This window comes from Streptomyces sp. NPDC055099 (assembly GCF_053607685.1).
On record NZ_JBSGUA010000008.1, the window covers coordinates 1 to 57671 of the forward strand.

At 70.2% G+C, this 57671-nt stretch carries 48 protein-coding genes and 1 tRNA gene (1 of these 49 running past the window's edge); 24 read left to right on the top strand and 25 right to left on the bottom strand.

All coding sequences use genetic code 11. From position 1 onward, the window contains the following. Nucleotides 1-373, top strand: a 373-nt coding sequence (locus ACWFRU_RS20505) for a DNA-binding response regulator (RefSeq protein WP_453688915.1), incomplete at its 5' end; no start/stop codon positions are given. Between the two features lie 168 nt (nt 374-541). Here ACWFRU_RS20505 and ACWFRU_RS20510 read toward each other — a convergent pair. Further along, entirely contained in the window at nt 542-3130 is a 2589-nt protein-coding gene (locus ACWFRU_RS20510; protein WP_453688916.1) for an ABC transporter permease, read from the bottom strand. After that, nucleotides 3127-3915 carry an ABC transporter ATP-binding protein gene (locus ACWFRU_RS20515; protein WP_453447688.1) on the bottom strand — a complete coding sequence of 263 codons (789 nt, stop codon included), beginning with the start codon at nt 3913-3915 and terminating at the stop codon, nt 3127-3129. The genes ACWFRU_RS20510 and ACWFRU_RS20515 overlap by 4 nt, the downstream gene beginning before the upstream one ends. A gap of 411 nt (nt 3916-4326) precedes the next feature. Here ACWFRU_RS20515 and ACWFRU_RS20520 point away from each other — a divergent pair, with 411 nt between their 5' ends. From ACWFRU_RS20520 to ACWFRU_RS20530, 3 genes are all read left to right on the top strand, one after another. After that, complete coding sequence (locus ACWFRU_RS20520) at nt 4327-5934, top strand: MFS transporter (RefSeq protein WP_453688918.1); 1608 nt, start codon at nt 4327-4329, stop codon at nt 5932-5934. A gap of 122 nt (nt 5935-6056) precedes the next feature. Then, on the top strand, nt 6057-6557 hold the full coding sequence (locus tag ACWFRU_RS20525) for a DUF485 domain-containing protein (protein ID WP_453688920.1): 501 nt from the start codon (nt 6057-6059) through the stop codon (nt 6555-6557). Nucleotides 6558-6649: 92 nt separating this feature from the next. Continuing rightward, the gene (locus tag ACWFRU_RS20530) at nt 6650-8230 is read left to right on the top strand and encodes a sodium/solute symporter (protein WP_453689457.1); all 1581 of its coding nucleotides are present in this window, start codon (nt 6650-6652) and stop codon (nt 8228-8230) included. 56 nt (nt 8231-8286) lie between these two features. Here the strand turns inward: ACWFRU_RS20530 and ACWFRU_RS20535 are convergent, their stop codons facing one another. From ACWFRU_RS20535 to ACWFRU_RS20545, 3 genes are all read right to left on the bottom strand, one after another. Continuing rightward, nucleotides 8287-9171, bottom strand: coding sequence for a cellulose-binding protein (locus tag ACWFRU_RS20535; protein WP_453688922.1), 885 nt, complete (start codon nt 9169-9171; stop codon nt 8287-8289). A gap of 303 nt (nt 9172-9474) precedes the next feature. Next, a complete protein-coding gene (locus ACWFRU_RS20540; RefSeq protein ID WP_453689459.1) occupies nt 9475-12360 on the bottom strand; it encodes an SUKH-4 family immunity protein in 2886 nt (961 codons plus the stop codon). Between the two features lie 7 nt (nt 12361-12367). Then, the gene (locus ACWFRU_RS20545) at nt 12368-13354 is read right to left on the bottom strand and encodes an SMI1/KNR4 family protein (protein WP_453688924.1); all 987 of its coding nucleotides are present in this window, start codon (nt 13352-13354) and stop codon (nt 12368-12370) included. 342 nt (nt 13355-13696) lie between these two features. Here ACWFRU_RS20545 and ACWFRU_RS20550 point away from each other — a divergent pair, with 342 nt between their 5' ends. Both ACWFRU_RS20550 and ACWFRU_RS20555 read left to right on the top strand, forming a co-directional pair. Beyond that, nucleotides 13697-14254 (top strand): YwqJ-related putative deaminase, encoded by a 558-nt coding sequence (locus tag ACWFRU_RS20550; protein ID WP_453688925.1) that lies wholly within the window; start codon nt 13697-13699, stop codon nt 14252-14254. A gap of 46 nt (nt 14255-14300) precedes the next feature. Continuing rightward, nucleotides 14301-14828 carry an SUKH-3 domain-containing protein gene (locus ACWFRU_RS20555; RefSeq protein WP_453688927.1) on the top strand — a complete coding sequence of 176 codons (528 nt, stop codon included), beginning with the start codon at nt 14301-14303 and terminating at the stop codon, nt 14826-14828. Nucleotides 14829-14862: 34 nt separating this feature from the next. Here the strand turns inward: ACWFRU_RS20555 and ACWFRU_RS20560 are convergent, their stop codons facing one another. Beyond that, nucleotides 14863-16185 carry a sensor histidine kinase gene (locus tag ACWFRU_RS20560; RefSeq protein WP_453688929.1) on the bottom strand — a complete coding sequence of 441 codons (1323 nt, stop codon included), beginning with the start codon at nt 16183-16185 and terminating at the stop codon, nt 14863-14865. Nucleotides 16186-16352: 167 nt separating this feature from the next. Between ACWFRU_RS20560 and ACWFRU_RS20565 the strand changes: the two genes are divergently transcribed. The 7 genes from ACWFRU_RS20565 (at nt 16353) to ACWFRU_RS20595 (ending at nt 22001) form a co-directional block, all read left to right on the top strand. Next, a complete protein-coding gene (locus ACWFRU_RS20565; protein ID WP_453688931.1) occupies nt 16353-17210 on the top strand; it encodes a hypothetical protein in 858 nt (285 codons plus the stop codon). A 26-nt stretch (nt 17211-17236) separates the two neighbouring features. Further along, a tRNA-Gln gene (locus ACWFRU_RS20570) sits at nt 17237-17308 on the top strand. 113 nt (nt 17309-17421) lie between these two features. Next, entirely contained in the window at nt 17422-18879 is a 1458-nt protein-coding gene (gene glmU / locus ACWFRU_RS20575) for a bifunctional UDP-N-acetylglucosamine diphosphorylase/glucosamine-1-phosphate N-acetyltransferase GlmU (RefSeq protein WP_453688933.1), read from the top strand. A 135-nt stretch (nt 18880-19014) separates the two neighbouring features. After that, nucleotides 19015-19992, top strand: a complete 978-nt coding sequence (locus ACWFRU_RS20580; protein ID WP_363211709.1) for a ribose-phosphate diphosphokinase — start codon at nt 19015-19017, stop codon at nt 19990-19992. A 190-nt stretch (nt 19993-20182) separates the two neighbouring features. Beyond that, on the top strand, nt 20183-20776 hold the full coding sequence (locus ACWFRU_RS20585) for a 50S ribosomal protein L25/general stress protein Ctc (protein ID WP_453688936.1): 594 nt from the start codon (nt 20183-20185) through the stop codon (nt 20774-20776). A gap of 96 nt (nt 20777-20872) precedes the next feature. Further along, a complete protein-coding gene (gene pth / locus ACWFRU_RS20590) occupies nt 20873-21475 on the top strand; it encodes an aminoacyl-tRNA hydrolase (RefSeq protein ID WP_453447712.1) in 603 nt (200 codons plus the stop codon). A gap of 64 nt (nt 21476-21539) precedes the next feature. Beyond that, a complete protein-coding gene (locus ACWFRU_RS20595; protein ID WP_453688938.1) occupies nt 21540-22001 on the top strand; it encodes a hypothetical protein in 462 nt (153 codons plus the stop codon). A 173-nt stretch (nt 22002-22174) separates the two neighbouring features. Here ACWFRU_RS20595 and ppc read toward each other — a convergent pair whose 3' ends face one another. Beyond that, entirely contained in the window at nt 22175-24907 is a 2733-nt protein-coding gene (gene ppc, locus ACWFRU_RS20600) for a phosphoenolpyruvate carboxylase (protein ID WP_453688939.1), read from the bottom strand. A 289-nt stretch (nt 24908-25196) separates the two neighbouring features. On the opposite strand from ppc, the gene ACWFRU_RS20605 reads away from it, so the two are divergent. Beyond that, nucleotides 25197-26204: an acyl-CoA desaturase gene (locus ACWFRU_RS20605; RefSeq protein ID WP_453688941.1), complete on the top strand. Its 1008-nt coding sequence runs from the start codon at nt 25197-25199 to the stop codon at nt 26202-26204. Further along, on the top strand, nt 26201-26887 hold the full coding sequence (locus ACWFRU_RS20610) for a TetR/AcrR family transcriptional regulator (RefSeq protein ID WP_453688943.1): 687 nt from the start codon (nt 26201-26203) through the stop codon (nt 26885-26887). Before ACWFRU_RS20605 ends, ACWFRU_RS20610 begins: the two co-directional genes overlap by 4 nt. 15 nt (nt 26888-26902) lie before the next feature. On the opposite strand, the gene ACWFRU_RS20615 is transcribed toward ACWFRU_RS20610, so the two are convergent. Beyond that, nucleotides 26903-27268, bottom strand: coding sequence for a VOC family protein (locus tag ACWFRU_RS20615; RefSeq protein WP_453688944.1), 366 nt, complete (start codon nt 27266-27268; stop codon nt 26903-26905). Next, the gene (locus ACWFRU_RS20620; RefSeq protein ID WP_453688946.1) at nt 27268-28101 is read right to left on the bottom strand and encodes a trans-aconitate 2-methyltransferase; all 834 of its coding nucleotides are present in this window, start codon (nt 28099-28101) and stop codon (nt 27268-27270) included. Before ACWFRU_RS20620 ends, ACWFRU_RS20615 begins: the two co-directional genes overlap by 1 nt. Before the next feature lie 183 nt (nt 28102-28284). Here ACWFRU_RS20620 and ACWFRU_RS20625 point away from each other — a divergent pair, with 183 nt between their 5' ends. Continuing rightward, on the top strand, nt 28285-28782 hold the full coding sequence (locus ACWFRU_RS20625) for a MarR family winged helix-turn-helix transcriptional regulator (RefSeq protein ID WP_453688948.1): 498 nt from the start codon (nt 28285-28287) through the stop codon (nt 28780-28782). Here the strand turns inward: ACWFRU_RS20625 and ACWFRU_RS20630 are convergent. Then, nucleotides 28741-29517, bottom strand: a complete 777-nt coding sequence (locus tag ACWFRU_RS20630) for a response regulator transcription factor (protein ID WP_360770453.1) — start codon at nt 29515-29517, stop codon at nt 28741-28743. The genes ACWFRU_RS20625 and ACWFRU_RS20630 overlap by 42 nt on opposite strands. 276 nt (nt 29518-29793) lie before the next feature. Between ACWFRU_RS20630 and ACWFRU_RS20635 the strand changes: the two genes are divergently transcribed. Next, nucleotides 29794-30249, top strand: coding sequence for a GNAT family N-acetyltransferase (locus tag ACWFRU_RS20635; protein WP_453688951.1), 456 nt, complete (start codon nt 29794-29796; stop codon nt 30247-30249). Here the strand turns inward: ACWFRU_RS20635 and ACWFRU_RS20640 are convergent. From ACWFRU_RS20640 to galT, 4 genes are all read right to left on the bottom strand, one after another. Then, nucleotides 30236-30856, bottom strand: coding sequence for a Uma2 family endonuclease (locus ACWFRU_RS20640; protein ID WP_453688953.1), 621 nt, complete (start codon nt 30854-30856; stop codon nt 30236-30238). The genes ACWFRU_RS20635 and ACWFRU_RS20640 overlap by 14 nt on opposite strands. A gap of 120 nt (nt 30857-30976) precedes the next feature. Next, nucleotides 30977-32131, bottom strand: coding sequence for a galactokinase (galK, locus tag ACWFRU_RS20645; protein ID WP_453688954.1), 1155 nt, complete (start codon nt 32129-32131; stop codon nt 30977-30979). A gap of 23 nt (nt 32132-32154) precedes the next feature. After that, on the bottom strand, nt 32155-33123 hold the full coding sequence (gene galE, locus ACWFRU_RS20650) for a UDP-glucose 4-epimerase GalE (protein WP_453688956.1): 969 nt from the start codon (nt 33121-33123) through the stop codon (nt 32155-32157). Next, the gene (gene galT / locus ACWFRU_RS20655) at nt 33120-34199 is read right to left on the bottom strand and encodes a galactose-1-phosphate uridylyltransferase (RefSeq protein WP_453688958.1); all 1080 of its coding nucleotides are present in this window, start codon (nt 34197-34199) and stop codon (nt 33120-33122) included. The genes galE and galT overlap by 4 nt, the downstream gene beginning before the upstream one ends. Before the next feature lie 238 nt (nt 34200-34437). Between galT and ACWFRU_RS20660 the strand changes: the two genes are divergently transcribed. Both ACWFRU_RS20660 and ACWFRU_RS20665 read left to right on the top strand, forming a co-directional pair. Further along, the gene (locus ACWFRU_RS20660) at nt 34438-36120 is read left to right on the top strand and encodes a sodium:solute symporter family protein (protein WP_453688960.1); all 1683 of its coding nucleotides are present in this window, start codon (nt 34438-34440) and stop codon (nt 36118-36120) included. Between the two features lie 24 nt (nt 36121-36144). Further along, complete coding sequence (locus ACWFRU_RS20665) at nt 36145-36429, top strand: hypothetical protein (RefSeq protein WP_451214647.1); 285 nt, start codon at nt 36145-36147, stop codon at nt 36427-36429. A 22-nt stretch (nt 36430-36451) separates the two neighbouring features. On the opposite strand, the gene ACWFRU_RS20670 is transcribed toward ACWFRU_RS20665, so the two are convergent. The 11 genes from ACWFRU_RS20670 to rsmI form a co-directional block, all read right to left on the bottom strand. Beyond that, nucleotides 36452-37177 carry a helix-turn-helix transcriptional regulator gene (locus ACWFRU_RS20670; protein ID WP_453688962.1) on the bottom strand — a complete coding sequence of 242 codons (726 nt, stop codon included), beginning with the start codon at nt 37175-37177 and terminating at the stop codon, nt 36452-36454. A gap of 830 nt (nt 37178-38007) precedes the next feature. Continuing rightward, nucleotides 38008-39879 (bottom strand): outer membrane protein assembly factor BamB family protein, encoded by a 1872-nt coding sequence (locus ACWFRU_RS20675; RefSeq protein ID WP_453688963.1) that lies wholly within the window; start codon nt 39877-39879, stop codon nt 38008-38010. Between the two features lie 73 nt (nt 39880-39952). Beyond that, nucleotides 39953-41833, bottom strand: a complete 1881-nt coding sequence (locus ACWFRU_RS20680; RefSeq protein ID WP_453688965.1) for an outer membrane protein assembly factor BamB family protein — start codon at nt 41831-41833, stop codon at nt 39953-39955. Nucleotides 41834-41979: 146 nt separating this feature from the next. Then, nucleotides 41980-43803: an ABC-F family ATP-binding cassette domain-containing protein gene (locus tag ACWFRU_RS20685; protein ID WP_453688967.1), complete on the bottom strand. Its 1824-nt coding sequence runs from the start codon at nt 43801-43803 to the stop codon at nt 41980-41982. Between the two features lie 85 nt (nt 43804-43888). After that, complete coding sequence (locus ACWFRU_RS20690) at nt 43889-45250, bottom strand: acyltransferase family protein (protein WP_453688969.1); 1362 nt, start codon at nt 45248-45250, stop codon at nt 43889-43891. Between the two features lie 99 nt (nt 45251-45349). After that, entirely contained in the window at nt 45350-46243 is an 894-nt protein-coding gene (locus ACWFRU_RS20695) for a 4-(cytidine 5'-diphospho)-2-C-methyl-D-erythritol kinase (protein WP_453688971.1), read from the bottom strand. Then, a complete protein-coding gene (gene rsmA, locus ACWFRU_RS20700; protein ID WP_453688972.1) occupies nt 46240-47109 on the bottom strand; it encodes a 16S rRNA (adenine(1518)-N(6)/adenine(1519)-N(6))-dimethyltransferase RsmA in 870 nt (289 codons plus the stop codon). The genes ACWFRU_RS20695 and rsmA overlap by 4 nt, the downstream gene beginning before the upstream one ends. Nucleotides 47110-47171: 62 nt before the next feature. Then, complete coding sequence (locus tag ACWFRU_RS20705; RefSeq protein ID WP_453688974.1) at nt 47172-48506, bottom strand: ubiquitin-like domain-containing protein; 1335 nt, start codon at nt 48504-48506, stop codon at nt 47172-47174. A gap of 142 nt (nt 48507-48648) precedes the next feature. Next, complete coding sequence (locus ACWFRU_RS20710; protein WP_453688976.1) at nt 48649-49545, bottom strand: TatD family hydrolase; 897 nt, start codon at nt 49543-49545, stop codon at nt 48649-48651. A gap of 23 nt (nt 49546-49568) precedes the next feature. Beyond that, nucleotides 49569-50027, bottom strand: coding sequence for a hypothetical protein (locus ACWFRU_RS20715; RefSeq protein ID WP_453688978.1), 459 nt, complete (start codon nt 50025-50027; stop codon nt 49569-49571). 195 nt (nt 50028-50222) lie between these two features. Then, complete coding sequence (gene rsmI / locus ACWFRU_RS20720; RefSeq protein ID WP_453688980.1) at nt 50223-51164, bottom strand: 16S rRNA (cytidine(1402)-2'-O)-methyltransferase; 942 nt, start codon at nt 51162-51164, stop codon at nt 50223-50225. A 73-nt stretch (nt 51165-51237) separates the two neighbouring features. Between rsmI and ACWFRU_RS20725 the strand changes: the two genes are divergently transcribed. The 5 genes from ACWFRU_RS20725 to ACWFRU_RS20745 form a co-directional block, all read left to right on the top strand. Then, on the top strand, nt 51238-52986 hold the full coding sequence (locus tag ACWFRU_RS20725) for a dolichyl-phosphate-mannose--protein mannosyltransferase (RefSeq protein WP_453688982.1): 1749 nt from the start codon (nt 51238-51240) through the stop codon (nt 52984-52986). Nucleotides 52987-53121: 135 nt separating this feature from the next. Continuing rightward, entirely contained in the window at nt 53122-54753 is a 1632-nt protein-coding gene (locus tag ACWFRU_RS20730) for a penicillin-binding transpeptidase domain-containing protein (RefSeq protein ID WP_453688984.1), read from the top strand. Between the two features lie 94 nt (nt 54754-54847). Next, complete coding sequence (locus ACWFRU_RS20735; RefSeq protein WP_453688986.1) at nt 54848-56581, top strand: penicillin-binding transpeptidase domain-containing protein; 1734 nt, start codon at nt 54848-54850, stop codon at nt 56579-56581. 91 nt (nt 56582-56672) lie between these two features. Further along, nucleotides 56673-57170, top strand: a complete 498-nt coding sequence (locus tag ACWFRU_RS20740) for a YbaK/EbsC family protein (RefSeq protein WP_453688988.1) — start codon at nt 56673-56675, stop codon at nt 57168-57170. Beyond that, nucleotides 57167-57671 carry the 5' portion of an EamA family transporter gene (locus ACWFRU_RS20745; protein WP_453688989.1) on the top strand. 347 nt of this gene lie beyond the right edge of the window, so 505 of the gene's 852 nt are visible here — the first part of the coding sequence; its start codon is at nt 57167-57169; its stop codon lies off the right edge, out of view. Before ACWFRU_RS20740 ends, ACWFRU_RS20745 begins: the two co-directional genes overlap by 4 nt.

The following is a 57671-nucleotide window of genomic DNA, read 5'->3' on the forward strand; positions in this document are numbered from 1 at the left end:
CACCGAGGACGCGGAGCGGCGGATCTTCCCGGCGGACCCCGAGGTGGCGCTCGCCCGGCTGGTGGACGTACGGCTGGCCGCGCTCCATCAGGAGCTGCAGCGCGTCACCCGGTCGCGGCACGTCATTGACGGTCTACGCGCGGAGCTCGGCGGTGCGAGGAGCGGTGCGGGCGCGGCCGTCCCACGCCCTTCCGGCATCGAGCGACGGGTGCTCGTTTCGATGTGCACCGTGGGCAAGGACGAGGCGGGCGCGCGGAAGCTGGGAGTGTCGGTGCGGACCTACCGGCGACATGTTGCCGATCTCATCCAGACGCTCGGCGCGACCAGCCGGGCCCAGGCCGCTCTGCTGGCCCGCGAACGCGGCTGGATCTGAGGAGGCCGGAGGAGGCCGGGGGACCCGAAGCCCGGGAAGAGCCGCGATCGGGGCGCGGGAAAGCGGGGAACGGGCTCGGCCCCGGGACGTTTGGAGGAACGTCCCGGGGCCTGCCGGTCATCCTACGGTGACGCTCTCGGGCTCACCCCCCGCCCTGCGGGTGCGGGCTCACCCGTCCGTGGCGATGGCGTTCAGGACGTTCATCCGGCCCGCCCGGAAGGCGGGGACCAGGGCCGCGAACAGGCCCACGAAGGCCGAGCCGATGAAGACGGTGATGATCGTCGGCCAGGGGATCTCCAGGACCTTCAGGCCCTCCAGGGCGAGCAGCTTCTGGGCCGTCGCACCCCAGCCCATGCCGAGGCCGAGACCGAGCAGCGCTCCGAAGAGGGCGATGACCACCGACTCCAGGCGGATCATGCGGCGCAGCTGGCGGCGCGAGAGGCCGATCGCCCGCATCAGGCCGATCTCCCGGGTCCGCTCGACCACCGAGAGGGCCAGGGTGTTCACCACACCCAGGATCGCGACGATGATCGCGAGGCCGAGCAGGCCGTAGACCATGTTCAGCATCTGGCCGACCTGGTCCTTCAGCGTCTGCTTGAAGTCGGTCTGGTCCATGACCTTGTACTGCGGGTAGTCGGACATGGCCGCCTTCAGCGACGTGTACGCCGCGTCCTGCTTGCCCTCCTGCGCCTTCGCGAACATGATCTCGTTCGGCGGCATCCGGTCGGCGGGCACGTACTTCGCGGCGGTCGCGATGTTCACGTACATCGCGCCCGAGTCGATCGACGTCTCGCTCGACGTGATGGCCCGCACGGTGATGTCGGCCGTCCTGCCGTGGTCGAAGGCGAGCTTCACCTTGTCGCCGAGCGTGATGCCGTGGTCCTTGGCGAAGTCCTCGCCGACCGACATGGAGTCCGGCTTGTAGGCGTCGGCGAGCTTGCCGGCGACGGTCTCGCTGCGCAGGTCCTCGGCGTACGTGGCGTCGGCGGCGCTCAGGCCCACCTTCTTCGCGGTCTTGCCGTTCGGCCCGGTCAGGTCGGCCTTGACGTCCTTGTACTGGGTGATGTGGGCGATGTGGTCGGCCTTCTCCAGGGACTTCGCCGCCTTCGGGGTGATCGCCTGGCCGTTGTCGGACTGGATGATGAAGTCCGCGCCGACCGACTTGTCGAGCTCGTCCGTGGCGGAGGCGACCATCGAGGAGCCGACCACCGAGAGGCAGGCGACCAGGGCGAGGCCGATCATCAGGGCCGCCCCGGTGGCGCCGGTGCGGCGCGGGTTGCGCAGCGCGTTGCGCTCGGCCATCCGCCCGACGGGCCCGAACATCCGCAGGAGTACGGCGCTGAGGACGCGGACCACGCCGCTTGCGAGGACCGGGCCGATGACGACGAAGCCGATGAGGGTCAGGACCACGCCGCCGCCGAGGAAGAGCGAGCCCTCGCTCGCCTTGTCCGCCTGCGAGGCGGTGTAGAGGCCGAAGGCGCCGGCCCCGGTGAGGACCAGGCCGATGATCGCGCGCAGGACGTTCGCCTTGCCGTCGGCCGGTGTCCCGGCGTCGCGCAGGGCCGCCATCGGGGAGACCTTGGCGGCGCGCCGGGCGGGGAGGTAGGCGGCGAGGACGGTGACGACGATGCCGAGGACCATGCCGACCACGGGCGTCGTCCACTTGACGGTGAGGTCCTGGGTGGACAGTTCCATGCCCATGCCGGACATGAGCTGCATCAGGCCGACGGCGAGCCCGACGCCCGCGCCGACCCCCAGGACCGAGCCGATGACGCCGAGAAGGAGCGCCTCGACGAGCACGGAACGGTTGACCTGCTTGCGGCTGGAGCCGATGGCGCGCATCAGGCCGATTTCGCGGGTGCGCTGGGCGACCAGCATCGAGAAGGTGTTGATGATGAGGAAGATGCCGACGAGGAAGGCGATCCCGGCGAAGCCGAGCATCGCGTACTTCATCACGTCGAGGAAACCGCTGACGCTCTTGCGGCTGTCGTCCGACGTCTCCTGCTGCGTCTTGACCTTGTACGCGGAGGCCTCGGCGCCCATGGTCTCGCCGACGTTCCGCTTGAGGTCGGTGTCGCTGACGCCCGCCTCGGCGGTGACGTTGACGTGCGTGAACCGCCCTGTGGTGCCCAGGAGTTCGCGCTGCGCGGTCGCGGTGTCGAAGTAGACGATCGCGGCGCCGGGGTTGGTCACCTTGAAGGTGGCTATGCCGGAGATCTTGGCGGTGTGGTCACCGGAGACGGCGATGGTGCGCAGCTCGTCACCGATCTTGAGGTGGTGCTTGTCCGCGGTGTCGGCGTCGACCATCACGTCGGTGGGTCCGCGCGGGGCGTGCCCCGAGGTGATGTCCATCGACCGCAGGTCGTTGTGCGTCCAGTTGCCCGCGATGGTGGGACCACCGCCGGTCGGACCCACGTTCTTCTTCTCGGAGTTGACGACGGTGACGGCGGTGCTGCTGACCGCGCCCTCCGCGGACTTCGCGCCTTCGGCCTTCTTCGCCTGCTCGACGACCGAGGCGGGGACCGACTCGGGCTTCCCGCTGTCGGGCGTCTCGCCGGTGTCCTCGGCGTTCTTGTTGGTGACGGTGACGTCGGCGGACGTCGCGGCGAAGAGCTTGTCGAACGTCGTGTTCATCGTGTCGGAGAAGACGAGCGTGCCGCAGACGAACGCCACCGACAGGACCACGGCCACCGCGGAGAGCGCCATGCGGCCCTTGTGCGCGAAGAAGTTGCGCATCGAGGTCTTGAGGACGGTCATGACGTGCGCCCCCGGGCGTCGAAGTCCTTCATGCGGTCCAGGACGCTCTCGGCGGTCGGCGAGTACATCTCGTCGACGATCCGGCCGTCCGCGAGATACAGCACCCGGTCCGCGTACGAGGCGGCCACCGGGTCGTGCGTGACCATCACGATGGTCTGGCCGAGCTCGGTCACCGACTTGCGCAGGAAGCCCAACACCTCGGCGCCCGCACGGGAGTCGAGGTTTCCGGTCGGCTCGTCACCGAAGATGATCTCGGGGCGCGCGGCCAGCGCGCGGGCCACGGCGACGCGCTGCTGCTGGCCGCCGGAGAGCTCGGTCGGGCGGTGCTTGAGGCGGCCCGCGAGGCCGACGGTCTCCACGACCTGGTCCAGCCAGCCGCGGTCGGGCTTGCGGCCCGCGATGTCCATCGGGAGCGTGATGTTCTCGATGGCGTTGAGCGTCGGCAGGAGGTTGAACGCCTGGAAGATGAAGCCGATCCGGTCCCGGCGCAGCTGCGTGAGCTTCTTGTCCTTCAGGCCGGTGATCTCGGTCTCGTCGAGGTAGATCTGCCCGGAGGACACGGTGTCCAGGCCCGCGAGGCAGTGCATCAGGGTCGACTTGCCGGAGCCGGAAGGGCCCATGATCGCGGTGAACTGCCCGCGGGCGATGTCCACGTCGATCTCGTCGAGCGCGACGACCCGGGTCTCCCCGGACCCGTACGCCTTCACGACCTGGCGCGCCCGTGCCGCCACGGCCGTACGCCCTCCAGTGCCCCCGTGCCTGGGAATGGTCACAGCCGTTGTCACGGTAAGTCTCCTAAGTCGGTTACGCGGTGGATCGGGTGTGCCCGGACGTGTTCGCCGCGCATAAAGAGTCTGGTCGTCCGGCGGTTCGGGCGCGCTGGTGCCCAGCGCAGTCTTTTGCTGGGGAAAACCCCACCCCCGAAGGTGTGGCTGGTCCGACCCCGGGCCTTCCCGGCCCGCCCCCGTCGGCATAAAGCCAATCTAAGAAGCGGCCGGGGCCTTCTCGTCCTCCGGCAGTACGAACGCTCCCCGGTCCGTAGTACGGAGGTTCCCCTAGGGGATCTCCACCTCCCGGGGGAGCGGTTCTCGGGGTTGCTCCACCCTCCTGCCGACCGGACACCGACCCACCTGCCGGGATGCTCTGCCCCCTGCCCCGCGGCCCACCCGGGTGAGAAGGTGGCCGGAAGCAATTAGATGCAGGGGGAAGGAATTTCGGTGGGCGGCACAGGCGGCATACCTTCGGCCACGCGGGACACCCGGCGGCGCGGACCCGTCGTGGCCGCCCTCATGCTCGCCATGGCGCTCGCCGCCCTCGACTCCACGATCGTCTCGACGGCCATCCCCCAGATCGTCGGCGACCTCGGTGGCTTCTCCGTCTTCTCCTGGCTCTTCTCCGGCTATCTGCTCGCCGTCACCGTCACCCTGCCCATCTACGGCAAGCTCTCCGACACCTTCGGCCGCAAGCCCGTCCTCATCGCGGGCAGCATCCTCTTCCTGCTCGGCTCCGCGCTGTGCGCCGTGGCCTGGAACATGGGGGCGCTCATCGCCTTCCGCATCGTCCAGGGTCTGGGCGGCGGCGCGCTCCAGGGGACGGTGCAGACGCTCGCCGCCGACCTCTACCCCCTCAAGGAACGCCCCAAGATCCAGGCGAAGCTGTCCACCGTGTGGGCCGCGTCGTCCATCGCGGGCCCGGCGCTCGGCGGCCTGATCGCCGCTTACGCCGACTGGCGCTGGATCTTCCTCATCAACCTGCCCATCGGGGCGGTGGCGCTCTGGCTGATCGTGCGTCACCTCCACGAGCCGCAGCGCGAGAAGGCGGATCGGGGGCGCACCGACTGGGCGGGCGCGCTCGCCGTCTTCGCCTGCGGGGGCGTCCTGCTCACCGCGCTCGTGCAGGGCGGCGTCGCCTGGGGCTGGCTCTCCGCGCCGTCGCTCGCGCTGTTCGCGGGCGGGCTGCTGCTCGCGGCGGCCGTCGTGGCCGTCGAGCGACGCGCGGCGGAGCCGATCATCCCCGGCTGGGTCTGGCGCCGGCGCACCATCGCCGCGGTCAACCTCGCCCTGGGCGCGCTCGGCCTCCTGATGGTCGCGCCCACGGTCTTCCTGCCGACGTACGCCCAGTCCGTGCTCGGCCTGGCGCCGGTCGCCGCCGGGTTCGTGCTCTCCGTGATGACGCTGAGCTGGCCGGTCTCCGCCGCCCTGAGCCAGCACGTCTACCGCAGGCTCGGCTTCCGCGACACGGCGCTCATCGGCATCGGCGGCGCCGCGCTCTTCCTCTTCGCGTTCCCCTTCCTGCCCTACCCGGGGCAGGCCTGGCAGCCGGCGCTGATCATGCTGCTCCTCGGCGCGGCACTCGGCCTCTTCCAACTGCCGCTGATCGTCGGGGTGCAGTCCACCGTCGGCTGGTCCGAGCGCGGCACGGCCACCGCGTCCATCCTCTTCTGCCGCCAGATAGGCCAGACCCTGGGCGCCGCGCTGTTCGGCGCGGTCGCCAACGGGGTCCTCACCTCGCGGCTCGGCGGCGCGGGCTCCCTGGACTCGGTGGCTCACGCCCTTGAGGACCCGGCCTCGGTCGCCGACCCCGAACGGCTGCGGCGCGCCGTCGACTCGGCGGTCGACACGGTGTACGTGGGGGCGGGGTGCGCGGCGGTGCTCGCACTCCTCGTACTGGTGTTCCTCGCACCCCGGCGGTTTCCGGTAATCGGGGCGGACGCCCCGGAAAACGGGGAGGTCAGCGCCCCGGAGGGCGGCGAGAACGCCGCACTTGCCCCGCGCGAAAGCCCCGTGAACAGACCGGCGGACTAGACCGACCAACCAGTATGGTCAAAACCCTTCGCGGCTCTACTACTTACAAGTAACGTGCTCGATCCTCACCTCTCGCTCCCTGCGGTCCCGCACCGGACCGACGCCGCGCAAGGAGAACCGGGATGCCCTACCCTCACCAGCCCCAGAACCCTCACCACCCACAGAACTCCCCGTACCCGCAGTCCCCGCAGCCCCCGCAGAACTCCCAGTACCCACAGCCCCCGCAGTACCCCCGGGGCCTGCACGCCCCCTCGTACCCCACCTACCCCTGGCAGCCCGTCGCGCCGCCACCTCCCCCTCCACCCCCACGGCTCCCCCGCCACCCCGCACTCGGCCGCCACAGCGACCTGCGCCACCTGCGCAGCGCCTACCGCTGGCAGCGCCGCGTCGCCACCCTCACCGCGCTCGGCTACTTCACGCTCTTCCTGATCCTCTCCGCCTCCGCCCCGTCCCTGATGACGGACACGGTCTCCGGCGGCCTCTCCACCGGCCTGCTGCTCGGCCTGTGCCAGGTGCCCGTCACGCTGCTCGCCATAGGGCTCTACGAGTACACGGCCCGCCGCGGGGTCGACCCGTTGGCCGAACGGCTGCGCAAGCTGGCGGAGTTGGAGGCCAACCGGTGAGCCCCTCCGCACTGCCGATGAGCTTCTCCGCACTGCCGGTGAGCCCCGACATCAGAGGCGGCGTCACGCTGGCCGCCGACTCGGCCCAGGCCATGTCCCTGGTGGCGTTCACCGCCGTCGTCACCCTCACGCTGCTCCTGTGCGTGATGACGGGCCCCGACCGCGACAACCTCGCCGAGTTCTACACCGGCTACGGCGCCCTCTCCCCCCTGCGCAACGGCCTGGCCATCGCGGGTGACTACATCTCGGCGGCGACCGTGCTCGGCACGGGCGGCATCATCGCGCTCCTCGGATACGACGGCGTGGTCCTGGCCCTGAGCACCGCGCTCTCACTGATGCTCCTGATGTTCCTGCTGGCCGAACCCCTGCGGAACGCGGGCCAGTTCACCATGGGCGACGTACTGGCACGCCGGATGCCCGGACGGGCCGTACGCATCGCGGCCTGCGCGGCGACACTGGCCGCTCTGATCCCCCTGATGCTGGTGCAGCTCGCGGGCGCGGGCGACCTGCTCTCCTTCATCCTCGGATTCTCCGGCGAGGGCGTGAAGACCGCGTGCGTCGTCGCCCTCGGCGCACTCATGATCAGCTACGCGGCGATCGGCGGCATGAAGGGCACCGCCCTCATCCAGATCCTGAAGATCGTGATGCTGCTCGGCTCCGGCGTGGTCATCGCCGCCCTGATCCTGCGCCGCTTCGACTGGGACCTCGGCGCGCTGCTCGCCGCCGCCGAGAAGGGCAGCGGGGCCGGCCCGGCCTTCCTCCAGTCAGGGCTGCAGTTCGCGGGCGGCCCCCATCCCGGCCTGGACATGGTCAGTTCGCAGCTGACGGTGGTCCTCGGCGGCGCATGCCTCCCCCACGTCACGATGCGCATGTACACGGCCCGCAGCGCGCCCGAGATACGCCGCTCGATGTCCTGGGCGGTGTCCCTGGTGGCGCTCTTCGTCCTCATCATCACGGTCGTCGGCTTCGGCGCGACGGCGATGATCGGCCGGGCCGCGATCGCCCAGGCGGACCCCCAGGGCAACACCGCCTACCTCCTGGGCTCCAAGGCGGTCTTCGGCGTCAACGCCTCGACGTTCGAGACCCTCATCTTCACGACGGTCACCACGGCGATCTTCCTCACGCTGCTCGCCTCGGTCGCCGGAATGATCCTCGCCTGCGCCAACTCCCTCGCCCACGACCTCTTCGCGCCCCTGCGCCTGCGCAAAGAGCTCACCCCGCGCCGCGAGATGACACTGGCCCGCGTCTCGGCCCTGGCCATAGGGGGCGTCGCGATCGTCCTCGCGGTCGTGGTCCAGCACCGCAACCTGCAACCGCTGGTCACGCTCTCCTTCTGCCTGGGCGCATCGGCCCTCGCCCCGGCCATGGTCTACAGCCTCTTCTGGCGCCGCTACACCCGCCGCGGCCTCCTGTGGACCCTGATCGGCGGCACCCTCGGCTCGATCATCCTCATGACGGGCACCAACCTGGTCTCGGGCTCCCCCACTTCAGCCTTCCCGGCCCACGACTTCAACTGGTTCCCCTTCACCACCACAGGCATCGCCTCCATCCCCCTCGGCTTCCTCCTGGGCTGGCTGGGCACGGTGACATCGGGCCGCGGCGAATCGGACGAGCAGCGCAGGCGGTACGAGGCGGTGGAGGGCCGGATCTTGGCGGGGGTGACGAAAAGGTAGATGCTGGGGGGCAATCGGGTGGGTGGGCGGGAAAAAATCCGCCGCGAAGCGGCGGTCTAGGACACCCGCCCGGTCAGCGCAGCGAGACTGCTCCGCACATGCTCCATGTGCGCCCGCACCTCGTCCCACTCCTCACCGTGCTCCCGCAGCATCCGCTCCGTGTCCCGGGCGATCCCCTCCTCCCGGGAGACCGCGGCGGCGACCAGCTCCGCGCCCCGCGCCTCCGCGTCCTCCTGCCCGTGCCGTGCGGACTCCTCCGCCTCCGCGAAGGCCCGCTTCGCCTCGGACAGGCGGGCCTCGGCGGCGGCCACGAGCGAAGCCTCCCGCGCCTCCGCCTCCGCCACCCGGGCGGCGATCTCCGCCTCCGCGGCCTCCCTGCGCTCGGCGTGCTCCTTCTCCTGCTCCTCCAGGAGCGCGGCACTGCGCTGCCGCGTCTCCCGCAGCGCCGCCAGGGCCTCGCCCCGCCACTCCTTCACGTCACGGCGGGCCGCGATCCGCGACTCGTCCGCCGCAGCGCGGCAGGCGAGCAGCCGCTGCCGGGCCCGTTCCTCGGCCTCGCCGAGGACTTCGTCGGCATACGCGCGAGCGGCGTCGCGCAGCTCACCGGCCTCCGCTTCGGCCGCCTCCGTCGCGCGCCGCGCATCGGCCTCGGCCTCCTCCCGTACGGCCGCGGCCTCCGCCTCGCTCAGGGCGAGGATGTTGCACGCGCGCTCGCCCAGCGTCTCGTACGTCTGCGGGGCGAGCCGCGAGACCACGTCCCGCAGCCGCTCCGCCTCCGCCTCCATCTCCTTGGCGAGAACGGTGAGCCGGGCGGCGCGTTCCCACGCGTCGTCGCGGTCCCGGGACAGATCGAGGGCGTACGCGTCCACCTGCTCGGGGCGATAACCCCGTCCGCGCACGGTGACGAAGCCGTGCTCCGACGCCGCTGAACCGCTGCTCATCCTTGAATCCCTCCTCCGACACACCACGCGCGTACTACGCGATTGGCGCACATCTTGATGGATCAAGCGGAAGCGCTCATAACGCGACACTCCGCGCATCTCATCTGCTCAAGGATGCGTTATTTCTTGCCAGAAGTCGGAATCGGGGGGGTGCCGTTTCTTCGCGGCGCGACAGGCATGGCTCCGGCACCCCTCTCAAGCCCGCCGCCAGGACGACGCACGAGGCTGCGGCCCGAGAACGCACGAGGCGCCCGACCCAGAGAACGGGTCGAGCGCCTCGGACACCTGCCGGGGGGCGGCGGGCTACAGCAAGCCGTCCCACATCTGCTCAAGAAGTACCGACCACCAGCTCTCCGGCGAAGCCAACGCCGCCGGGTCAAGCGCGGCCAGCTGCCCCTGGAAGTCCACGGTCCAGCGGCCCGCCTGCTCCTGGTTCAACCCGTACCGCAGCCGCCACATGCGGCCGAGCAGCGCCAGGCAGCGCGCGAACTCCGGCAGCCCCGTGTTCACGAACTGCGGCGGCACCGGAGCGCCACCGGGGCCGGACTCCACCGGCACGGCGACGATGTTCGCCGTGCCGTACTGGACGCAGATCGCGCGGCCGAAGTCACTGCCCATCACCAGGTACGAACCGGCGTCCGACGCCGGCTGCACCCCGCGCTCCTGCGCCGTCTCGGCGAGAGTCGGCACCGGACGGCCCGGCTGAGCCTGCGCCCAGAAGAACGGACCGAAGTCGACCGGCAGACCCGCCACCACGAGCGTGTGCGCCACGAGGTCCGGCACGCCCTGCCGCGAGACCGCCCGCTGGTCGAAGCGGAAGATGCCGGGCCCGAACGCACCCACCAGCTCCTGCGCCACGCCCTCCGGCGGAATCGGCGGCGCGGGCTGCACCTGCGGCAGCGGCGCGCGCACCGGCGCGGGGCGCGCCGGACCGTCCGCGACCTGGTGCAACTCCGCCTGGTGCGCGATGAGCTGCTGCATGCCGCCCTGCCGGGAACCGTGGTCCCTGCCGTACGGGGCGATGCTCGTGATCCGCGCCTGCGGCCAGGTCTCCCGGATCATGCGGGCGCAGTACGCGCCGGGCAGCTCGCAGGATTCCAGCTCCGTGTGGAGTTCGAGCACCTGCTGCGGCGGCACGTTCATGCCGCGCAGCTCGTGCAGGATCTGCCACTCCGGGTGCGGCGTGCCGGGCGCCGAGCGGCGGATGAGCTGCTGCTCGGAGCCGTCCTGCGCACGGTAGCGGAGCACGGCCTGGTAGCCGGGGCCCACGGTCGGCTGACCGGTGGGCGGCTGCGGGTAGCCGTAGGGCTGACCGGGCGGGCCGGGTACGGGCTGACCCGGCGCGGGCGGCGGCATGCCGGGAGCACCCGGGGCGCCCGGAGCCTGCGGCGGCATGGGCGCACCGGGACCGCCGACCGCGGGACCGGCCAGCATCGTCGCGGCGTGGTGAACACCGCCACCGGGAGCACCCGGAGCACCCGGAGCCGCGGGAGGCTGGGGCGCACCGGGAGCGCCGGGAGCGCCGGGAGCGCCGGGCGGACCGGGAGGCTGCGGGGCACCAGGAGCGCCGGGAGCACCCGGCGGCTTGATCCCGCCAGGGCCACCCAGACTCGGGTCCGCCAGCATCGTCGCCGCATGGTGCACACCACCGGGAGGCGTACCCGGAGCACCGGGCGGGCCGGGAGGCTGCGGGGCGCCGGGAGCCCCCGGAGCGCCGGGCGGGCCAGGAGGCTGCGGGGCACCAGGAGCACCCGGAGCACCCGGCGGCTTGATCCCACCGGGACCACCCAAGCTCGGGTCCGCCAGCATCGTCGCCGCATGGTGCACACCACCAGGAGGCGTACCCGGAGCACCGGGCGGCTTCGGCGCGTCCGGAGCCGCGGGCGGCTGAGGTCCGTCGGGGCCGAGCGCCGACACGAACTGCGTCGGGACGTAACCGCCCGCAGGGGTGCCCGGAGCACCGGGGCCCGACGGCGGCGGCGTAGCGCCCGGCGGCATGCCGGGAGTACCCGGGGCGCCGGGAGGCGGCGGCGTACTCGCACCGCCACTGCCACGGGCGCCGCGCGGCGGTGCCTGCGCCTTGCTGGTCGCGGCGTCGGCGATGTCTCCCGCGCCGGGCGGCACGGAACCCTGCGGGTAGCCGTACGCGGACGGGTCCGGAGCGCTCACGCCCGGAGGCGGCGGCATGTTCACCGCGGCACCGGCGGGCGGCGGCGGCAGGTTCGGCCCCGGAGCGGCCGAAGGCTGCGCACCAGGCGTACCGGGCGTACCGGGCCCCTGCGGGTAGCCGTACGCGGACGCGTCGGGAGCACCCGCACCCGGAGGCGGCGGCAGGTCCGTGCCGTCCAGCGCGGGTGCCACCGTCGTCGACGGGAGGCCGCTGCCGCCGTGCATCAGCGCGGTCTTGGCCTCCGGCGCCACACCCGGCGGCGGAGTGTCGTCGTCGTCACCGCCGACCAGCGGCGGCGCGAACACCGTCGCGGGCGCGGGCACCGAACGGTCGTCGCCGGAGTCCGCGTTGGTGTCCGTACCGGCCCACGGGGTGGCCCCGGCAGGCGCGCCGCTCGACCCCCCGGCCGCGGGCCACGGCGTACCGCCACCGGGCGCCTCGGGAGAAGCGGACGCGGCGGGAGCCACGGGCGCCGACGGGGCGGCGGGCGAAGAAGGAGCAGCCGGAGCAGGTGCCGCGGGCACCGCGTCCGAGGGACCCGCATCCGAGGGACCGGCATCCGACGGAGCCGCATCCGAGAGCCCCGCACCCGCGGACCCACCCGAAGACGCCCCCGCGGACGACTCCCCCCTGCGATCCGGGATGCCCAGCTTGTCCGCCGCCTCCTGGAGCCACTCCGGGGGGCTCAACAGGAACGACGTCTGATTCAGGTCGACCCGCTCGGGCGGGGGCGGCGCCGCGTCCTCGGGCGCCGTCTCCGGCGTGCCGTACTCCTCCTCGTACCGGCGGATCACCTCACCGACCGGCAGAGACGGCCAGAGCGTGGCGTCGCCGCTGTCCCGCGCGATGACGAGCCGCTGACGGCCGCCGTCGGACACCGGACCGTTCTCGCGGTCCTCCGCCCACACGACGAAACCCAGCTCGAACTCCCGTACCCGCACCGCACGATGCTGGTAGCCGGGCACATCGCCGTTGATCCATTCCTCGGCGCGCTCCTGCGCCTGCGCGAAGGTCACCATCGACAAGTCACTCCCCCACCGGGACGGCGCGCGCGAAGCCGCCGTCCACCATCAGGTTCGCCACGGTCTCCAACTCCGGCGGATTGCCCGCGAGCCGGGACAAGAACGCGTCGAAGTCGTCACCGCACGGCAGCAGCAGCCGCTGCACCCGCTCGGCGGGCTGCCAGCCCGCCGTCTCCGAGACGTCCCGCGCGTCGTCGTACGCGCAGAACCACACCGAACCGATCTGGTCACCCTTGACCTTCACGGCCAGGATGCCGCCCTGCACGAAACCGACTCCCAAGTAGTCCTTGGTGAGATGGTCACGCAGGCATTTGTTCACGTACACCAGGTCGTTGACCGCGGCCTCGTCCCGCACCGTGAAGAACGGCTGGTCGATCAGGAGGCCGAGCTCCGCGTCGAGCGCCGTACCCACCGGCGCACAGCCGCCCGCCGCCTTCAGGAACGAGCGGTAGGCGCCGGGAAGCCGGTAACCCAGCTCCTCCTCCGCGCCGAGGATCTCCTGCTCGCTCACCGCGACCGCCGACTTCGGCAGCGCGAGATGCGCGGGCCGCGTCTCCTGGAGCGGTCGCGTACCCCGCTTGTCCTGGTCGACCGGCGTCGTGGCGAGCCCGCCGTGATGCCGCAGGAGCGCCTTCACCTCCACCGGGACCAGCTCAAGACGCCGGCCGCCCGGCACGTGATGCCAGGTCCAGCCGTGCGGGGTCGCCACCGGCGGAATCGTGTCCCACAAGTCATGGTCCGCCGCGGCCATCGCCGCGTTCGCGGAGACATAGTCCGTCAGGCGCAGCTCGTCGACACCGAAGCCCTCCGGGGGCTCGGCGATCTCGGCGGCCGCACGCGCGTAGGCCGAGAAGTCCGGATAGCCGTGCTCGTCCACACGCACACCTCTGGGATGGCGCGTGGCCCGGACCGGGTCCGGGAAGTGCACGACCTGCCCGGCGTAGGCCGCGTTCGGCGGTGCGGCCTGCTGCCCCAGCCGACCTGTCGTCATGGCGGTTGCCCCCTGCGGCACTGTTAATGGTTTTGCGGATCGGTGTGCGTGGATCAATGTGCGTGGTTCGGTGTACGTGGAGCGATGTGCGTGGATTGTGCGACTTCGTCCCGCGCTCCGCGGTCTGCGGATGTCGACAGCCTATGCGCAAGGACGACACCGGTCACCGGGCCTCCGGTTCCATGACCAGCAGCCACCGGACCGTCACCGTGCGACGAAAGCCGGGCGTGTCGCGGTGCCCCAGCTTCCGCACCACCCGCCCCATTTGGCAGGCTGTCCCCGCAACGCGGGGGCGTGGCACACGCGGTCACAGCCGCGAGTTGCGGGGAGGGAAGCACCACCATGCACACGGCACAGACCGGTACGGCCCACAGCACGGCCGCCACGACGGCGCCCTCGGCGACCGCCGAACACCTCGCCGACGCGGGAGACCCACGCGTCGGCTGGAGCAGCGCGTCCGCGCACGCGCCCATCCTGCGCCAGCGCCGCGACGGCATACTTCCCACCGTCGCCGCCGCACTCTCCGTACGCGGCGCGACCCTCACGAGCACCGCGGGCCGCGGCGAGGAACCCCCCGCCCTGCACCCACTCGTACAGGACTTCCTCGACACCCTCACAAGCGGTCAGCGCGAACGCTTCACCGGACGGTGCGCCGAAGCCATCCTCATCTCGCGCCACCTCACCACGGCCGACGCGAGCCGCTCCAAACGCGCGGCCCGCAAGCCCATGACCAACGGCGAGGCCCGCAAAGCCCTCAAGCACGCCAAGCTCACCACCCGCCGCATCCGCGAGGACGGCGACCCCCTGCACGGCGGCTTCGCCCGCCCCTGCCGCTCCTGCACCGCCCTCGCAGCGCACTTCGGCGTACGGATCGTGGAACCCGCGACACCCGAATCCTGATCCCCACCACCGAGCCGCTGACCCCGAACCGCAACGAGGGCCACCCATGCACGCCGAACAGCACACCGAACACCCCGCACACACCACCCAGACCGCCGCGTCACCCCGCTTCCCCGTACCCGTCGACGCCGCCCTGCGCGCCGCCGGATGGACCCCCGGACGGTGGGACATAAAGCAGGCCGAGATCTGGGCCGACGTCCTGCGCGGCCACACCTCACCGGCGGGACACCGGCACGCCGTCTTCCCCGCCGCCGTCGAGGCCTGGGCCGAATTCGGCGGACTCCACATCACCCCGCAGGGCCCCGGCCGCCACATAGCGCCCGCCGCCGTACACCTGGACCCCCTCTACGGCCTCCACCTCGCCCGCACCCTCGGCGACCTGGGCCGCGCCCTCGACACCGAGGTGTGCCCCATAGGAGAGGAGACCGAGACCCAGGCACTCCTGGCCATCGACGCGGAAGGCCGCGTCTACAGCCTCGACCACAGCGGCGACTGGTACCTGGGCGCCCACATCGACGAAGCCCTCGCCACCCTGGCCTCCGGCACACAGCCCGAACGCCTCAAGGCGGGCTGAGAAAAGCCCGGCCGCGGGACCTAGCCGTCGGGACCTAGGCGGACGCGGGCAGCACCGCCGACACCCGGAAGCCGCCCGCGTCCGTCGGACCCGACACAAAGACACCGCCCAACGCGACGACCCGCTCCTTCATGCCCACCAGACCATTGCCCCCACTGGGCAGCCGGGCGTCCCCCGGACCCACCTCCGGCGGCGGCTCGTTCTCCACCTGCATCGCGATCTCCGCACCCCGATGCGCGAGACGAACGTACGTCTTGGCACCCGCGGCATGCTTGTGCACGTTGGTCAACGCCTCCTGGACCACCCGGTACGCGGTCTGCTCGACGTCCGCCGCATACACACGGGACTCACCCTCCACGGACAGATCCACCGCCATCCCCGCCGCACGGGACTGCCCCACCAACTCGTCCAGCTCCGCCAGAGACGGCCCGTCCTCGTCCACCGCACGCGACGCGGCGGCAGCAGCCGCGAACCCGACAGCGGCCAACGGCATCACATCCGACACCGACCCATGCCGGCCACCGGCCGCCGGCGTCGGCTCCCCCGTCCGCAGCACACCCAGCATCTCGCGCAACTCCGTCAGCGCCTGCCGCCCCATGTCACCCACCAGAGCCGCGTTCTTCACGGCCTTCTCGGGATCCTTCCGCGCGACAGCCTGCAAGGCGGCGGCATGCACGACCATCAGACTCACCCGATGCGCGACGACGTCATGCATCTCCCGCGCGATCCGCGTCCGCTCCTCGTTGCGCGCCCACTCCGCCCGCTCCTCCGCCCGCTCGGCAAGCAGCTGCAACTCACCCTTCAGGCTGTCGGCACGCTCCCGCAGACTCTCCATCAGCCGCCGCCGCGCCCCGATATACAGCCCCAGCAGGATCGGCGGCGCCGTCAGACCGATGGACGTGGTGATCGCGATGAACGGTATGAACCCCTCCGCGAACCCCAGGTCCCCGCTCTCCATGTCCTGCCGGGTCCGCACGAGCGTCACGATCAGCGTCCCGAGCAAGGACATCCCGGCAAGCGACCCGATGATCCGCCGAGGCAGCTCGGAGGCAGCCAACGTGTAAAGCCCGACAACGGTGAGGAAGATCCCCATCTGAGCAGGCGTGATCGCGATGGAAATCAGCACCACGGCGATCGGCCACCGCCGCCGCAACACCAGCGAAGCCCCCGCCAACACCCCGAACGCGACCCCCACCCCCGTGGGAATCCCCGTGTCCCCCGCGAACGTGATCCCCTCGGCCCCGCACTCCGCGGCCGAGGCCAACGCGAGCCCCACGTCCAGCACGGCACTACGCCGCCGCTCCCACCACCACGGCCCGCTCACGGCCGCGCTGTGGTTCTCCCCCGTCGTGGTCATGCCTTCCAGCCTACGGGCGACAAGCCCTCCTTTTCCGGCGAGTTTCCGGCCCGGTGATCGAACGCACGCACTGTTCGACGCAAAACGAAACGGCCAGAAATCCCTCGAACTGTTGAACCGCTCCCGGTTTCCGGCCGGACGTTCGCATTCCGGACGAGCGTTGCCGCATGACGGAAATCACGGGCAAGTACGCCGACTTCGAGGGACTGCGGGAGCGGGCGATCGCCTTGCGGCGAGAAGGACTGAGCCTGCGGCAGATCTCCGAGAAACTCGGGGTGCGCAACAAGGAGACCTTGAGCCGCCTCGTGCAGGGCGAACCTCCTGCCGAGTGGACCAAGCGACCACGCGCGAAGGACGACCTCCGGGACCGAGCGCGCGAGCTGCGCCGTCAAGGCCGTACGTACAACGAGATCCAGGCCGAGCTGGGCTGCTCGAAGAGTTCGGTCTCCCTGTGGGTACGAGATCTGCCGCGCCCGGAGCCCAAGTGCACGCCCGAGGAGCAGCGAGCACGCATGAACGCCGGGCTCGCACGGCTCCGAGCCGACCAGGACCGTGAACGACAGGCAACCAAGCGCGCGGCGGCCGCCGCGATCGGGGAGCTGTCGGACCGCGAGCTGTTCATCGCCGGAGTCGCCCTCTACTGGGCCGAAGGCTCCAAGGACAAGCCCTACCGCCGCACCGAGGTACTCCAGTTCATCAACAGCGATCCGAACGTGATCCGGTTCTACATGCGCTGGCTGGCACTGCTCGGTGTCAGCCGCGACCGCTTGACCCTGCGGGTCAGCATCCACGAGTCCGCGGATGTGGCAGCCGCGGAGCGGCACTGGGCGGACGTCGCCGGTGTCGACCAGGGCGCCTTCAGCAGAGCGACCCTGAAGAAACACAACCCCCGGACCGTGCGCAAGAACACGGGAGACGGGTACCACGGGTGCCTCATGATCTACGTGCGGCAAAGCGCAGATCTCTACCGTCGCGTGGAAGGGGCTTGGTACGGCATAGTGTTGGGTGCCGCAACGGCGACCTGACCGAATGTCCGGTTTGGGCGCTATATTCCCCCGTGGTGTAATTGGCAGCACTGTGGCTTTTGGTGCCATCTGTCCGGGTTCAAGTCCTGGCGGGGGAGCTTCTCTCGGGTCCTGACCTCAAGGTCAGGACCCGCCCTCATTTCCGGCCCGCATCGCCCCGGTATCCTGCGGATGTCCACTCCCCGCACATTCGAAGCCGAAGGGCACCCCCGTGAGCGCCAACAGCCCGGCAGCCGTCGTCGTCCTTGCAGCGGGTGAGGGCACCCGTATGAAGTCGGCCACCCCCAAGGTCCTGCATGAGATCTGTGGGCGTTCCCTCATCGGGCATGTGCTCGAAGCCGCGTACGCGCTGAGCCCGGAGCGGCTCGTCACCGTCGTCGGGTTCGCCCGCGAGCAGGTCATCGCGCATCTGGGGACGATCGCTCCGGACGTGCGCACGGCGTACCAGAGCGAGCAGAAGGGCACGGGCCACGCGGTCCGCATCGGTCTGGACGAGCTCGGCGGCGCCGTGGACGGGACCGTCATCGTCGTGTGTGGTGACACCCCGCTGCTGACCGGTGCGACCCTCCAGAAGCTGGCCGAGACGCACACCGGTGACGGCAACGCCGTGACCGTGCTGACCGCCGAGGTGCCGGACGCGACCGGTTACGGGCGGATCGTGCGGGACGGCGAGAGCGGCGCGGTGACCGGCATTGTCGAGCACAAGGACGCCACCGAGAAGCAGCGCCTGATCCGTGAGATCAACTCCGGTGTGTTCGCGTTCGACGGGCAGCTCCTGGCGAAGGCGCTGGGCAAGGTGCGTACGGACAACAGTCAGGGCGAGGAGTACCTGACGGACGTCCTGGGGATTCTGCGGGAGGCGGGGCATCGCGTGGGGGCGGCCGTCACCGGGGACCACGAGGAGATCGCGGGGATCAACAACCGCGTGCAACTGGCCGAGGCCCGCCGTACCTTGAACGACCGGTTGCTCACGGAGGCCATGCTGGCCGGTGTGACGGTGGTGGACCCGGCGTCGACGTGGATCGACGCGACGGTGACGTATGAGCAGGACGCGCTCGTGCTCCCGGGCACGCAGCTGCACGGCGCCACGCATCTCGGTGAGGGCGCCGAGGTCGGGCCCAACACCCGGCTGACGAACACCAAGGTCGGCGCGGGGGCGCGGGTGGACAACACGGTGGCGTATGACTCGGAGGTCGGGGAGCAGGCGAGCGTGGGTCCGTTCGCGTATCTGCGGCCGGGTACCCGGCTCGGCCTGAAGTCGAAGGCCGGCACGTTCGTGGAGATGAAGAACTCGAGGATCGGCGAGGGTACGAAGGTCCCGCATCTGTCGTATGTGGGTGACGCGACGATCGGTGATTTCACCAACATCGGTGCTGCCAGCGTGTTTGTGAACTACGACGGTGAGGCGAAGCACCACACGACGGTGGGGTCGCACTGCAAGACCGGTTCGGACAACATGTTTGTGGCTCCTGTCACTGTTGGGGACGGGGCTTACACGGCGGCGGGTTCGGTCATCACGAAGGACGTTCCGGCGGGTTCGTTGGCCGTTGCCCGTGGGCAGCAACGGAATATCGAGGGTTGGGTGGCGCGCAAGCGTCCGGGCAGCGCGGCCGCGAGGGCGGCGGAGGCGGCGTCCGGGGAGCCCGGGAATCCGGCAAGCGGAAGCTGACCGGAAACAGGTGCGTCGTACACGGCGTACCGTGATAGATGCACACCATTTCGGCCGGCTCAGCGCTTCGGGACTGTGTTTTCCGGGGCGCGTGAGGACGGCAGCGGGAAGAACTCGTCTGAGGAGACTAGTGCTGTGACCGGGATCAAGACGACCGGCGAGAAGAAGTTGATGCTCTTCTCCGGCCGCGCCCACCCCGAGTTGGCCGAGGAGGTCGCACACAAGCTGGGTGTCGGCATCGTGCCGACGAAGGCCTTCGATTTCGCCAACGGTGAGATCTATGTGCGGTATCAGGAGTCGGCTCGTGGCGCGGACTGCTTCTTGATCCAGAGCCACACGGCTCCGATCAACAAGTGGATCATGGAGCAGTTGATCATGATCGACGCGCTGAAGCGTGCGTCGGCCCGCTCCATCACCGTGATCGTGCCGTTCTACGGCTATGCGCGCCAGGACAAGAAGCACCGCGGTCGTGAGCCGATCTCGGCCCGCATGGTGGCGGACCTGATGAAGACGGCGGGCGCGGACCGCATCCTCACGGTCGACCTGCACACGGACCAGATCCAGGGCTTCTTCGACGGTCCGGTGGACCACCTCTTCGCGCTGCCGGTCCTCGCGGACTACGTGGGCGCGAAGGTCGACCGCTCGAAGCTGACGGTGGTCTCCCCCGACGCCGGCCGTGTCCGTGTCGCCGACCGCTGGTGCGACCGTCTGGGCGCGCCGCTGGCGATCGTGCACAAGCGCCGTGACAAGGACGTCGCCAATCAGGTCACCGTGCACGAGGTCGTCGGTGACGTGAAGGGCCGTGTCTGTGTCCTGGTCGACGACATGATCGACACGGGTGGCACGATCTGCGCCGCCGCCGACGCGCTGTTCGCGCACGGTGCGGAGGACGTCATCGTGACGGCGACGCACGGTGTGCTCTCCGGTCCGGCCGCGGACCGTCTGAAGAACTCCAAGGTGAGCGAGTTCGTGTTCACGGACACGCTGCCCGACCCGGGTGACCTGGAGCTCGACAAGATCACGGTGCTCTCGATCGCGCCGACCATCGCGAACGCGGTGCGTGAGGTCTTCGAGGACGGTTCGGTGACGAGCCTTTTCGACGAGCAGGCGTAGCCTCCGCGGGCTCACCGAAGATCGATTTCTGAGGCGGCCTCCCCGCCGGGTAGACTCACGGAGTTGCTCGGCGAGGGAGGCCGTACTCATTGAGGTACGGCTGTCCGTTATCGACGCGCTCTTCGTAGCAGGCCGCCAGTCGTGGCCGGGTGACCGTCTTTTCCGTCACCACTTTTTACGAGGAGTGCACATGTCCGAGGTGAAGATCTCCGCCGAGCTCCGCAACGAGTTCGGCAAGGGCGCCGCCCGCCGTCTGCGTCGCGAGGACAAGCTGCCCGCCGTTGTCTACGGCCACGGCGCGGACCCCATCCACATCACGCTGCCGCACCACGGCACCCTGATGGCGCTGAAGACCCCGAACGTCCTGATCAACCTGGACATCGACGGCAAGAGCCAGCTGGTCATCCCCAAGGCCGTCCAGCGTGACGCCGTGCGCATCGGCATCCTGGAGCACGTCGACCTGCTCCTCGTCCGCAAGGGCGAGAAGGTCAACGTAGACATCTACGTGCACACCGAGGGCGAGCTCGCCCCGGGCGGCAACCTGCTCGAGCACGTGCTGAACGCGCTGCCCGTCGAGGCCGAGGCCACGCACATCCCGGAGTCGGTCACCGTCTCCATCGCCGGTCTTGAGGCCGGTGCGACCATCCTCGCCAAGGACATCACGCTGCCCGAGGGCACGACCCTGGCCGTCGAGGAGGACACCGTCGTCCTGCAGGTCCTGGCCGCGCAGGCCGAGGAGGCCTCGGAGTCCGAGGCCGAGGGCGACGCCGCCGCCGAGGCCTGAGCCTCGACTTTGCTCGACTGAGCTCCTTTGGGCTCGACTCTGCCGACCGCCGCTCCGCGCTCCTGCGCGGGGCGGCGGTCGGGCTATGAAGGAGACATGCAGATGACGACGGACCCCAGTGCGCCGTGGCTGATCGTGGGTCTGGGCAATCCAGGCCCTGGGTACGCCATGAACCGGCACAACGTGGGTTTCATGGTGGCCGATCTCCTCGCGGAGCGGATCGGTGGCTCGTTCAAGCGGAGCGGGCGTGCGCAGGCGCAGGTGCTGGAGGGCCGGATCGGTCCCGCGGGTCCGGGGAGCCGCCGTGTCGTGCTGGCGAAGCCGATGTCGTACATGAACGTGTCGGGTGGTCCGGTGACGGCGTTGCGCGATTTCTACAAGGTGCCGACGGCGAACATCGTGGCGGTGCACGACGAGCTGGACATCGATTACGGCACGCTGCGGCTGAAGCTGGGCGGTGGCGACAACGGGCACAACGGTCTGAAGTCGATGACGAAGGCGATGGGCAGCGACTATCACCGGGTGCGGTTCGGGATCGGGCGTCCGCCGGGGCGGATGCAGGTCGCTGATTTCGTCCTGAAGGACTTCTCGTCGGCGGAGCGCAAGGAGCTCGGCTACTTCGTGGACCGGGCCGCCGATGCGGCGGAGGCTCTGGTGATCGAGGGTTTGGAGCGGGCGCAGAGTTCGTACAACTCCTGACAACTCCTGAGCGGTGGCCCAGGACGGTTGACTGAGCGCATGCCCATGGCCAAGGATCGCCGCCATGAACGCGCTCCTTCTCCTTCGCCGGGTGGCGATGGGCGCGCTCGCGGCGCTGTTGCTCGTCGCGGGTGTCTGGGCGTCCTGGGGCACGGCGCAGCACGTGATGCTCACCGATGAGCGTGAGCGGGGCACGATGCGGGTGGCGCGCTGCTCCTCCGACACCTGCGTCGGTTCGTACGTCCCTTCGACCGCCGGTTTTCGGCCGCGTGCGGAGGTCGTGATCGACCGTTCGATCGCGGAGGAGAAGGGGGTGCGGGTGCCGGTGGCAGTGAAGCCCGGCACCGACGAGGTCGTCCGTACGGGTGGCCCCGGTTTCCTCCACGCGTGGCTGCCGCTGGGCGGCGCGCTGCTGCTCGCGGCGGTGGTGGTGGCCGGCGGCCTGCGCCTGCCCCGCACGGCGTGGGGCCTGGCGTTGTCGGGCATGGCCCTTTTGACGGCGTCGTTCGCCACGCTGGCGCTCTGACGCCACCCGACGGCGGCCTGCTGCTTCGCGGCGGATCTTCCCCACCCGTCCGTTTGCCCCGCGGTATGACGCCGGGCAAACGGGTGGGTGGGCGGGGAGACATCCGCCGCGAAGCGGCGGCGCAGGCCCCGGCAAGGGCGCCTCACCAGAGCAAGGCGCCCCGCCGGCGAAAATCAACCGGTGTTGCGCAGGCCCGCGGCCACGCCGTTGACGGTGAGGAGGAGGGCGCGGCCCAGCAGGGGGTCCGGTTCCTCGCCCGCCGCCGCCGCGTCACGCTGGCGCTTCAGGAGCGCGACCTGGAGGTACGAGATCGGGTCCAGGTAGGCGTCACGGATGGCGAAGGTCTGCTGGAGCTCCGGGTGGGAGTCGAGCAGCTTCGTGCCGCCGGTGATCCGCAGGACTTCCTGCACCGTCAGCGCGTGCTCGGCCTCGATGACGTCGAAGACGTGCTTCAGCTCGTCGGGGACGAGCGTGTCCACGTAGTGGCGGGCGATGCGCAGGTCCGTCTTCGCGAGGGTCATCTCGACGTTCGAGAGGAAGTTCCGGAAGAAGTGCCAGTGCTCGTGCATCTCGCCGAGCACGGTGTCCAGACCGGCTTCCCGCAGCGCCTTGAGGCCGGAGCCGACGCCGAACCAGCCGGGCACGATCTGCCGCGACTGGGTCCAGCCGAAGACCCACGGGATGGCGCGCAGTCCGTCGAGCGAGACGCCCGAGCCGGGGCGGCGTGAGGGCCGCGAGCCCAGGTGCAGGTCGGCGAGCTGGTCCACCGGCGTCGAGGCGAGGAAGTACGTCGGCAGGTCCGGGTCCTCGACGAGCCGCCGGTAGGCGGAGTGCGCGGCGTCCGAGACGACGTCCATCGCGGCGTCCCAGCGGGCGAGAGCCTCGTCGGACTGGCGCGGGGCGGTGTGCAGGGCGGAGGCCTGCAGTGTCGCCGCGACGGTCAGTTCCAGGTTCTCGCGGGCCAGCGACGGCACGAGGTACTTGTCGGAGATGACCTCGCCCTGCTCGGTCACCTTGATCTCGCCCTCCAGCGTGCCCCACGGCTGCGCGAGGATCGCGTCGTGCGAGGGGCCGCCGCCGCGGCCGACGGTGCCGCCGCGGCCGTGGAAGAGGCGCAGGCGCACCCCGTACCGGTGCGCGACGTCACGGAGCCTGCGCTGGGCACGGTGGATCTCCCACTGCGAGGTGGTGATGCCGCCGAACTTGGAGGAGTCGGAGTAGCCGAGCATGACCTCCTGGACGTCGCCGCGCAGCGCGACGAGCCTGCGGTAGGAGGGGTCGGCGAGCATCTCGTCGAGGATGACGTCGGCGGCGCGCAGCTCGTCCGTCGTCTCCAGGAGCGGCACGATGCCGATCTTCGCCCAGCCTGCGTGCAGGTCGATCAGACCGGCCTCGCGGGCGAGGACGGCAGCGGCGAACACGTCGTCGGCGCCCTGGCACATGGAGATGATGTAGGACTCGATGACCTCGGGGCCGAAGACTTCGAGGGCCTTCTTGACGGTGAGGAAGACGCCGAGGGTCTTCTCGCCGGCGGCGTCCACGGGCGCCGGGGACGGGCCCAGCGGGCGCCGCGACCGCAGCTCCTTGGCGAGCAGCTTCTGCCGGTACTCGCGCGGCATGTCCACGTAGCGCCAGGACTCCTCGCCCAGGCGGTCGAAGAGCTGGCCGAGCGCGTGGTGGTGGGCGTCGGCGTGCTCGCGTACGTCCATGGTGGCGAGCTGGAGGCCGAACGCGGCGAGTGTACGGATCGTGCGGTTCATCCGGCCGTCGGCGAACAGGGCGCCCTTGTGCTCGCGCAGCGACGTCTGGACGAGGGTGAGGTCGTGCAAAAGCTCACCGGTGCCGAGGTAGTCGCGGCCCTCTTCGTGGGCGGTGCCGCGGGCCAGGCGCTCCTTGGTGTTCTCCAGCTTCTGCCGGATGCAGGTCGCCTTGAGGCGGTAGGGCTCCTCGGCGTTCAGCCGCTTGTAGCGGGGGCTGATCTCGGGCAGCCGCTCCAGGTCGAGCTGGAGGGAGGCCTTGAGTTCCTCGGTGGCTCCGGTGTAGCGGATGGAGTTGGAGAGGAAGCCGCGCAGCTCGTCGACGAGGGCGAGGGCGTCGTTGATGCCGTGTTCGTGCTGGAGGATCAGGACGTCCCAGGTGACGGCGGGCGTCACGTTCGGGTTGCCGTCCCGGTCGCCGCCGATCCAGGTGCCGAAGGTGAGCGGCCGGGTGCCTTCCGGCAGCTGGACGCCGACGCGCTCCAGCTCCGCGGTGAGGTCTTCGAGGACGTCACCGACGGCGCCGGCGTGCAGCTCGTCCAGGTAGTAGATGGCGTTGCGGGCCTCGTCCGCGGGTTCCGGACGGACGACGCGCAGCTCGTCGGTCTGCCACACCAGGTCGATGCTCTCGGCCAGGCGGGTGTCGTGGCGGCGCCGGTCGGACTCGATGACCGGGGTCTCGAGGAGCTCGGCGATGCGGCGGAGCTTGTTGAGGACGGAGCGGCGGGCGGCCTCCGTGGGGTGCGCGGTGAAGACGGGGCGCACGTTCAGGTGCTCCACGGTCTGGCGCAGGTGCTCGGGGTCGGCGTCCTTGAGCCGGTCGGCGGTACGGGCCAGGAGCCCGCCCTCGGCGGCCCGGCGGGCGCGCAGCTCGCGGCCGCGGTGGACCTGCTCGGTCACGTTGGCCAGGTGGAAGTACGTGGAGAAGGCGCGGACCAGCTTGGCCGCTGTCTCCAGTTCGGTGCCACCGAGCAGGCGTGCGGCGGCCTCGCCGTCCTCACGGGTCAGGCGGCGGACCTTCTCGACCAGTTCGAGGAGCTCGGAGCCCTCCTGACGTACGAGGGTCTCGCCCAGCAGGTCGCCGAGGCGGCGGATGTCGGCGCGCAGCTCGGTGCTGGCTGTGGTGGTCTGGTCGTCGGCACTGCTCACAGGTGCGGCTCCTTGCAGTGTTGAAGCACGTCAGGTCTGGGAGGGGTTCCCGGCCGGATATGAATCCGTGTTCCGGGGGAATGAGAGAGAGCGGACCGCGCTGTCCGACCGATTCCAAGGATAGGTGTCACATCGCGGCACGGACTCGCGGCCTCTTGCCGCCGGGTTCCGCGCTGCCATACTTACGTCGCCGTAGGTTACGGGACCGTAGACAACGCGGGACCCGTGATCGTGTGCCCGCCGCACCCGCGCCGTGACCCTCACCCTCGACCCCACAGGGGACGTGCCCATGACCATGTCTTCCGATGCGTATTCCGACACTGATGTGATCGAAGACGCTTCTCCCTCCCCCACCCCCGCTGCCTCTCCCGCCCCTTCCGCGACGCTGGGCGGGGAGCAGAAACGTTCGCTGGAGCAGCTCGCGCTGCTGCTCTTCATCACCGTGCCGTTCCTCGCCCTGATCGCGGCGGTGCCGCTGGCCTGGGGCTGGGGGGTGAGCTGGCTGGATCTCGGCCTGCTGGTGTTCATGTACTACCTGGGCTGCCACGGCATCACGATCGGTTTCCACCGTTACTTCACGCACGGTTCCTTCAAGGCGAAGCGTCCGCTGCGGATCGCGCTGGCCGTGGCGGGGTCGATGGCGGTCGAGGGCCCGCTGGTGCGCTGGGTGGCGGATCACCGCAAGCACCACAAGTTCTCCGACGCGGAGGGCGACCCGCATTCCCCGTGGCGTTTCGGCGAGACGGTCCCGGCCCTGATGAAGGGCCTGTGGTGGGCGCACATCGGATGGATGTTCGACGAGGAGCAGACGTCGCAGGAGAAGTACGCGCCGGACCTGATCAAGGACCCGGCGCTGCGTGCGATCTCCCGCCAGTTCCTGCTCTGGACGATCGTGTCGCTGGCGATCCCGCCGCTGGTCGGCGGCCTGGTGACGATGTCGTGGTGGGGTGCCTTCACGGCGTTCTTCTGGGGTTCGCTGATCCGGGTCGCGCTGCTGCACCACGTGACGTGGTCGATCAACTCGATCTGCCACGCGGTCGGCAAGCGCCCGTTCAAGTCGCGTGACCGCTCGGGCAACGTGTGGTGGCTCGCGGTCCTGTCCTGCGGCGAGTCCTGGCACAACCTCCACCACGCCGACCCGACATCCGCGCGGCACGGTGTGCTGAAGGGCCAGGTCGACTCGTCGGCGCGGATCATCCGCTGGTGCGAGCAGCTGGGGTGGGCGACCGATGTCCGCTGGCCGTCGGAGTCCCGTATCGACTCCCGCCGGAAGCAGACGACCGTCGGCCCGGCATGATTGACGACGTGGCGACCGACTCCAGCAATACCAGCCCCTCCAGCAAAGAGAAGCAGCCCCGGCGTGCGCGCCGGACCCGGATGACGGGTGCCGAGCGCCGGGAGCAGTTGCTGGACATCGGCCGCACCCTCTTCGCCGCCAAGGGCTTCGAGGGCACGTCGGTGGAGGAGATCGCGGCGAAGGCCGGGGTCTCCAAGCCTGTCGTGTACGAGCACTTCGGCGGCAAGGAAGGTCTGTACGCGGTGGTGGTGGACCGCGAGATGCGGGCGCTGCTCGACGGTGTGACGGGGGCGCTGACGGCGGGCCACCCGCGTGAGCTGCTCGAACAGGCGGCGTTCGCCCTCCTGGACTACATCGAGACGTACACGGACGGTTTCCGCATCCTGGTCCGTGACTCGCCCGTGGCGCAGTCGACGGGCACCTTCGCCTCGCTCATCTCGGACATCGCGACGCAGGTCGAGGACATCCTGGGCCAGGAGTTCAAGACCCGGGGCTTCGACCAGAAGCTGGCCCCGCTGTACGCCCAGGCGCTGGTCGGCATGGTCGCGCTGACGGGTCAGTGGTGGCTGGACGTCCGCAAGCCGAAGAAGGCGGAGGTGGCGGCGCATCTGGTGAACCTGGCATGGCACGGCCTGGACGGTCTGGAGCCGAAGCCACGCCTGATAGGCCACCGCAAGAGTTAGCACCCCGGGCCCGGGCTACGGCTGCTCCGGTTCGAGGAATTCCAGGCGGTTGCCCACCGGGTCGTCGGCGTAGAAGCGGCGGTGGCCCGGCAGGGCGTCGTCCCAGGTGACGGGGGTGCCCCGGGAGGCGAGGCGCTGCGCGTACGCGGTGATGTCCCGCACCCGCAGCCCTGGGTGCGCCTTGCGTGCGGGGCGGAAGTCCGCCTCGATGCCGAGGTGCAGCTGCACGGCCCCCGAGAGGAACCAGCAGCCGCCCCGCGCGGCGAGCGCGGGCGGCTTGGGGATCTCCGTCATGCCGAGCACGTCGCCGTAGAAGGCCCGCAGTTCGGGCTCGCTGCCGGGTGGGGCCGCCAGTTGTACGTGGTCGACGGCCACCAGCATCAGGCCGCGCCCTTCCGCGCCACCCCGAACACCCTGCGGAAGGGGAACACCGTGCCGCCCGCGCCCGCCGGGTACGCCTTGCGCAGCAGCTCGCGGTACTCGGAGAGGAACGCGTCCCTGGCCTCCGGGTCCTTCTCCAGTGCCGTGAGGACCGGCCGCAGGCCCGTTCCCTTCACCCAGTCCAGGACCGGGTCCTCGCCCTCCAGGAGATGCAGGTACGTCGTCTCCCAGACGTCCGCCTCGCAGCCGAGCCCCACCAGCCGTTCCAGGTAGGCGGCCGGCCGGAGCACCGCGTCCGCGTGCCGCAGCCGCCCGCCGAGCCGCTCCCGCCACCGCTCGGACTCGCTCAGCTCCCGCATCAGTACGTGACTGGGGGCGTCGAAGTTGCCGGGCACCTGGAAGGCGAAGGTGCCGCCGGGGGTGAGCGCCGCGATCCAGGCGGGGAAGGAGTCGGGGTGGCCGGGGACCCACTGCAGGGTCGCGTTGGACAGGATCAGGTCGTACGTCCCCTCGGGCGGGGCCCAGTCGCCCGCGTCCGCCGCGGCGAAGTCGAGGTGGCCGCCGCCGGACGTGGGGCCCGCGAGGCGCTCGGCCTGCTCCAGCATCTGCGGGGAGTTGTCGAAGCCCGTGATGTGCGCCGTGGGCCAGCGTTCGGCGAGGAGCCGGGTGACGTTGCCGGGGCCGCAGCCCAGGTCCGCGACGCGTGGCGTACGGCCGTCGGTGGCGGGGAGTTCGGGGATGCGGGCCAGCAGGTCCACGAAGGGGCGGGCGCGGTGCCCTTCGTGACGCAGGTACTGGCCGGGGTCCCAGGTGGGAGCGGGGGCTGCTGGCATGGAGCGGGACCTCCTCGGTTCGCGGACCTTCACCGGCCTCGACGTCGTACGGGTCGGGTCCGCCGAAGCTGCACTCCGCACGACTTCGTCAACCTCCGTACGGACGCCGTACCACCATCCTCAACCCCGAAGTATCTTGACGTCAAGAGACTTCATGTCGACAGACCCCCTACACTGATCGTCATGGAGGACGAGGTCGACCGTCTGGTCGCAGCATGGCGCCGGGAGCGCCCCGACCTCGACGTGGAACCACTCGAGGTGCTCAGCCGCGTCAGCAGGCTCGCACGGCATCTCGACAGGGCCCGCAGGCTCGCGTTCTCCGAGCACAATCTGGAGCCCTGGGAGTTCGACGTACTGACGTCGCTGCGGCGCGCGGGCGCGCCCTACCAGCTCTCCCCCGGACAGCTCCTCACCCAGACCCTGGTCACGTCCGGCACGATGACCAACCGCATCGACCGGCTCGCGAAGAAGGGCCTCGTCGAGCGGCTGCCCGATCCGAGCGACCGGCGGGGCGTGCTCGTGCGGCTGACCGGCGAAGGGCAGGACCGCGCGGACCAGGCCCTCGCCGGTCTCCTCAAGCAGGAGCGGGCGATCCTCGCCGAGCTCTCGCGCGGACAGCGCGGAGAACTCGCCGGGCTGCTACGCCAGTTGACCGCCCCGTTCGACAACATCCCCGGCTAGGTCGACCGGCCCGACCCCCGCCCTGCGGGCCAGCGCGACGGCGGCGAGCGTGGAGTGGACACCCAGCTTCCCCAGCACGTTCTGCATGTGCGTGCGCACGGTGTGCGGGGAGAGGAAAAGCCGCTCGGCGACCGCCTTCCTGCCCAGGCCCGCCACCATGCAGCGAAGGACCTCGCGCTCGCGCGGGGTCAGCGACTCCACCAGGCGCTCGGATTCCGTGCGGTGCTTGCGGGCGGCGGTCAGCTCGCGCAGGACGCCGGTGAGCAGCGCGGGCGGCAGATGCGTCTCCTCCCGCAGCACCCCCCGGATGACCGTCAGGAGCCGGGAGAGCGAGCAGTCCTTGGCGACCCAGCCCGAGGCGCCGGCCTGCAGCGCGAGGGCGGCCCTGCGCGGGTCGTCCTTCTCGGCGAGCACGACGGTGCGGACCATCGGCTGGCCCGAACGGACCCCGGCCACCAGGGAGATGCCGTCCACCAGGCCGTCCGCGTTGCCCTCCTGCACGGAGGGCGCGGGGCGCACGCCCTGCATGGCGCTCGCGGACGCGCCCAGATCGGCGTCGACGAGCAGCACGTCGTATCTGCGCCCCTCGGCTATCGCCCGCTCCAGGCAGCGCAGTGCGGCCGGGCCGCTGCCCGCCGCGGACACGTCGACGTCGGGCTCCGCCGCCAGTGCCGCCGCGAGCGACTCGGCGAAGATGCGATGGTCGTCGACGACCAGGACTCGGATACGAACCACTGAAACCCCCTCCCCCAAGCTCTCCTCGAAGAGCAGGGGATACCCCGACGTCGGAGGACGTACGGTGCGGGCACGACACCCGGAACGAGGGTCGCCGCAGTCGCACGGCCGCCGCCGAGCTGTGACTGCCACCCCCACGCCGGGTGTCGTACCCGACTGTCTCGCCCCCTGATCAGTGCCGGCCCCCACCGGCACTGCCACTCAGAGTAGGGCCGCAGGGCAGGAGCGGAAGGTAATTTACAGAACTGACTGGCCAGCGCGTTTAGGGTGAGCCGTATGTTTCGTATTGAGACAGGAGTCGACAAAGAGCGGTTCGCTCTGCTCCTCGCCGGTCTTGAGGACGCGAACTCCGCGGCCTCCCCCGTGATCCGCGCCCTGCGCGGCACCCCGCAGGACCGCGAAATACCACTGGCCGTCTGGCTCATGGAAGAAACGGAAGGCCTCGTCGGCGGCCTCGCCGGGCACACCTGGGGGCGCTGGCTCCACGTGAACTACCTCTGGGTCAGCGAAAAACACCAGGGCGCCGGCCTCGGCGCGAGCCTCCTCACCGAGGCGGAACGCATCGCACGCGAAGAACGCGAATGCCTCAACTCCCGAGTGGAAACCTGGGACTTCCAGGCCCCGGGCTTCTACCGCGGCCAGGGCTACGAGGTGGTCTCGGTCATCCCGGACTACCCGGAGGGCGCCAAGGAGTTCACGCTGACGAAGAAACTGTCCGTCACAGCTCCTTGAGCGCCTCGACACTGATGTCGACGTCGATGTCGTACGGGACGGAAACCTTGAGCCGGTCGTGGTGGATGCCGGTGAGTGCGTACGTCTTGGACAGCGGATCGAGTTCGTAGACGCGCACCACGGGGTGCTGGTTCGCGTCCGTCATCTCGACAAGCCAGAAGTTCGGGATTCCGGCAGCCGCGTACTTGTGGGGCTTCGTGTCCCGGTCACGGGCCTCGGAATCAGGCGAGACGACCTCGATCGCGAGCAGTACATCGGCGGCCACGAACCTCGTCTGCTCCATACCGGTGACGGCCTCGGCCCGGACGAGGCTGACGTCGGGCTCGGGGCCGTTGCGCGGGTCCAGGACGACGGTCATCTCCCGCCTGACCTTGAGTGCCCCGGGGGCCGTACGGCGCAGGCCGGCCACCAGAAGGTCGATCATGGTGCTGTGAAAATCCCGCTGCGGACTCACGAAGACGAGGCTCCCGTCGATCAGCTCGGTGTGCGGCGGGAGGCCGGGCAGAGTGAACAGGTTGTCCACGGTGTACCCGTCCTGCGGCGGCACCGGCCAGCGACAGCCCTGCTCCGGCTCGGGCTCGGGCGCTGCGATCGGCTCGGCGGTCATGGTTCCTCCCATGGGCGGGATTCTCGGCCTGCTCCACAACGGTAACGGCCGGTTCCGATGATCGTCAGCACAACGGGTGACGGGCCGGACCCGGGCCGTCGGTCCTGCCTGCCGACGTGCTCAGACCTCCCGTCGCGCCCCCGCCGAAGGCACCGCCGGGAACACGCGTGGTGTCGTGTGGCCCGCCGTGGTGAACGCGGTCCGGATCGACTTCGTCACCTGTTCCGTGTCGGTCTCCTCCACCAGGACGATGGCCGAGCCGCCGAAGCCGCCGCCCGTCATGCGGGAGCCCAGTGCGCCTGCCGCGTTCGCGGAGGTCACCGCCAGGTCCAGTTCCTCGCAGGAGATGCGGAGGTCGTCCCGCAGGGACATGTGGCCCTCGGTCAGGACGGGCCCGATCGCCCGTACCTCCCCCGCGTCGAGCAGGCCGATGACCTGCTCCACCCGGTGGTCGTCCGAGACGACGTGGCGGACGTAGCGGCGAACCCGCTCGTCCGGCAACTTGGCCAGGGCGGCGGGGAGTTCCGCGTACGGGACGTCCCGCAGGTGCGTGACGCCCAGGATGCGCGCGCCCTCCTCGCAGCCCGCCCGGCGCTCCGCGTACGCGCCGTCGCCCAGTTCGTGCTTGACCCGCGTGTCGACCACCAGGAGCCGCAGGCCGTGTGCCGCGAGGTCGAAGGGGACCTGGCGGGTCGTGAGGTCGCGGCAGTCCAGGTGCAGGGCGTGGCCCTCGGTCGCGCACGCGGACGCCATCTGGTCCATCACACCGCAGGGAACGCCCACGAAGGCGTTCTCCGCGCGCTGGGACAGGACCGCCAACTCGGGCCCCGACAGGCCTAGTTCGTACAGGTCGTTCAGGGCGAGGGCGGTGACGACCTCCAGGGCCGCCGACGAGGACAGGCCCGCTCCCGTCGGCACGGTCGACACCAGGTGGATGTCCGCGCCGCCGGACACGTCATGGCCCGCGTCCCGCAGCGCCCACACCACGCCCGCCGGGTAAGCGGCCCAGCCGCCCTGCCCGTACTTGGAGAGGGGCGTCAGGTCGTCGACCCGCAGTTCCGTGACCGGGGCGTCGATGTCCGCCGAGTGCAGGCGCAGGACGCCGTCCGTGCGGCGCGCCACCGCCGCCACCGCCGTGTGCGGCAGCGCGAGCGGCATCACGAAGCCCTCGTTGAAGTCCGTGTACTCGCCGATGAGGTTGACCCGGCCGGGAGCCGACCAGACCCCGTCCGCCGCGTACCCGTACAGATCGGCGAACTGCCCCGCTACGTCCATCAGTTACCCCTTGTCCCCATGTGTCAGCGCTGGGCGAAGGCCCACGCGTCCGCGACGATGCCCGCGAGGTCCGCGCGGGACGGGTTCCAGCCGAGCTTCTCGCGCGCGGTGGCGGCGGAGGCGACGAGGGTCGCCGGGTCGCCGCCGCGGCGCGGGGCCATGACCTCGGGGATCGGGTGGCCCGTGACCTCGCGGACGGTCTCGATGACCTCGCGCACGGAGAAGCCGTTGCCGTTGCCGAGGTTGCAGATCAGGTGCTCGCCGGAGGTGGCGGCCTCCACGGCGAGCATGTGCGCCTGGGCGAGGTCCGCGACGTGGATGTAGTCGCGGACGCAGGTGCCGTCCGGGGTCGGGTAGTCGTCGCCGTAGACGGAGATCGCCTCGCGCTTGCCCTGGGCGACCTGGAGGACCAGGGGGATGAGGTGCGACTCGGGGTCGTGGCGCTCGCCGAACATGACCTTCGAAGACGCCTCGTACGCGCCCGCCACGTTGAAGTAGCGAAGCGACACCGCGGCCAGGCCGTGGGCCACCGCCTCGCCCGTGATCATGTGGTCGACGGCGAGCTTGGAGGCGCCGTAGGGAGAGGTGGGGGCGGTCGGGTCGGCCTCCGTGATGGGGGTGCTGACGGGCTCGCCGTACGTCGCCGCCGTGGAGGAGAAGACCAGCCTGCGCACGCCCGCGTCGCGCATCGCGGTGAGCAGCGCCATCGTGCCGCCGACGTTGTTGTCCCAGTACTTCTCGGGCTTCGCGACGGACTCGCCGACCTGCGAGAAGGCGGCGAAGTGCAACACGGCGTCGAAGGAGGAGTCCAGCCACTTGGCGGCATCCCGGATGTCGCCCTCGACGAACGTCGCGTCGGCCGGGACGCCCTCGCGGAAGCCGGTCGAGAGGTTGTCCAGGACGGTCACCTCGTGCCCGGCCTCGATCAGATGCTGGGCCACCACGCTTCCCACATAGCCCGCCCCGCCGGTGACCAGGTACTTACCGCTCATGAACTCGCTACCTCTCGCAGTCGCTGGGCCGCGGCTTCCGGCGGCACGTCGTTGATGAACACGCTCATGCCGGATTCGGAACCCGCGAGGAACTTCAGCTTGCCCGAAGTGCGGCGAATGGTGAAAAGCTCGAGGTGCAGGGCGAAGTCGTCCCGGTTGACCCCGTCATGTCCGTCCAGCGTGCCGAACGGCGCCTGGTGCCAGGCGGCGATGTACGGCGTGAGCGGCTCGCCCCCCTTGGGCCCGCCATCACCTTCCCCGAAGATCCGGTCGAAGCGCCTCAACAGTTCCAGATAGACCTGGGGAAACTCTGTGCGCGCGGCTTCGTCGAGCCCGAGCAGGTCCGGCACCCGGCGCTTGGGGTAGAGGTGCACCTCGTAGGGCCAGTGCGCGGAGTAGGGGACGAAGGCCACCCAGTGCTCGGCGTCCAGGACGACGCGTTCGCCGGCCGACTCCTCGGCCACCACGTCGTCGAAGAGGTTGTGGCCGGTCGCCTCCTTGTGCGCGGCGAGCGACCTCAGCATCAGGGACGTGCGCGGGGTGACGAAGGGATAGGCGTAGATCTGGCCGTGCGGGTGGCCCAGGGTCACGCCGATCTCGGCCCCGCGGTTCTCGAAGCAGAACACCTGCTCGACGGAGGGGAGGTGCGAGAGCTCGGCGGTCCTGTCGGTCCAGGCGTCCAGGACGAGGCCCGCCTGTGCCTCGGTGAGGTCGGCGAAGGACGAGTCGTGGTCGGAGGTGAAGCAGACGACCTCGCAGCGGCCGGCGTCCCCGGCGAGCGAGGGGAAGCGGTTCTCGAAGACCACCACGTCGTACGAGGAGTCGGGGACCTCGCTCAGCCGGTCTCCCGCGGAGGGGCAGAGCGGGCACTCGTCGGCCGGCGGGTGGTAGGTGCGGCCCTGGCGGTGCGAGGCGATGGCGACCGCGTCGCCCAGGAGGGGGTCCCGGCGGATCTCCGATGTGGTGGAGATGGGGTCCAGGGGCCTCCGGTCGATGGCGTCGCGCACCGCGTCGTCGCGCGAGTCGTAGTAGATGAGCTCACGACCGTCGGCGAGACGGGTCGAGGTCTTCTTCACGTCCGGGGCTCCTCACCAACACCCACCCAACATAACCGCACACAACAAATCACAAGCCAACAGCGTCGTCAATGACGCGGCGCGAAGGAGGCTGGAACAGGCCCATCCAAGGGACAGCTGGGCGGCAGCTATGCGTCCGATCACAATCCAACAAAGAACACCAACAGAAGTCTTCAGTTCTTGATGCGGGAAGCGTAGGTTCCGGTCTGATCAGTTCGCGCAACGAAGCGAGTTCCCCATGCAGTCCCCCACACAGACCCTGGCCGAGGGGCTTCGGCTGCCCACCAACGGCCTCGACTACGCGATCCTCGCGATCTACTTCGCCGTGGTCCTCGGCATCGGCTTCGCCGCCCGCCGCTCCGTGAAGACCAGCCTCGACTTCTTCCTCTCGGGCCGCTCCCTGCCCGCCTGGGTCACCGGCCTCGCGTTCGTCGCCGCGAACCTCGGCGCCACCGAGATCCTGGGCATGGCGGCGACCGGCGCACAGTACGGCGTCGCGGTCGTCCACTGGTACTGGATCGGCGCCATCCCCGCGATGGTCTTCCTCGGCCTCGTGATGATGCCGTTCTACTACCGCAGCAAGGTCCGCTCGGTCCCCGAGTACCTGCTCCAGCGCTTCGACAAGTCGGCGCACCTGCTCAGCTCGGTGCTCTTCGCGTTCGCCGCGATCCTCATCGCGGGCGTGAACCTCTACGCCCTGTCGATCGTCGTCGAGGCGCTCCTCGGCTGGCCGCAGTGGGTGGCCATCGTGGTCGCCGGGTTCTTCGTCCTGATGTACATCACGATCGGCGGCCTCTCCTCGGCGATCTACAACGAGGTCCTCCAGTTCTTCGTGATCCTGGCCGCGCTGATCCCGATCTGCGTCATCGGCCTGAAGAAGGTCGGCGGCTGGGACGGTCTGAGCGGCTCGATCGAGAAGTCGCACGGCGAGAACTTCATGACCGCCTGGGGCGGCACCGGCATCGGTGACGCCAACCCGCTCGGCGCGAACTGGCTGACGATCATCCTCGGCCTCGGCTTCGTGCTCTCCTTCGGCTACTGGACGACCAACTTCGCCGAGGTGCAGCGCGCCCTGTCCGCGAAGAACCTCTCCGCCGCCCAGCGCACCCCGCTGATCGCCGCCTTCCCGAAGATCTTCATCGTCTTCCTGGTGATGATCCCGGGCCTGGTCGCGGCCGTGCTCGTCCCGAAGATCGGCACCGCCGGTTCGGATCTGACGTACAACGACGCGATCCCGTACCTGATGCAGGAGTTGCTGCCCAACGGCGTCCTCGGCATCGCGGTGACCGGTCTGCTCGCGGCGTTCATGGCGGGCATGGCGGCGAACGTGTCGTCCTTCAACACCGTCTTCACGTACGACATCTGGGCGAAGTACGTGGTCAAGGGCCGCGAGGACGGCTACTACCTGAAGTTCGGCCGTGTGATCACCGCGATCGGCGTCCTCGCGTCCATCGGAACGGCCTTCATCGCCTCGTCGTTCTCGAACATCATGGGCTACCTGCAGACGCTGTTCTCCTTCTTCAACGTCCCGATGTTCGTGGTCTTCATCATCGGCATGTTCTGGAAGCGCGCCTCCATGAAGTCCGGTGTGTGGGGCCTGCTCGCGGGCACGACCGCCGCGATGGTCAACTACTTCTGGATCTACAAGCAGGGCGTCATCGACATCCCGACCGACCAGGGCGCCAACTTCGTCTCGGCGATCGTCGGCTTCGTCGCGGGCGCCGTGGTGATGGTCGCCGTCACGCTGTTCACCGCCCCCAAGCCGGAGGCCGAACTGGCCGGTCTGGTCTACGGGACGACCGCGCCGGACCTCGACGACCCACCGGCCGAGGGCGACGACGCCTGGTACCGCAAGCCCGCGCTGCTCGGCTGGGGAGCGATCGTGCTCGCCGCGCTCTGCTACCTGCCCTACTCGTTCTGAGCCCGATCGGAGGTCCGGAAGAACATGTCTGAACTGCGAAACGAAGTCTCCGCACTGGAGCGCAAGTCCGCCACGGCGGCCCGTCTCTTCGACATCCGGCGGATCATCGGCGGTCTGTTCGTCGTCTACGGAATCATCGTGACGATCGCCGGAATCTCCCCGTCCGACGCCGACATGAAGAAGGCCGAGGACATCAACATCAACCTCTGGACGGGCCTGGCCATGCTGGCGCTCGGGCTCTTCTTCCTCGGCTGGCTCTGGCTGCGGCCGACGCCGCCGCCCACCGAGGCGCCGGAGGAGGACAAGTAACACCCGGAGGCGGGGCCCGAGTTCACTGTGCCGGTGGCTCGGGCCCCGTCGGCGTCTCGGTGTCCTGCGGGTAGGCCGCGGCGGGCCGTTCCGCGCGGTCGAGCAGACCTGTCCGCGCGGCGAGCGCCGCCGCCTCCAGACGGGAGCCGACGCCCAGTTTCATCAGGACCCGCTGCACATGCGTGCGCGCCGTGCTGGGCGCGATCCCCATTCCGGCGGCGATGAGGCGGGTGTCCTCGCCGTCCGCGACCCGCACCAGGACCTCGACCTCGCGCGGCGTGAGCATCTGGAGCAGCCGCTGCCCCTCGTCGTCGGGCTGCGCGGCCGGATTGAGCAGTTCGCTGAACGCGCCCTGGAGCAGTTGCGGCGCGACGGCCGCCTCGCCGGCTCTCGCCTTCATGATGGCGCGCTCGACACCCTCGATGCGCTCGTCATGGCGTACGTACCCGGAAGCACCCGCGGCGAAGGCCGCCGCGATGCCCCGTGGGCTCGGCACCGGGCCGAGCACCACCACGGCCACCTGCGGCCGGTCCCGCTTGATCTTGACGACCGGATCGAACATGCCGGCCTCCGCGGGTGTCGCCGTACCGAGCAGGCAGACCTCGGGTGCCCGGCTGATGACCAGCTCCGCCGCCCCGGCCGCGGGCGCGGCCGCGGCGAGCACCCGGTGCCCGCGCAGCTTCAAGGCCGAGGCGAGTGCCTCGGCGAGCAGTCGGTGGTCGTCGACCACCATGAGTCGCACACCCATCGAGCAGCCCCCCACTTTCCCCCACGGAACCCCCACGGATCGAGGGCCCCCCGGCCCCACGCCCACTCATCCCCCGGAAGCTACACGCTTGTTCGACGCCGCGCGCCCCCTCCCGGCGATAAGCGGCCCGGAATGCCGAAATCCCGGCCATGGGGGTGACGGGGGACGTGAGTACGGCACGGAGTGGATGGGGAGTAGTTCGGTTCGTTCTCCCACCCACCTCATTCACCAACGGTGACAAGCCGGACCCAGCACAGGCGTTCGGTGATGCTGATCGGCCGTGGATCGATACATGATCACACTCTCTGCGCATCCCAGCGAGCCTCGCCGCAAACGTAGAGCGAGCAGAGCGAGTTGACACTCTCGGTACTGTGTTCGGTACCCATCCACCCATGGACACCGAGGGATGAGAGACATGCGAGATCGTGCAGTTGGCGCACTCACGGCACTGGTTCTGACGGCCGGGCTCGTCACGCTTGGCACAGGATCGGCTTCTGCAGCAGAGGGGACTGTCGCTTCCGCAAGGGGAGCGGTTGTCTGCGAGACCGGGGGTGGAAGGGTCTACACCAAGCGATCCGCGCCTTTGAGGATTACATACTACGAGAGCTCAGGCCTCGTCGGGTATGTGAAGTCGAATATCTACCAGGCGTATGACAAGTGGTGCAAGAACAGCCACGGGAACAAGTGGTACCACCTCAAGCGCACGACCGATCACCCGTACGGCTGGGTCTACGGGGGCCACGTAGTGATTGCCTAGTTCTACACGTCTCACAACTAATGCCTCTGCCCGCCCCTGAGGGGGTGGGCAGAGGCATTAAGCAATTCCGATCCTAGGAAGCCGCGAAACCCATAGCCAAGTACTCTTTCTCGTCCTTCGAGTACGGCTTGCTCACCAGTTTCTTACTGAGGAACAACTTGCCGTCGGAGTACAACAGTTCATTCGATTTCGGGACCATGCCGCTGATGGCGCTGCCTACGGATTCAGCTGCGGGGGTCTCCAAAAGCTTGGTCTCCTTCATCGTCTTGCCGTTGAGGGAGACGACCTGGGCGCCCTTGTCGTAACCGGCATCCTTGTAAACCAGAATGTTGCCACCGTCCATGCGGATCGGGAACATCTCGCCGTTCTCACCCGCGTCGGCACGGTCACCCGTCGTCTTGCCGGTGGCCAGCGAGAACGAGATGATCTCGTTCGTCTGGCTGTAGCCGTCGCCGCCGCCGTCGTGCTGGCGGGTCGGGACGTAGAGCTTGTCATTGCCTACGGCAATGGAACTACAGGCATCGACCACATCGAACTCGCAATCGTGGTCGTACTTGTCTTTCCCAAGAGAGATCTTCGCTCGCAACTGACCCCTATTATCCAGTGAAAAGACATCCGTCACATTCGTTGCGTCCGCTCCGGTCTGCTGACCGAATACGACAGGGTTGGTCGAAATCACGTTGGCGTACTTGATGCCGACGGCGATGGGAAAGGTCCACTGAGCCTTACCCGACTTCCGGTCGAGCAGCTCAATCTTGAGCTTCGGGTCGTCGTAGTCACCGCACTTACGCACGGCAACCAACTGCTCGCCACCCGCGTAACCTTCGTCCTGGCACTCGTCCCCAGGGTTAGGCTCCCACAGGTGGTCGCCCGACGTGAGGTCGAAGGCCGCGCCGCCCGCACTCGAACCTGCCGCGACGGTGCTGCCACTGATGGTGACCTCCTCGACGCGGGCGGCCGAGCTGCCCTCGTCGATGGTCTCCGTCCAGAGCTTCTTTCCGTCCTTCAAGTCGATCGCGGAGATCTGCGAGCAAGTCTGATACTTGCCCTCCTTCGTCCTCTTACCTTCCTCGTAAGCAACCACGGCAATGCCAGTCTTGGTGACCTCGCGCGAGCCAGCACAGGTTTGTCCCGCGAGTGGCAGTGCCCACAGCTCATCGCCGGTAGCTGGGTCATAACCGACGATCTTATTGATTCCCGCTTTGGCATATACACCATCGGCGAGCCAGGAACCCTCTGTGGTCCAGACCTCTTTCTCCGGCACCTCGGGCTGCGGGAGTTGGAAGGAAACCGTGGCGCTGGTGTTGGCCGGGACCTTCTCCGTGCCGGGACCGCTCGGGCCCTGCTCGCCGCCGCCCTTCTTGCCCTCGCCGCCCTTGCCGCCGCCGGTCGGGTTCCCGGAGCTCGCCTCGGTGTCTTCCTTCTGCGTCGAGGCGTAGAAGACACCGCCGCCGACGATCAGGGCGATCGCGACCACCGCACCGATGATGATCTTCATCTGGCCGCTGAGCTTCGACCCGCCGGAGCCGCCGGGCACGCCCGCCTGCGGAGCCATCGGCATGGTGCCGGGCTGCTGGTAGGCACCGTACGGAGCCTGCTGGCCGTACGGCTGCGTCGGCTGGTTGTACGGCGCCGTCGGCTGGCCCGGGTAGCCGTAGCCCTGGGGCTGGCCGGGGGGCGGGGTGCCGGGGGCCTGCGGTGCCTGCGGGTAGCCGTAGTTGGGCTGGCCCTGCGGCGGCGTCGGCGGCTGGGCCGGCGGCGTCGGCGGCTGCGCGGGCGGCGGGGTCTGCGGGTAGCCGTACGACGGGTTGTTCGGCTCGGGGGCCTTGCCGAAGCCGGCGGGCGGCGGGTCCTGCGGGGCGCCGAAACCGCCGGGCGGGGGGTCCTGCGGTGCGCCGAACCCGCCCTGCGGGGGCTCGTTGGGTGGCTGGGGCGGCTGGGTCATGACGTCGATTCCTTGGGGACGAGAGTTGAACTGAGCGACGAAGAGGGCGCGGGCGCCTGCCCTGCGAGGAAGGTCACTTGCCGTAGGCCAGCATCAGCTTCTCCTGGCCCTTCGCGCTGCCCGAGAGCCGCGTGGTGGAGATGTAGAAGCGACCGTCCACGAAGTCGACGTCCTTCGAGAAGAAGCCGCTCTCGATCTCCGAGGTCCCTTCCGGGTTCTTCAGGAGCGTCTTCGGCTTGTGCGAGCCCGACAGCGGGATCGAGACGACCTGGCCGCCGGAGTCGTACGACGGGTTGACGTAGGCGATCAGCTCACCGCCCTCGACCTTCATCGGCAGCATCGATTCCTCAAGGGGCGACTTCACGCGCCAGGCCTCCTTGCCGTTGGCCAGGCTGATCGCCACGACCTCGTTGGCCCCGGAGGTCGCCTCGGTCGGCAGGTAGAGGTTCTTGTCGTCGGTCGTCGCGCCGAGGCAGCCCTGGAGGCTGCCGCCGAGGAACGTCGAACCGCCGCACTCCGGCGCGAACTTCTCGTCCACGCCGACCTCAGAGCGCGTGGCGCTGCTGTTGGGCTTCAGCGTGGTGATGTTCCACTGCTTCTTGTCCTCGTTGGTGAGGTAGACGATCGTCGGGCTCTCGGAGTAGATCCGCCCGATCTGCCAGCCCTTGGGGAACTTCTTCGTCCACACGGCCTTGCCGGTCTTCGGGTCGATCTGCTGGAGCTCGTCGTGCTCGGTGGGCGAGCTCGCGCCGCACGAGAGGGCGCGCAGCATCTTCTTGCCGCCGGCGAAGCCGCTGGGGAAGCAGGTGCCCTCGTCCTTCTTGCCGGACACGAAGAGCTCCTTGCCGTCGCTCATCCGCAGCGCCGTGCCGGACTGGGAGCGGCCGACCATCAGCGTGTCACCGGTGATGGAGAGGTCGGCGTTGCTGGAGAAGTCGAACAGCCCCTCCTCCTTGACCGGCTTGGTCCAGCCCTTGCTGCCGTCGCTCAGGTCGACGACCTGGACCTGGCTGCACTTGGCGGAGTCCTTCTGGCCGTCCTTGTAGGCGACGACGATCTTGTTGTCCTTGGTGACCTGCGGGGTCGTGCCGCAGATCTTCTGCGGGAACTTGATCGTCGGCCAGGCCTGGTCGCCCGTCTTGACGTTGTAGGCGGTGATCTCCTTGTACGCCGCCTTGATGGCGACGTCACCCTGGATCCACATGCCGTTGGCGTCGGCGCCGGAGCCGGGCACCTTGGGCGCTTCCTTGTACCAGAGCACCTTCGCCTCGCCGGGCTGGCGGCCCGCGTTGAGGTCTTCCTGCGGCCCGCCGTCACCGTCGCCGTCGCCGGGGTTGACCGGTGCGGACCCGCTGGCCTTGGGGTCGTTGCTCCCGCCCGCGACCGGCTTCTTCTTCTTGCCGCCGTCGTCACCGCCGACGACCGCCCAGGCGACACCACCGATGACGAGCGCCGCGGCGGCCACGGCCGCCACGATCAGGCCGGGCTTGCCCTTGAAGGGGTTCTTGCCGCCACCGCCGCCGGGCGGCTGGGTGCCGGGCACGCCGGGGGGCGGGAACTGCTGCTGGGGGTAGCCGTACTGAGGCTGCTGGGCGTAGGGGCCCGGCTGTGTGGGCTGGCTGTAGGGGCCCGGCTGACCGGGCTGCGTGGGCTGGCCGTACGGTCCGGGCTGACCCGGCTGCGTGGGCTGGCCGTACGGTCCGGGCTGGTTGTACGGTCCGGGCTGCTGCGGGTAGCCGTAACCCGGCTGGGGCGCGGGCGGCGTCTGCGGGTAGCCGTAGCCGGGCTGGGGCGCGGACGCGGGCGGCGGAGTCTGCGGGGCTCCCGACGGCGGGGCCGGCGGCTGACCGGGCATCTGCGGTGGCTGACCCGGTGGCTGCGGCGCGGATCCCTTCTCCGGATCCTGCGGAGCTCCGAAACCGCCGGACGGCGGCTGGTTGGGCGGCTGAGTCATCAGCGCTTCCCCCTTCACTGATTTTTCGGCACGCCAAGTGGTGCTCAGGCCGCCCTTTCTATCACCCTGCGGCACTAGCACAACTGACCGGTCCGTCCCCTGTTCCCAAGGGAGGACCGGCCCGTGATGCGTCTGTTACGAGACCTCTACGCGCTCTCCGCGAGCTCCAGCCAGCGCATCTCCAACTCGTCGCGCTCGCTCACGAGTTCACGCAGTTCGGCGTCCAGTTTGGCCACCTTTTCGAAGTCGGTGGCGTTATCGGCGATTTGGGCGTGCAGCCATGTTTCCTTCGTCGACATCTTGTCCAGCTGCCGCTCGATCTTCTGCAGTTCCTTCTTCGCGGCGCGTGCGTCGGCGGAGGAGACCGCCGCCTTCTGCGGGGCCGCGGACGGCGCGGCGGACGCGGCGGCGGGCGCCGACGGGACGCCGGCTTCCGCCATCCGCTTGCGCCGCTCCAGGTACTCGTCGATGCCGCGCGGCAGCATCCGCATCGTGGCGTCGCCGAGCAGCGCGAAGACCTTGTCGGTGGTGCGCTCCAGGAAGAACCGGTCGTGGGAGATCACGACCATCGACCCCGGCCACCCGTCGAGGACGTCCTCGAGCTGCGTCAGCGTCTCGATGTCGAGGTCGTTCGTCGGCTCGTCGAGGAAGAGGACGTTCGGCTCGTCCATCAGGAGGCGAAGGAGCTGGAGGCGCCGCCGCTCACCGCCGGAAAGGTCACCGACGGGAGTCCACTGCTTCTCCTTGTTGAACCCGAACGTCTCGCAGAGCTGTCCGGCGGTCATCTCCCGGCCCTTGCCGAGGTCGACGCGCTCGCGGACCTGCTGCACGGCCTGCAACACCCGCAGCGTCGGGGAGAGTTCGGCGACCTCCTGCGACAGATAGGCCAGCTTCACGGTCTTGCCGACGACCACGCGCCCCGCCTCGGGCTGTACGTCGCCGTCCGAGCGCTGCGCCTCGGCCATCGCCCGCAGGAGCGAGGTCTTGCCCGCGCCGTTGACGCCGACCAGGCCGATGCGGTCACCGGGACCGAGCTGCCAGGTCAGGTGCTTGAGAAGCACCTTCGGACCGGCTTGCACGGTCACGTCCTCAAGATCGAAGACGGTCTTGCCGAGCCGGGTCGTGGCGAACTTCATCAGCTCGCTGGTGTCGCGCGGCGGCGGCACGTCGGCGATGAGTTCGTTGGCGGCCTCGATGCGGTACCGCGGCTTGCTGGTGCGCGCGGGGGCTCCGCGCCGCAGCCAGGCCAGCTCCTTGCGCATCAGGTTCTTGCGCTTGGTCTCCTCGGTGGCCGCGATGCGCTCACGCTCGGCACGCGCGAAGACGTAGTCGGAGTACCCGCCCTCGTACTCGAAGACGGACCCGCTCTGCACGTCCCACATGCGCGTGCACACCTGGTCGAGGAACCAGCGGTCGTGCGTGACGCAGACGAGCGCCGAGCGCCGCGCCCGCAGGTGTCCGGCGAGCCAGGCGATGCCCTCGACGTCCAGGTGGTTGGTGGGCTCGTCGAGCACGATCAGGTCGGGCTCGCCGATGAGCAGCTTCGCCAGCGCGATACGGCGGCGCTCGCCGCCGGACAGCGGCCCGATCACGGTGTCGAGGCCCTGCGGGAAGCCCGGCATGTCCAGGCCGCCGAAGAGACCGGTCAGCACATCGCGGATCTTGGCGTTGCCCGCCCACTCGTGGTCGGCGAGGTCACCGATGACCTCGTGCCGCACGGTGGCCTCGGGGTCCAGCGAGTCGTGCTGGGTCAGCACGCCGAGCTGCAGCCCGCCGTTGTGCGTGACCCGTCCGGTGTCGGCCTCCTCCAGCTTGGCGAGCATCCGGATGAGGGTCGTCTTGCCGTCTCCGTTGCGCCCCACGACGCCGATCCGGTCCCCCTCGGACACGCCGAGGGAGACACCGTCGAGCAGGGCACGGGTGCCGTACACCTTGCTGACTGCCTCGACATTGACCAGGTTGACGGCCATTAACGCTCCAGGGAAGGGGATCGATCGACCTCCAGCGTAGTCGGAGACGCCGACCATCGGCCCGGGGGCCGGTCGGGGCCGCGGATCAGCCGGCACGCACCCCCGGGGCCCCGCCCCGCACGCCCCGGCCCGCCCGCTCGACAAGCAGCCACCCGGCCAGTGCCATGCCCACGGCCACCGGCGCCGTCACCCGCACCGCGACCAGCATCGCCGTACGCCCTTCGAGCAGTCCCCCGAAGCCGACCATGGAGAGGCCGAGCACCCCGAAGAGGCAGAGCGTGACGCCCACCGCGGCTGCCGGGCCCGCACCCGGCGTACCCGTCGACTCCTTCGCCGCGACCGGCTTCTCGAAGCGGCGGAACGCGGCGACCAGCAGGGCGGTGAGCACCGCGGCGGCCGCCATCCGCGGCGGAGCCTGCGTCCACCACTGCGCCGTGGCGGGCTCCGGCAGCCGCACGTCCGCCGCGATCAGTACCCCGTACACCCCGAGCATCGCCGTCAGGTGCCACAGGAACGCAGTCATCGAGACCCCGTTCGCCGCCACCACGCCCCGCCACACCCGCGGCCGCGCCAGCCACCGGGTCGCGGGTCCCCTCAGCAGCTCCACCGCGCCCACCAGCCACACGCCGTGGCAGAGCAGGGCGAAGGTCGGCGGAGCCATGTTCGAGACGCGCTCGCCGGGCATGCCCACCATCGACAGGGGGTACGGCCCGAGGGCCACCAGCGCCGCGGCTCCCGCGAGACCCGCCCCGGCCAGGGCCGCCGGCATCCGCAGCCTGCCGTCCGCCCGCAGGAAGCCGAGCTGATGCACGGCCAGCCACACGAAGGCGAAGTTGAGGAACTCCACGTAAGGGACGCCGAACGCGAAGCGCGCCAGGTCCACCGCCCCCGCGGCGAGCACCAGAGCCCCGAACGCGCCCCAGCCGTACCGCTCGTGCAGCCTCAGGAGCGGCGGCGTGAACGCGACCATCGCCAGGTAGATGCCGATGAACCACAGCGGCTGGGCGACCAGGCGCAACGTCACGTCCAGCAACGCGCCGCCCTCGCCCGCGAGTTGCACCGCCAGCGCGGCGACGCCCCACACCCCGATGAAGACCATGGTCGGTCGCAGCAGCCGCTGGAGCCGCGCCCGCAGGAACGCCGAGTAGACCGAGCCGCCGCCCTCGGGGGCCTTGCGGCTCAGCGAGCGGTACGACAGCGCGTGCGAGAAGCCGCCGACGAAGAAGAACACCGGCATGATCTGCAGCGCCCAGGTGAGCAGCTGCAGATCGGGCACGACGGCGAGGAGGTTGCCGACCTCGGTGCGGCCGTCGTCCCCGACGGTCACCGCCGCCATCAGCCAGTGGCCCACGACGACCGTGCCGAGCGAGGCGACCCGCAGCAGGTCGATGTACCGGTCGCGCCCGGCGGGCGTCTTCTCGGCCAGTTCACGAACGCTTGATCCCATGTACGTACGGTCGCGCGCACCGCACGTCCGGCATCAGCGCGCACGTACTCAGATCGGCGTCTGAGTACGTGCCCCTGTGCGTGCCCCCTGATACCTGCCCTAGAGGACCGTGGCGCCCGGTGCCGGGGAGTCGGCCACCCGGGCGGTACGGCAGGTGCCGGAAGCCGTGAGCGCTTCGGCGACCCGTCGCGCGGACTCCGCGTCCGCGGCCAGGAACGCCGTGGTGGGCCCGGAGCCGGAGACGAGCGCGGCCAGTGCGCCCGCCCGGGTCCCCGCGGCGAGGGTGTCGACGAGCGAGGGGAACAGCGAGAGTGCGGCGGGCTGGAGATCATTGCTCACGGCCCCGGCGAGTGCCGCGGCATCCCCGTCGCGCAGGGCGTCGAGCAGTGCGGGGGACGCCTGGGGGGCGGGGGCGTCCGGGGTCAGCCGGTCGAACTCGCGGTAGACCGCGGGCGTGGAGAGCCCTCCGTCGGCCACCGCGAACACCCAGTGGAAGGTGCCGCCGACCTCCAGGGTCTCCAGCTTCTCCCCCCGCCCGGTGCCGAGCGCCGCCCCGCCGACCAGGCTGAACGGCACGTCGCTGCCCAACTCGGCGCAGATGTCGAGCAGTTCGTCCCGCGAGGCCTCGGTGCCCCACAGCGCGTCGCACGCCACGAGCGCGCCCGCGCCGTCCGCGCTGCCGCCGGCCATACCGCCCGCGACGGGGATGTCCTTGGCGATGTGGATGTGCACGTCGGCGCTGCGCCCGTGCCGTGCGGCGAGCAGTTCCGCGGCCCTCGCCGCCAAGTTCGTGCGGTCGAGGGGCACTTGATCGGCCCCGGGCCCCGAGCAGGTGATCCGCAGCTCTTCCGCGGGCGTCACCGTGACTTCGTCGTAGAGCCCGACGGCGAGAAAGACGTTGGCGAGGTCGTGGAAACCGTCCGGGCGGGCGGCGCCGACCGCGAGCTGCACATTGACCTTCGCGGGAACGCGGACGGTCACTCCCGCGTTCACAGGCCCGCGTCCTTGTGCTCGGCGATCCGCGCGAACTCCTCCACCGTCAGCGCCTCGCCGCGCGCCTGCGGCGACACCCCGGCGGCGACGAGCGCGGCCTCGGCGGCGGCCGCGGAGCCCGCCCACCCGGCGAGGGCGGCCCGCAGGGTCTTGCGGCGCTGCGCGAAGGCCGCGTCGACGACGGCGAAGACTTCCCTCTTCGAGGCGGTGGTCTTCACCGGCTCAGTGCGCCGCACGAGCGAGACGAGGCCCGAGTCGACGTTCGGGGCGGGCCAGAAGACGTTGCGCCCGATGGAACCGGCGCGCTTCACGTCGGCGTACCAGTTCGCCTTCACGGAGGGCACGCCGTACACCTTCGAGCCGGGGGCGGCGGCGAGGCGGTCGGCGACCTCGGCCTGCACCATCACGAGCGTGCGCTCGATGCTGGGGAAGGTGTCGAGCATGTGCAGCAGCACGGGGACGGCCACGTTGTACGGAAGGTTGGCGACCAGCGCGGTCGGGGCGGGGCCCGGCAGCTCGCGCACGAGCATGGCGTCGCTGTGCACCAGCGCGAAGGAGTCCGCCTTCGCGGGGAGGCGGGCCTCGATGGTCGCCGGGAGCGCCGCCGCGAGCGTGTCGTCGATCTCGACCGCGGTCACGTGGTCCGCGGTGTCGAGCAGTGCCAGGGTCAGCGAGCCCAGTCCCGGCCCGACCTCGACGACCACGTCCTGCGGGCCGACTTCCGCGGTGCGGACGATGCGGCGGACGGTGTTGGCGTCGATGACGAAGTTCTGGCCGCGCTGCTTGGTCGGGCGTACGCCCAAAGCAGCGGCCAGCTCGCGGATGTCGGCGGCGCCGAGAAGGCTGCCGGGCTCACTGTTGCTCACGGGACCAGATTACGGGTCCTGACCTCGGGCCCCCACCAGCCGCCGGTACGGGGCCGGCCTCGCTACAACCGCCCCCCGCAGTGCGGCCACGGGCTCGCGCCCCTTTGTACGTACAGCTTCTTCGCGCGGTACGTCTGTTCCTCCGACGACGCGTCCTGGGGGCGGCCCGAGCCGCCCAGGCCCTGCCAGGTCCGGGTGTCGAACTGGTACAGGCCGCCGTACGTCCCCGACGCGTCCACCGCGTTCGGGCGGCCGCCCGACTCGCATTGGGCCAGCGAGCCCCAGTTCAGGCCCTCCGCCCCCGCCACCGAGTTCGGCCGCTGCTTGGTGCCCACCTTCACGATCTGCGTCTGCGGCTGCCGCACGATCTCCGACCGCAGCCGCCGCGGCTTCTGCTTGACGCCGTTGACCGTCCGCAGCGCGTACGTCACCCGCCGGGTCCCCTGGTGCCCCTGCCGCTCCACGACCTCCGTACCGGCGAACAGGGAGGAGTCCTCGGTCCGCCGGACGTCGAACGGGATCGGCTCGTCCCGCACCTCCTTGCGCCCGGAGATCCGCATGACGGTGACCGTCTGCCCGTCACGCGGGAAGCTGGCGGGCGGGACGGAGGTCGTGTCCTGGCCGTTCAGGCTGATCCCGGCCTCCTCGACCGCCTCCCGCACCGTCGCCGCGTTCGTACGGATGGTCCGCTCACGGCCGTCCGCCATGACCGTCACCGTGCGCTCGGTCCGTACGTCGAGATCGAGGCCGCCCCGGTCGATCCGCTTGCTCCGCGAGGCCGACAGATAGGCGCCCTCGGCCCGCACCCCGAGCTGCCGCAGCGCCCCGTCCACCGTGCGGGCCGTCGTCCACACCTCGCGCCGCTGCCCGTCGAGGGTGAGCTCGACCGGCCTGCCGTAACGGACGGCGATCTCGTCGCCGCTGGCCAGGGCCGTGTCCGCGGTCGGCGCCACGATGTCGTGGGCGCCGAAGTCCACGCCCTCGTCCTCAAGCAGCTCACCGACGTCGTCCGCGAAGGTGTGCAGGGTGCGCCTCTCGCCGTCGACACTCAGCTCGATGGCCTTGTCGTCGGCGACGAAGGCCGAGGTGCCGCCCGCGAGGAAGGCGACGACCAGCGCCTGCGGCAGCAGCCGCCGCAGCGTCTCGGGCCGCTCCGGCGCACCCGGGTCCGGGGTCCTCGACCTGGACGGCGACTTCGCCTTCGGCTTCTTGCGCCGGGCCGCACGCCGCGCCTCGGCCCGCCCGCCGTCGGGGATGACCACGCCGTCGGGGATGACCACGGTGGCCTGCCGGGGAAAGAACTCCGGGTCCGGCTCCGCCCCCTGCTCCGGCTCCGGGTCCGGCTCATAGGTCGTGCCGCCCCCATAAGACGTCTCGTACTGCGGCGCATGACTCACGACGACGCTCCAGCGTTCTCGTTCCGGTCCGGATCGGGCGAGGCGGACCAGAACCTAGCGGAGCAACCGTCACTCTCCAAAGCAGCGAGACTACGCAGTGTCGTGGCGCTGCCCTGAACCGCGGGGGTATGGGCGTTATCGGTCAGTAATCAAAGGCGCGTGCCGTGTTGGCCGAGATCGCCTCGGCCATGGCGTCCTCGCCGATCCCCCGCACCTCGGCCATGGCCCGCAATGTGACCGGAATGAGATACGGAGCGTTAGGCCGTCCGCGGTAGGGGGCGGGCGTGAGGAAGGGCGCGTCGGTCTCCACGAGGACCAGTTCGAGGGGGGCCACGGCCAGCGCGTCCCGCAGGCCCTGCGCGTTCTTGAAGGTCATGTTGCCGGCGAAGGACATGAAGTAGCCGTTCTGAGCGCACACTTGGGCCATCGCCGCGTCTCCCGAGTAGCAGTGGAAGACGGTGCGCTCCGGGGCCCCCTCCTCCTTCAGGACCCGCAGCACGTCCTCGTGCGCCTCGCGATCGTGGATGACCAGGGCCTTGCCGTGCCGCTTGGCGATCTCGATGTGGGCGCGGAAGGACCGCTCCTGGGCGGCCTTGCCCTCGGGCCCGGTGCGGAAGTAGTCGAGGCCGGTCTCGCCGACGCCCTTGACGTGCGGCAGCGCGGCCAGGCGGTCGATCTCGGCGAGCGCGGCGTCCAGCGCCTCGTCGCCGCCCGCCTCGCGCGCGCCCTGCCGGGACCAGCCGTCGGGGTCGCCGTGCACGATGCGCGGCGCCTCGTTGGGATGCAGGGCGACGGTGGCGTGCACGCTCGCGTGCGCGGCGGCCGTCTCGGCGGCCCAGCGCGAACCCGCCACGTCACAGCCCACCTGCACGACCGTCGTCACCCCGACCGACGCGGCCTTGGCGAGCCCCTCGTCCACCGACCCCGACTGCATGTCGAGGTGTGTGTGGGAGTCGGCGACCGCCACCCGAAGGGGTTCGGGCAGCGGCGGCGCGGCGTTCTTCTCGGCGTTCTTGGGGTCGGCGTTCTTGGAAGGCATGCCCCGATCCTACGAAGGGGACGTCATCCCGCCTTGCGGTGGTGGAAGGGATGCAGCAGCGCCGACAGATGCCAGTGGTGCTGCTTGGGTTCGCGGGGCTCGGGCACCCCGGTGACGGAGCCGGACTCGCCCCCCGTCGCCTTCCCCGCCCCGGCCGCCGCCCGCGGCGCGTGGTGGCGCTGCATCAGGTCCAGGACCGACGACACCTGCCCGGCCCGCATGATCCGTACGACATGTCCGTCGCAGTTCAGGCACGTCGGCCGGGTCAGCGGCGACGGCACATGGCGGCCGTCCGCCACGTACACCACGAATTCCTTGCCCTTGCCGTCGACGTGATGCTCGATCTCATAGGACTGTTCCCAGCCGTGCCCGCACCGCATACAGGCGAATGCATAAGACTCATGAACGGTATTGGTCGCTTGTGTCGCACGCATCGCATCGGACGCCGTGGTGGGGTGACCGGTGTCGGCGATCTCACTCATGCCAGCTCCTCTTGTCCGCTGGACAAGCACTGCCGGACCGGGGATTTCCTCCCGGCCGGAAGCGTGGGGACGGGTGCGTCCCCTTTGACCAGTGGACGCCTTTCCCGAGGCGAAAGCATCAGACCTGTCGACAGTTGAAGGCGATTTGGCCTTTCCTTAGCCTTCAGGCCCGGTGCGCGGCCCGCACTTTGCTTTTCACGATAGTCCTTTGCCTTCCGATGGGGCGCTCCGAGCCGCATTCTTTGCTGCCACGACCGCATCGAACACGTCACGCTTGGGCAGCCCCGCCTCGGCCGCGACGGCGGCGATCGCCTCCTTGCGCCGCTCCCCCGCCTCCTCGCGCACCCGCACCCTGCGCACCAGCTCGTCCGGGCCCAGGTCACCGGGGCTCTTCTCCGGCGCTCCCTCGACGACGACGGTGATCTCGCCGCGTACGCCGTCGGCCGCCCACTGGGCGAGTTCCCTCAGCGAACCGCGCTTGACCTCTTCGTACGTCTTGGTCAACTCGCGGCAGACCGCGGCCCTGCGTTCGTCGCCGAACACCTCGGCCATCGCGACGAGGGTGTCGTCGATCCGGTGCGGTGCCTCGAAGTAGACGAGAGTGCGACGGTCGTCGGCCACCTCGCGCAGTCGCGAGAGCCGCTCGCCCGCCTTGCGCGGCAGGAAGCCCTCGAAGCAGAAGCGGTCCACCGGGAGGCCCGAGAGGGCGAGCGCGGTGAGCACCGCGGAGGGCCCCGGCACGGCGGTGACCCGGATGTCCTTCTCCACGGCGGCGGCGACGAGGCGGTACCCGGGGTCGGACACCGACGGCATCCCGGCGTCCGTCACGAGCAGCACCCGCGCGCCGCCGACCAGGGCCTCGACCAGCTCGGGCGTCCGCGCGCTCTCGTTGCCCTCGAAGTACGAGACGACCCGGCCGCCCACCTGCACGCCGAGCGCCTGGGTGAGCCTGCGGAGCCGCCGGGTGTCCTCGGCGGCCACCACGTCGGCCGCCTCCAGCTCGGTGGCGAGCCGCGGCGGAGCGTCCGCGACGTCCCCGATGGGCGTGCCCGCGAGGACGAGGGTTCCGCCGGAGGAATGCCCGGGGGACGGGCTTGAGGGGGTCGGGCCGTCGGGAGAATCTGCGCTTCCAGTCACTGTTCCATCCTCGCAGGGGCCGGGGAGGGCCCAGGAGCGGGACTCACACAGTCGGGTTCCCTACGATGGCGCGGTGACCAGTACCGCGTCTTCCCCGGACACCCGCCAGGGCCAGGCAGCCGAGGAGCAGCAGCCGTCGTGGCAGCACAGGCTGCGCCGCTTCGGTTATGTGGCGCGGCCCGGCGGGCCCACCGCCGATGTCCGGGCCCGGCTCGTGCCCGCCTACGCCGAACCGAGCCCGCGGCTGTGGGCGACGATCGGGCTGCGGAAAAGCTCCGCCGACCTGCTGGTCCGGTGGTCGGGCTGGATCGGCCCGCTGCTGATCACGCTGGTCGCGGGCATCACCCGGTTCTGGAATCTCGGCAGCCCGAAGGCCGTGATATTCGACGAGACGTATTACGCCAAGGACGCCTGGGCGCTGATCCACCGGGGCTTCGAGGTCAACTGGCCCGAGAAGGTCAACCCCGATGTCCTGAAGCAGGGATCGGACATCGCGATCCCCACGGATGCCGCGTACGTGGTGCATCCGCCGGTCGGCAAGTACGTCATCGGCATCGGTGAGTGGATCTTCGGCTTCGATCCGTTCGGCTGGCGCTTCATGACGGCGGTGCTCGGCACCCTGTCGGTCCTGATGCTGTGCCGGATCGGTCGGCGGCTCTTCCGCTCGACGTTCCTGGGCTGTCTGGCGGGCGGGCTGCTCGCGGTGGACGGGCTGCACTTCGTGATGAGCCGCACCGCGCTGCTCGACCAGGTCCTGATGTTCTTCGTCCTCGCCGCGTTCGGCTGCTTCCTGATCGACCGGGACACGGCGCGCGCGAAACTCGCGGCCGGTCTCCCGGCCGACGAGGACGGGCGGGTCCGGCCCGACGCGTGGGTCGCCGAGACGCTGCGTCTGGGGTGGCGTCCCTGGCGCTGGGCGGCCGGTCTCTGCCTGGGGCTCGCCTTCGGGACCAAGTGGAACGGCCTCTACATCATGGTCTTCTTCTGCTTGATGACCGTCCTGTGGGACGTGGGCGCCCGCCGCGTCGCGGGCGCCGAGCGTCCTTACCGCGCGGCCTTGAAGCGGGACGTGTTCCCGGCGTTCGTCTCGACGGTGCCGGTCGCGATCGGCGTGTACGTCCTGTCCTGGCTCGGCTGGATCCTCTCCCCGGCCGACGGCACCGGCGGCTACTACCGCGACTGGGCTGCGACGGACGGCAAGGGCGGCTCCTGGACGATCCTGCCGGACTGGCTGCGCAGCCTGTGGCACTACGAACACGCGGTCTACGACTTCCACGTGGGGCTCTCCTCGCCGCACACCTACCAGTCGAACCCGTGGAGCTGGATCGTCGACGGCCGCCCCGTCTCGTACTTCTACGAGTCGCCGCTGCCCGGCAAGGACGGCTGTCCCGCCGGCACCGCGGAGAAGTGCGCCCGCGAGGTGCTCGCGCTCGGCACGCCGATGCTGTGGTGGGCCGGGGCGTTCGCGCTGCTCTACGTGCTGTGGCGGTGGGTGTTCCGCAGGGACTGGCGTGCGGGCGCGATCGTGTGCGGGATCGCGGCGGGCTATCTGCCGTGGTTCATGTACCAGGAGCGGACGATCTTCTTCTTCTATGCCGTCGTCTTCGTGCCGTTCCTGTGCCTGGCCGTGGCGATGATGATCGGCGCGATCCTCGGTCCGCCCGGTTCGAGCGAGCGGCGGCGGGTCGTGGGGGCCGCGGCGTCGGGCGTCCTGGTGCTGCTGATCCTGTGGAACTTCATCTGGTTCTGGCCCATTTACACCGGCCAGGCCATTCCGATCGATTCCTGGCGAGCCCGCATGCTCCTGGACACGTGGGTCTAGACATCTGGTTGTAGTGGGCATCTGGGACACCTTCGGATAACGGCTCCCTCGTTCGTCACCTCCGCCGCTTAAGGTTCTGTTCGAACCACCCTTCCGGACACACATTCGGGAGGGCTCCTGGGGAGGGGGCGCGCAATGCGCAAAGGGGTAAAGGTCACTTTGGTGGGCGGCGTGTTCGCCGTCATGGTCGGGGGCGCGGGGTACGGCGCGTACAACTTGGTGAACGGCGTGACCGGGGGCGGGGGTTCGCCGGGGGCGGGCCCCGCCGCGGTGAGGACGGGGCCGCCGACGAGCGGCGAGGTCGGCGAGACGACGGAGAAGTTCCTCGCCGCGTGGGCCAAGGGCGACGCCAGGCAGGCCTCGTCCTACACGAACAACGCGGAAGCGGCCTCGACGCTCCTGTCCGGATACCGCGACGACGCCCACCTGAAGAAGGTGCGGCTCACGCCGGGCAAGGCCACCGGCACCACCGTGCCGTTCTCGGTCGAGGCGACGGTGTCGTACAAGGGGAAGACCAAGCCCCTCGCGTACGACTCCGAACTGACCGTCGTGCGGGGCGAGACCACGGGGCGCGCGCTCGTCGACTGGAACCCCTCGGTCGTCCACCCTGACCTGAAGAAGGACGACACCCTGGAGACCGGCGAGGCCGCTGTGCCCCCCATCCAGGCCGTCGACCGGAACGGCACGGTCCTGGACAAGAAGGACTACCCCTCGCTCGGCCCGGTCCTCGACCAACTGCGCGCGAAGTACGGCGACAAGGCGGGCGGAAAGCCCGGCGTCGAGCTCTACGTCCGGCGCGCGGACGAGAACGCGGGCACCAAGACGCTGCTCACGCTCGCCAAGGGCAAGGCGGGGCACCTGAGGACGACGCTGAGCGCGCCCGCGCAGCGCGCCGCCGAGAAGGCGGTGACCCGGCACGCGGACTCCTCCGTGGTCGCCGTGCAGCCGAGCTCCGGCGAGGTCCTGGCCGTGGCCAACAACCGGAAGGACGACTTCAACGCGGCCTTCGAGGGCAAGATGGCCCCCGGCTCGACGATGAAGATCGTCTCGGCGGCGATGCTCATCGACAAGGGCGTGACGAAGGCGAGCGGCCCCGCGCCCTGCCCCGACACCGCGACCTGGCAGAGCAACACCATCCAGAACCTTCCCGGCCTCGCCCCGAACGAGAACGCGACCCTGGCCGACAGCTTCGCGCGCTCGTGCAACACCGCCTTCGTGAAGCTGGTCGACGAGGACGGCGTCACGGACTCCTCCCTCACCGAGGAGGCGCAGAACGGCTTCGGCCTCGGCCTCGACTGGCAGGTGGGCGTCCGGACGGTGGACGGCTCGGTCCCCGCGTCCCCCGGCCCCGACCGCGCGCAGAACATGATCGGCCAGGGCCAGGTGCAGCTCAACCCGCTCAACATGGCCTCGGTCACGGCGACCGCGATGACCGGAGCCTTCCGGCAGCCGGTGATCGTGGACCCCTCGCTCGACGACCGGGAGCTGGCCACGGCACGCGGCCTGCCCGCGTCCACCGTCCAGCAGCTGCGCCAGATGATGAACGCCACTGCGGTCAGCGGCACCGGCGCCCGCGCCATGTCCGGGCTGAGCGGCAGCATCGGCGCGAAGACGGGATCGGCGGAGGTCGCGGGCCAGGAGAAGCCCAACAGCTGGTTCGCCGGATACCGCGGTGACACGGCGGTCGCGGCCGTGGTGGAGCGGGGCGGCCATGGCGGGGACGCGGCCGGTCCTATCGTGGCGGCGGTGCTTGCCGCAGGCAGTTGAGGTGATTGGTAAGGGGCTTCATGAAAGCCCCCTAGTGTGGGGCCTTCCGGTGCGGAACCTGGGGGTTCTGTGATCTGGGATCTGCGGAGGGTCAGTGGGTAAGCGAGGGCGCGCCAGCGAGCGCAAAGGCATCAGGAACATCACGGGCACATCTGGCGCGGGGGGCGCCAAGGTGCACCCCGGTGTGCTCGGCGGCGCGGCCGCCGTGGTCGTGTGCGGCGTGGGCGTCGCCGCGTACAGCCTGATCGGTGGCTCGTCCGGCGACGGACCGACGGTCGACGAGAAGCCGGTGGCCGCGGGGCCGCCGACGGCCGCCGAGGTGCGGGCCACCACGCGGGACTTCCTCGCCGCGTGGGAGAAGGGCGACGTCAGTGGGGCCGCGGCGCTCACGGACGACCGGGCGACGGCGAAGACCGCCCTCACCGCGTACGCCAAGGACTCCCACCTCACGAAGGTGAAGCTGACGCCGGGCGAGCGCTCGGGGGCGAAGGTGCCCTTCTCGGTCACCTCCACGGTCTCGTACGAGGGAACGACCAAGCCCTTCGCGTACGAGTCCGAGTTGACCGTCGTACGAAGAAAGCACGACGGCAAGACGCTGGTCGGCTGGCAGCCCTCCGTCGTGCACCCGGACCTGAAGGCGGGCGACCGTCTGGTCACCGGTGAGGCCGGGGACCCGCCGATCAAGGCGGTGGACCGGGACGGCGACGAACTGACCAAGGCGAAGTTCCCCTCCCTCGGGACGGTGCTCGACAGCCTGCGCGAGAAGTACGGCGACAAGGCCGGCGGCAAGGCGGGCGTGGAGCTGCGGGTCGTGCGCAAAGACAGCGCGAAGGCGGCCGAGAAGTCGGCGACGACGAAGGACGACGCGAAGGCGACGCCCGACAAGACGCTCCTGACGCTCTCCCCCGGCACCCCCGGCACCCTGAAGACCACGTTCGACGCCTCGCTCCAGGCGGCGGCGGAGAAGGAGACGGGCAAGCGCAAGCAGGCCTCGGTGGTCCTGGTGAAGCCGAGCACGGGCGAGATCCTCGCGGCGGCCAACTCGAACCCGACCGGCTTCAACATCGCCTTCCAGGGTTCGCTGGCCCCCGGCTCGACGATGAAGGTCATCACCTCCTCGCTCCTCCTGGAGAAGAAGCTCGCGGGAGTCGACAAGAAGCACCCCTGCCCGAAGTACGTGACGTACGGCGGCTGGAAGTTCCAGAACGACGACAAGTTCCAGATCAAGGACGGCACGTTCCGCGCGAGCTTCGCCCGGTCCTGCAACACGGCCTTCATCAGCCAGGCCAAGAAGCTCCAGGACGACTCCCTGACCAAGCAGGCGCAGGAGGTCTTCGGCCTCGGCCGCGACAACTGGTCGATCGGCGTCCCGTCCTTCGACGGTGCGATCCCGGTGCAGAGCGACGCGCAGATGGGCGCCTCGCTGATCGGCCAGGGCGGGGTGCGCATGAGCCCGCTGAACATGGCGTCGGTGGCGGCCACGGTGAAGTCCGGCACGTTCAAGCAGCCGTACCTGGTCTCTCCGGACGTCGACAAGCGCACGCTGGCGACGGCACCGCGCAAGATGTCGGGCGCGACGGCGTCGGCACTCCGTGACCTGATGCACTACACGGCGGTCGCCGGGACCGCGGTGAAACCCATGTCCGGGCTCGGCTCCGACATGGGCGCGAAGACGGGCTCCGCGGAGGTCGACAACCAGAAGAAGCCCAACGGCTGGTTCACGGCGTACCGCGGTGATCTGGCGGCGGGCGCGGTGGTGCAGGAGGGCGGCCACGGCGGCGACTCGGCGGGGCCGCTGGTGCGGGCGATGTTCCTGGCGGCGAAGTAGCCGCTCACGCGTCCACGCTCAGCGGGGCTGGTTGTCCGTCATCCGGATACCTGGTCGCGTGCCTGGTACACGGACCGCTAGCGTGCGGCGCATGACGGCAACAGATTCCCGCGCCAATCCCCGTTTCGCCGAGGCCCTGCGCCGGCTGGGCCTCGGCGAGCTGATCGCAGAGGTCCGCAGCTTCCCGGAGGGAACGCGCACCGCCCAGGAGGCAGCGGCGGCCATCGGCTGCGAGCTGAGCCAGATCTGCAAGTCGCTGATCTTCGCGGCGGACGGCGTGCCGGTCCTGGTCCTGATGGACGGCGCCTCGCGGGTGGATCTGGAGCGTGTGAGGTGGGAGTTGTGCGCGGCGAAGGTGACGCGCGCGAAGGCGGACGTCGTCCGCGAGACCACCGGTTACGCGATCGGCGGCGTACCGCCCTTCGGCCACGCGACGAAGACACGGGTCCTGGCCGACCGCTCCCTCCTCAACCACGACGTGGTGTGGGCGGCGGCAGGCACCCCCTACGCGGTCTTCCCCATGACGCCCAAGGACCTGATCCACCACGCGAACGGCACCCTGGTGGACGTGCGCGAGTCCGCCAAGTGACGCCGCTGGTCGCGTCGGCGGTGCTGCTTGCCGCCGTCACGCACGCGAGCTGGAACGCGATCGCGCACCACATCACCGACAAGCTGGTCGGCTTCACCCTGATATCCGGCGGCGGCCTGCTGATCGGCCTGCTCATCGCCCCGTTCGCGGCGCTGCCGGCGGCGGGCGCGTGGCCGTACCTGGTGCTGTCCGCGGTGATCCACATCGGCTACTACGCCCTGCTCATGAAGTCGTTCAAGCTCGGCGACTTCGGCCAGGCGTACCCGATAGCGCGCGGCACGGCACCGCTGGTGGTCACGGTCCTCGCCGCGATATTCGCGGGCGAGGTCCCGGACGGCTGGCAGGCGGCGGGTGTCGCGGTCTCGTGCGCGGGCCTGACGGGACTGGCGCTCTGGGGCATACGCGGCTCGGGCCGGCGCCCCGACTGGGCGGCGATCGGCGCGGCGCTCGCCACGGGCGTCTCGATCGCGGCGTACACGGTGGTGGACGGCCTCGGCGTCC

Excerpts from the sequence above, each read along its gene's own strand:
- ACWFRU_RS20510 (WP_453688916.1), bottom strand. The coding sequence starts at position 3,130 with ATGACCGTCCTCAAGACCTCGATGCGCAACTTCTTCGCGCACAAGGGC.
- ACWFRU_RS20520 (WP_453688918.1), top strand. The coding sequence starts at position 4,327 with ATGCAGGGGGAAGGAATTTCGGTGGGCGGCACAGGCGGCATACCTTCG.
- ACWFRU_RS20525 (WP_453688920.1), top strand. The coding sequence starts at position 6,057 with ATGCCCTACCCTCACCAGCCCCAGAACCCTCACCACCCACAGAACTCC.
- ACWFRU_RS20530 (WP_453689457.1), top strand. The coding sequence starts at position 6,650 with ATGTCCCTGGTGGCGTTCACCGCCGTCGTCACCCTCACGCTGCTCCTG.
- ACWFRU_RS20535 (WP_453688922.1), bottom strand. The coding sequence starts at position 9,171 with ATGAGCAGCGGTTCAGCGGCGTCGGAGCACGGCTTCGTCACCGTGCGC.
- ACWFRU_RS20540 (WP_453689459.1), bottom strand. The coding sequence starts at position 12,360 with ATGGTGACCTTCGCGCAGGCGCAGGAGCGCGCCGAGGAATGGATCAAC.
- ACWFRU_RS20545 (WP_453688924.1), bottom strand. The coding sequence starts at position 13,354 with ATGACGACAGGTCGGCTGGGGCAGCAGGCCGCACCGCCGAACGCGGCC.
- ACWFRU_RS20550 (WP_453688925.1), top strand. The coding sequence starts at position 13,697 with ATGCACACGGCACAGACCGGTACGGCCCACAGCACGGCCGCCACGACG.
- ACWFRU_RS20555 (WP_453688927.1), top strand. The coding sequence starts at position 14,301 with ATGCACGCCGAACAGCACACCGAACACCCCGCACACACCACCCAGACC.
- ACWFRU_RS20560 (WP_453688929.1), bottom strand. The coding sequence starts at position 16,185 with ATGACCACGACGGGGGAGAACCACAGCGCGGCCGTGAGCGGGCCGTGG.
- ACWFRU_RS20565 (WP_453688931.1), top strand. The coding sequence starts at position 16,353 with ATGACGGAAATCACGGGCAAGTACGCCGACTTCGAGGGACTGCGGGAG.
- ACWFRU_RS20585 (WP_453688936.1), top strand. The coding sequence starts at position 20,183 with ATGTCCGAGGTGAAGATCTCCGCCGAGCTCCGCAACGAGTTCGGCAAG.
- pth (WP_453447712.1), top strand. The coding sequence starts at position 20,873 with ATGCAGATGACGACGGACCCCAGTGCGCCGTGGCTGATCGTGGGTCTG.
- ACWFRU_RS20595 (WP_453688938.1), top strand. The coding sequence starts at position 21,540 with ATGAACGCGCTCCTTCTCCTTCGCCGGGTGGCGATGGGCGCGCTCGCG.
- ACWFRU_RS20605 (WP_453688941.1), top strand. The coding sequence starts at position 25,197 with ATGACCATGTCTTCCGATGCGTATTCCGACACTGATGTGATCGAAGAC.
- ACWFRU_RS20610 (WP_453688943.1), top strand. The coding sequence starts at position 26,201 with ATGATTGACGACGTGGCGACCGACTCCAGCAATACCAGCCCCTCCAGC.
- ACWFRU_RS20615 (WP_453688944.1), bottom strand. The coding sequence starts at position 27,268 with ATGCTGGTGGCCGTCGACCACGTACAACTGGCGGCCCCACCCGGCAGC.
- ACWFRU_RS20620 (WP_453688946.1), bottom strand. The coding sequence starts at position 28,101 with ATGCCAGCAGCCCCCGCTCCCACCTGGGACCCCGGCCAGTACCTGCGT.
- ACWFRU_RS20625 (WP_453688948.1), top strand. The coding sequence starts at position 28,285 with ATGGAGGACGAGGTCGACCGTCTGGTCGCAGCATGGCGCCGGGAGCGC.
- ACWFRU_RS20635 (WP_453688951.1), top strand. The coding sequence starts at position 29,794 with ATGTTTCGTATTGAGACAGGAGTCGACAAAGAGCGGTTCGCTCTGCTC.
- ACWFRU_RS20640 (WP_453688953.1), bottom strand. The coding sequence starts at position 30,856 with ATGACCGCCGAGCCGATCGCAGCGCCCGAGCCCGAGCCGGAGCAGGGC.
- galK (WP_453688954.1), bottom strand. The coding sequence starts at position 32,131 with ATGGACGTAGCGGGGCAGTTCGCCGATCTGTACGGGTACGCGGCGGAC.
- galE (WP_453688956.1), bottom strand. The coding sequence starts at position 33,123 with ATGAGCGGTAAGTACCTGGTCACCGGCGGGGCGGGCTATGTGGGAAGC.
- ACWFRU_RS20660 (WP_453688960.1), top strand. The coding sequence starts at position 34,438 with ATGCAGTCCCCCACACAGACCCTGGCCGAGGGGCTTCGGCTGCCCACC.
- ACWFRU_RS20665 (WP_451214647.1), top strand. The coding sequence starts at position 36,145 with ATGTCTGAACTGCGAAACGAAGTCTCCGCACTGGAGCGCAAGTCCGCC.
- ACWFRU_RS20670 (WP_453688962.1), bottom strand. The coding sequence starts at position 37,177 with ATGGGTGTGCGACTCATGGTGGTCGACGACCACCGACTGCTCGCCGAG.
- ACWFRU_RS20675 (WP_453688963.1), bottom strand. The coding sequence starts at position 39,879 with ATGACCCAGCCGCCCCAGCCACCCAACGAGCCCCCGCAGGGCGGGTTC.
- ACWFRU_RS20680 (WP_453688965.1), bottom strand. The coding sequence starts at position 41,833 with ATGACTCAGCCGCCCAACCAGCCGCCGTCCGGCGGTTTCGGAGCTCCG.
- ACWFRU_RS20685 (WP_453688967.1), bottom strand. The coding sequence starts at position 43,803 with ATGGCCGTCAACCTGGTCAATGTCGAGGCAGTCAGCAAGGTGTACGGC.
- ACWFRU_RS20690 (WP_453688969.1), bottom strand. The coding sequence starts at position 45,250 with ATGGGATCAAGCGTTCGTGAACTGGCCGAGAAGACGCCCGCCGGGCGC.
- ACWFRU_RS20710 (WP_453688976.1), bottom strand. The coding sequence starts at position 49,545 with ATGCCTTCCAAGAACGCCGACCCCAAGAACGCCGAGAAGAACGCCGCG.
- ACWFRU_RS20715 (WP_453688978.1), bottom strand. The coding sequence starts at position 50,027 with ATGAGTGAGATCGCCGACACCGGTCACCCCACCACGGCGTCCGATGCG.
- ACWFRU_RS20730 (WP_453688984.1), top strand. The coding sequence starts at position 53,122 with ATGCGCAAAGGGGTAAAGGTCACTTTGGTGGGCGGCGTGTTCGCCGTC.
- ACWFRU_RS20740 (WP_453688988.1), top strand. The coding sequence starts at position 56,673 with ATGACGGCAACAGATTCCCGCGCCAATCCCCGTTTCGCCGAGGCCCTG.